46 protein-coding genes, 1 tRNA gene and 2 pseudogenes (2 of these 49 cut by a window edge) are annotated in these 57,671 nt (G+C 65.2%); 18 read left to right on the top strand and 31 right to left on the bottom strand.

The genetic code is table 11. The annotated features are described in order from the left end of the window. A protein-coding gene (locus tag BIWAKO_RS24090; protein WP_069880807.1) for a UbiH/UbiF family hydroxylase crosses the window boundary here: on the top strand, positions 1–215 show its 3' portion. It extends 973 nt beyond the left edge of the window; only the last 215 of its 1,188 coding nucleotides appear in the window; its start codon lies off the left edge, out of view; it ends in the stop codon at positions 213–215. An 11-nt stretch (positions 216–226) separates the two neighbouring features. Here the strand turns inward: BIWAKO_RS24090 and BIWAKO_RS24085 are convergent, their stop codons facing one another. Next, positions 227–1,360, bottom strand: a complete 1,134-nt coding sequence (locus tag BIWAKO_RS24085; protein ID WP_069880806.1) for a CaiB/BaiF CoA transferase family protein — start codon at positions 1,358–1,360, stop codon at positions 227–229. 36 nt (positions 1,361–1,396) lie between these two features. Further along, positions 1,397–2,368 carry an AEC family transporter gene (locus tag BIWAKO_RS24080; protein ID WP_069880805.1) on the bottom strand — a complete coding sequence of 324 codons (972 nt, stop codon included), beginning with the start codon at positions 2,366–2,368 and terminating at the stop codon, positions 1,397–1,399. 269 nt (positions 2,369–2,637) lie between these two features. Between BIWAKO_RS24080 and BIWAKO_RS24075 the strand changes: the two are divergent. Beyond that, a pseudogene (locus BIWAKO_RS24075) lies at positions 2,638–3,707 on the top strand (HpcH/HpaI aldolase/citrate lyase family protein). A 117-nt stretch (positions 3,708–3,824) separates the two neighbouring features. Beyond that, positions 3,825–4,154, top strand: coding sequence for a heat shock protein HspQ (hspQ, locus tag BIWAKO_RS24070; protein ID WP_043242591.1), 330 nt, complete (start codon positions 3,825–3,827; stop codon positions 4,152–4,154). A gap of 141 nt (positions 4,155–4,295) precedes the next feature. Here hspQ and BIWAKO_RS24065 read toward each other — a convergent pair whose 3' ends face one another. Beyond that, positions 4,296–5,090: an invasion associated locus B family protein gene (locus BIWAKO_RS24065; RefSeq protein ID WP_069880804.1), complete on the bottom strand. Its 795-nt coding sequence runs from the start codon at positions 5,088–5,090 to the stop codon at positions 4,296–4,298. A gap of 243 nt (positions 5,091–5,333) precedes the next feature. On the opposite strand from BIWAKO_RS24065, the gene BIWAKO_RS24060 reads away from it, so the two are divergent. Continuing rightward, on the top strand, positions 5,334–7,187 hold the full coding sequence (locus tag BIWAKO_RS24060) for an extracellular solute-binding protein (protein WP_069880803.1): 1,854 nt from the start codon (positions 5,334–5,336) through the stop codon (positions 7,185–7,187). A gap of 10 nt (positions 7,188–7,197) precedes the next feature. Further along, positions 7,198–8,214, top strand: a complete 1,017-nt coding sequence (locus tag BIWAKO_RS24055; RefSeq protein ID WP_069880802.1) for an AMP-binding protein — start codon at positions 7,198–7,200, stop codon at positions 8,212–8,214. Between the two features lie 21 nt (positions 8,215–8,235). On the opposite strand, the gene ppx is transcribed toward BIWAKO_RS24055, so the two are convergent. Beyond that, positions 8,236–9,738, bottom strand: coding sequence for an exopolyphosphatase (gene ppx / locus BIWAKO_RS24050; protein WP_176733395.1), 1,503 nt, complete (start codon positions 9,736–9,738; stop codon positions 8,236–8,238). 7 nt (positions 9,739–9,745) lie between these two features. Next, positions 9,746–11,941: an RNA degradosome polyphosphate kinase gene (locus BIWAKO_RS24045; protein WP_084651755.1), complete on the bottom strand. Its 2,196-nt coding sequence runs from the start codon at positions 11,939–11,941 to the stop codon at positions 9,746–9,748. Between the two features lie 265 nt (positions 11,942–12,206). Between BIWAKO_RS24045 and BIWAKO_RS24040 the strand changes: the two genes are divergently transcribed. Next, the gene (locus BIWAKO_RS24040) at positions 12,207–13,448 is read left to right on the top strand and encodes an acyl-CoA desaturase (protein ID WP_244523532.1); all 1,242 of its coding nucleotides are present in this window, start codon (positions 12,207–12,209) and stop codon (positions 13,446–13,448) included. A 9-nt stretch (positions 13,449–13,457) separates the two neighbouring features. Here BIWAKO_RS24040 and BIWAKO_RS24035 read toward each other — a convergent pair whose 3' ends face one another. From BIWAKO_RS24035 to BIWAKO_RS24020, 4 genes are all read right to left on the bottom strand, one after another. Continuing rightward, complete coding sequence (locus BIWAKO_RS24035; RefSeq protein ID WP_069880800.1) at positions 13,458–13,817, bottom strand: gamma-glutamylcyclotransferase family protein; 360 nt, start codon at positions 13,815–13,817, stop codon at positions 13,458–13,460. Between the two features lie 54 nt (positions 13,818–13,871). Continuing rightward, entirely contained in the window at positions 13,872–14,570 is a 699-nt protein-coding gene (locus tag BIWAKO_RS24030) for a P-loop NTPase family protein (protein WP_069880799.1), read from the bottom strand. Further along, positions 14,563–15,672 carry an AI-2E family transporter gene (locus BIWAKO_RS24025; RefSeq protein ID WP_069880798.1) on the bottom strand — a complete coding sequence of 370 codons (1,110 nt, stop codon included), beginning with the start codon at positions 15,670–15,672 and terminating at the stop codon, positions 14,563–14,565. The genes BIWAKO_RS24030 and BIWAKO_RS24025 overlap by 8 nt, the downstream gene beginning before the upstream one ends. A gap of 127 nt (positions 15,673–15,799) precedes the next feature. Further along, positions 15,800–16,330: a CDP-alcohol phosphatidyltransferase family protein gene (locus tag BIWAKO_RS24020; RefSeq protein ID WP_069880797.1), complete on the bottom strand. Its 531-nt coding sequence runs from the start codon at positions 16,328–16,330 to the stop codon at positions 15,800–15,802. Positions 16,331–16,471: 141 nt separating this feature from the next. On the opposite strand from BIWAKO_RS24020, the gene purM reads away from it, so the two are divergent. Beyond that, positions 16,472–17,545: a phosphoribosylformylglycinamidine cyclo-ligase gene (purM, locus tag BIWAKO_RS24015; protein ID WP_069880796.1), complete on the top strand. Its 1,074-nt coding sequence runs from the start codon at positions 16,472–16,474 to the stop codon at positions 17,543–17,545. A gap of 53 nt (positions 17,546–17,598) precedes the next feature. Beyond that, entirely contained in the window at positions 17,599–18,162 is a 564-nt protein-coding gene (gene purN, locus BIWAKO_RS24010) for a phosphoribosylglycinamide formyltransferase (protein ID WP_069882735.1), read from the top strand. Here the strand turns inward: purN and BIWAKO_RS24005 are convergent. Continuing rightward, the gene (locus tag BIWAKO_RS24005; RefSeq protein ID WP_069880795.1) at positions 18,093–18,872 is read right to left on the bottom strand and encodes a helix-turn-helix transcriptional regulator; all 780 of its coding nucleotides are present in this window, start codon (positions 18,870–18,872) and stop codon (positions 18,093–18,095) included. The two genes, purN and BIWAKO_RS24005, sit on opposite strands and share 70 nt — an antisense overlap. 119 nt (positions 18,873–18,991) lie before the next feature. Here BIWAKO_RS24005 and BIWAKO_RS24000 point away from each other — a divergent pair, with 119 nt between their 5' ends. Further along, entirely contained in the window at positions 18,992–19,714 is a 723-nt protein-coding gene (locus BIWAKO_RS24000; RefSeq protein ID WP_069880794.1) for a glutathione S-transferase family protein, read from the top strand. On the opposite strand, the gene BIWAKO_RS23995 is transcribed toward BIWAKO_RS24000, so the two are convergent. Both BIWAKO_RS23995 and BIWAKO_RS23990 read right to left on the bottom strand, forming a co-directional pair. Continuing rightward, positions 19,698–20,060: a hypothetical protein gene (locus BIWAKO_RS23995; RefSeq protein WP_069880793.1), complete on the bottom strand. Its 363-nt coding sequence runs from the start codon at positions 20,058–20,060 to the stop codon at positions 19,698–19,700. The genes BIWAKO_RS24000 and BIWAKO_RS23995 overlap by 17 nt on opposite strands. A gap of 111 nt (positions 20,061–20,171) precedes the next feature. Continuing rightward, positions 20,172–22,258: pseudogene (locus tag BIWAKO_RS23990) on the bottom strand (molybdopterin-containing oxidoreductase family protein). A gap of 139 nt (positions 22,259–22,397) precedes the next feature. Here BIWAKO_RS23990 and BIWAKO_RS23985 point away from each other — a divergent pair. Continuing rightward, positions 22,398–23,216: a MipA/OmpV family protein gene (locus tag BIWAKO_RS23985; protein WP_069880791.1), complete on the top strand. Its 819-nt coding sequence runs from the start codon at positions 22,398–22,400 to the stop codon at positions 23,214–23,216. Positions 23,217–23,282: 66 nt separating this feature from the next. On the opposite strand, the gene ndk is transcribed toward BIWAKO_RS23985, so the two are convergent. Next, entirely contained in the window at positions 23,283–23,705 is a 423-nt protein-coding gene (gene ndk / locus BIWAKO_RS23980) for a nucleoside-diphosphate kinase (protein ID WP_069880790.1), read from the bottom strand. Positions 23,706–23,929: 224 nt separating this feature from the next. On the opposite strand from ndk, the gene BIWAKO_RS23975 reads away from it, so the two are divergent. Beyond that, complete coding sequence (locus BIWAKO_RS23975) at positions 23,930–24,322, top strand: DUF2147 domain-containing protein (protein ID WP_069880789.1); 393 nt, start codon at positions 23,930–23,932, stop codon at positions 24,320–24,322. Between the two features lie 63 nt (positions 24,323–24,385). Here BIWAKO_RS23975 and BIWAKO_RS23970 read toward each other — a convergent pair whose 3' ends face one another. The 4 genes from BIWAKO_RS23970 to BIWAKO_RS23955 form a co-directional block, all read right to left on the bottom strand. Beyond that, positions 24,386–25,723, bottom strand: a complete 1,338-nt coding sequence (locus BIWAKO_RS23970; protein WP_069880788.1) for an HlyD family type I secretion periplasmic adaptor subunit — start codon at positions 25,721–25,723, stop codon at positions 24,386–24,388. A 57-nt stretch (positions 25,724–25,780) separates the two neighbouring features. Further along, positions 25,781–28,513 (bottom strand): calcium-binding protein, encoded by a 2,733-nt coding sequence (locus BIWAKO_RS37165; RefSeq protein WP_069880787.1) that lies wholly within the window; start codon positions 28,511–28,513, stop codon positions 25,781–25,783. Next, positions 28,510–30,306, bottom strand: a complete 1,797-nt coding sequence (locus tag BIWAKO_RS23960) for a type I secretion system permease/ATPase (protein WP_069880786.1) — start codon at positions 30,304–30,306, stop codon at positions 28,510–28,512. The genes BIWAKO_RS37165 and BIWAKO_RS23960 overlap by 4 nt, the downstream gene beginning before the upstream one ends. 101 nt (positions 30,307–30,407) lie before the next feature. After that, positions 30,408–37,307: a peroxidase family protein gene (locus BIWAKO_RS23955; protein WP_069880785.1), complete on the bottom strand. Its 6,900-nt coding sequence runs from the start codon at positions 37,305–37,307 to the stop codon at positions 30,408–30,410. Positions 37,308–37,709: 402 nt separating this feature from the next. Here BIWAKO_RS23955 and BIWAKO_RS23950 point away from each other — a divergent pair, with 402 nt between their 5' ends. Beyond that, positions 37,710–39,188, top strand: coding sequence for a sensor histidine kinase (locus BIWAKO_RS23950; RefSeq protein ID WP_084651753.1), 1,479 nt, complete (start codon positions 37,710–37,712; stop codon positions 39,186–39,188). Next, positions 39,181–39,828, top strand: a complete 648-nt coding sequence (locus tag BIWAKO_RS23945; protein WP_069880784.1) for a response regulator — start codon at positions 39,181–39,183, stop codon at positions 39,826–39,828. The genes BIWAKO_RS23950 and BIWAKO_RS23945 overlap by 8 nt, the downstream gene beginning before the upstream one ends. A 29-nt stretch (positions 39,829–39,857) precedes the next feature. Here BIWAKO_RS23945 and BIWAKO_RS23940 read toward each other — a convergent pair whose 3' ends face one another. Beyond that, entirely contained in the window at positions 39,858–40,526 is a 669-nt protein-coding gene (locus BIWAKO_RS23940; RefSeq protein ID WP_244523531.1) for a TetR/AcrR family transcriptional regulator, read from the bottom strand. Between the two features lie 120 nt (positions 40,527–40,646). On the opposite strand from BIWAKO_RS23940, the gene BIWAKO_RS23935 reads away from it, so the two are divergent. Beyond that, positions 40,647–41,282 carry an isochorismatase family protein gene (locus tag BIWAKO_RS23935; protein WP_069880783.1) on the top strand — a complete coding sequence of 212 codons (636 nt, stop codon included), beginning with the start codon at positions 40,647–40,649 and terminating at the stop codon, positions 41,280–41,282. Positions 41,283–41,316: 34 nt separating this feature from the next. Here the strand turns inward: BIWAKO_RS23935 and BIWAKO_RS23930 are convergent, their stop codons facing one another. From BIWAKO_RS23930 to BIWAKO_RS23900, 7 genes are read right to left on the bottom strand one after another with little or no spacing between them, the layout of a single operon-like run. Then, a complete protein-coding gene (locus BIWAKO_RS23930) occupies positions 41,317–42,120 on the bottom strand; it encodes an MBL fold metallo-hydrolase (protein WP_069880782.1) in 804 nt (267 codons plus the stop codon). Between the two features lie 14 nt (positions 42,121–42,134). Further along, entirely contained in the window at positions 42,135–42,935 is an 801-nt protein-coding gene (locus BIWAKO_RS23925; RefSeq protein ID WP_069880781.1) for a TatD family hydrolase, read from the bottom strand. After that, the gene (metG, locus tag BIWAKO_RS23920; RefSeq protein WP_069880780.1) at positions 42,935–44,494 is read right to left on the bottom strand and encodes a methionine--tRNA ligase; all 1,560 of its coding nucleotides are present in this window, start codon (positions 44,492–44,494) and stop codon (positions 42,935–42,937) included. The genes BIWAKO_RS23925 and metG overlap by 1 nt, the downstream gene beginning before the upstream one ends. Positions 44,495–44,517: 23 nt before the next feature. Beyond that, a complete protein-coding gene (locus tag BIWAKO_RS23915) occupies positions 44,518–45,588 on the bottom strand; it encodes a DNA polymerase III subunit delta' (protein WP_069880779.1) in 1,071 nt (356 codons plus the stop codon). Then, a complete protein-coding gene (gene tmk / locus BIWAKO_RS23910) occupies positions 45,588–46,238 on the bottom strand; it encodes a dTMP kinase (RefSeq protein ID WP_069880778.1) in 651 nt (216 codons plus the stop codon). The genes BIWAKO_RS23915 and tmk overlap by 1 nt, the downstream gene beginning before the upstream one ends. 12 nt (positions 46,239–46,250) lie before the next feature. Further along, positions 46,251–47,462: a D-alanyl-D-alanine carboxypeptidase family protein gene (locus BIWAKO_RS23905; RefSeq protein ID WP_069880777.1), complete on the bottom strand. Its 1,212-nt coding sequence runs from the start codon at positions 47,460–47,462 to the stop codon at positions 46,251–46,253. 49 nt (positions 47,463–47,511) lie between these two features. Further along, positions 47,512–48,564, bottom strand: coding sequence for a septal ring lytic transglycosylase RlpA family protein (locus BIWAKO_RS23900; RefSeq protein ID WP_069880776.1), 1,053 nt, complete (start codon positions 48,562–48,564; stop codon positions 47,512–47,514). Positions 48,565–49,187: 623 nt separating this feature from the next. Here BIWAKO_RS23900 and BIWAKO_RS23895 point away from each other — a divergent pair. Continuing rightward, positions 49,188–49,277: transfer RNA gene (locus tag BIWAKO_RS23895), tRNA-Ser, on the top strand. A gap of 163 nt (positions 49,278–49,440) precedes the next feature. Here BIWAKO_RS23895 and BIWAKO_RS23890 read toward each other — a convergent pair. The 4 genes from BIWAKO_RS23890 to BIWAKO_RS23875 form a co-directional block, all read right to left on the bottom strand. Further along, positions 49,441–50,517 (bottom strand): AI-2E family transporter, encoded by a 1,077-nt coding sequence (locus BIWAKO_RS23890; RefSeq protein ID WP_069880775.1) that lies wholly within the window; start codon positions 50,515–50,517, stop codon positions 49,441–49,443. Between the two features lie 88 nt (positions 50,518–50,605). Next, complete coding sequence (locus BIWAKO_RS23885) at positions 50,606–51,430, bottom strand: LssY C-terminal domain-containing protein (RefSeq protein ID WP_069880774.1); 825 nt, start codon at positions 51,428–51,430, stop codon at positions 50,606–50,608. Between the two features lie 203 nt (positions 51,431–51,633). Continuing rightward, a complete protein-coding gene (locus tag BIWAKO_RS23880; protein ID WP_069880773.1) occupies positions 51,634–51,966 on the bottom strand; it encodes an SMR family transporter in 333 nt (110 codons plus the stop codon). A 115-nt stretch (positions 51,967–52,081) separates the two neighbouring features. Further along, positions 52,082–52,717 carry a pentapeptide repeat-containing protein gene (locus BIWAKO_RS23875; protein ID WP_201788643.1) on the bottom strand — a complete coding sequence of 212 codons (636 nt, stop codon included), beginning with the start codon at positions 52,715–52,717 and terminating at the stop codon, positions 52,082–52,084. Positions 52,718–52,975: 258 nt separating this feature from the next. On the opposite strand from BIWAKO_RS23875, the gene BIWAKO_RS23870 reads away from it, so the two are divergent. Then, a complete protein-coding gene (locus BIWAKO_RS23870; protein WP_084651751.1) occupies positions 52,976–54,139 on the top strand; it encodes a GGDEF domain-containing protein in 1,164 nt (387 codons plus the stop codon). On the opposite strand, the gene BIWAKO_RS23865 is transcribed toward BIWAKO_RS23870, so the two are convergent. Then, positions 54,117–54,428, bottom strand: coding sequence for a hypothetical protein (locus BIWAKO_RS23865; RefSeq protein ID WP_069880771.1), 312 nt, complete (start codon positions 54,426–54,428; stop codon positions 54,117–54,119). The two genes, BIWAKO_RS23870 and BIWAKO_RS23865, sit on opposite strands and share 23 nt — an antisense overlap. A gap of 153 nt (positions 54,429–54,581) precedes the next feature. Then, complete coding sequence (locus BIWAKO_RS23860) at positions 54,582–56,138, bottom strand: bifunctional ADP-dependent NAD(P)H-hydrate dehydratase/NAD(P)H-hydrate epimerase (protein ID WP_069882732.1); 1,557 nt, start codon at positions 56,136–56,138, stop codon at positions 54,582–54,584. A gap of 326 nt (positions 56,139–56,464) precedes the next feature. On the opposite strand from BIWAKO_RS23860, the gene BIWAKO_RS23855 reads away from it, so the two are divergent. Beyond that, on the top strand, positions 56,465–56,803 hold the full coding sequence (locus BIWAKO_RS23855; protein ID WP_043236635.1) for a P-II family nitrogen regulator: 339 nt from the start codon (positions 56,465–56,467) through the stop codon (positions 56,801–56,803). Between the two features lie 95 nt (positions 56,804–56,898). After that, positions 56,899–57,671, top strand: partial view of a type I glutamate--ammonia ligase gene (gene glnA, locus BIWAKO_RS23850; protein ID WP_069880770.1) — the 5' portion only. 637 nt of this gene lie beyond the right edge of the window; 773 of the gene's 1,410 nt are visible here — the first part of the coding sequence; it begins with the start codon at positions 56,899–56,901; the stop codon falls past the right edge of the window.

Genomic DNA, 57,671 nt, shown 5'->3' with positions numbered 1-57,671 from the left:
CGGGCAGCGACGCGGTGATTGCCGCCTATGATTCGGCGCGGCAGACGGATGTACGGCTGCGCACCGGTGCGGTCGATGCCCTGAACCGGACCTTGCTGACCGACCTGCTTCCGGCCGACCTGATGCGTGGCGCCGGCCTGCTCGCGCTCTCGCAGATCGGGCCGTTGCGCCGGATCGTCATGCGCCAGGGCCTGGCCGGCGGCATGGCCAACTGAGCGGCCTGCGGTCAGTCGCCCCTGTCGGGTTCTGTCTGCAGCAACTCCTGATCACCACCGCTTGACGGCACGCGCAGCAGCGCAGGCGCGTGCTCCCGGAAAACCGGGGCCAGTGGCAACGGTGTCGAGACAAGGCGCCTGCCTCCAGGCTCCTCCGCCTGGTTGTCGAGCTGGCCGCGCGCAGTCAGGTGCGGGTCGGCCAGCGCCTCCTCGAGGCTGCGCACGACCGTGCAGCAGCAATCGCGCGGCTCAAGATAGCTCCGCCAGTACGAAGCCGGTTCCGATGCGATGATGGAGACGATCGCGGAGCGCGTCGCCTCCGGATTCATGCGATCATCGCGCAAGGCGGGATCGAGCGAGATCGCCTCGCAAAAGACCTCCCAGAATTTCTGCTCCAGGGCTCCAACCGCGAGAAACCAGCCATCGCCGGTGGCATAGAGCCCGTAGCGCGGGCTTCCCCCGGTCAGGAGCCCCTCGCCGCCTTCCGGCCAGTTTCCCGTTACCTGCCCCTGGGCAAGGCTGTACCAGGTGAAGGTCGGCATCGCGTCGCTCATCGCGATGTCGAGATGGCAGCCTCGACCGGTGCGCTCGCGCTGGCGCAGCGCCAGCAGAATGTTGAGCGCCGCCGGCATCGCTCCGCCTGCGATATCGGCAACGAGCGTGGGCGGCAGCGGCGGCGGCTCGCCACGCTTCAGCGATTGGCCGAGCAGCCCGCCGATCGCCTGGTAATTGATATCATGCCCGGCATCCTGGGAGCGCGGCCCGGTCTGGCCGTATCCGCTGATCGAGCAATAGACCAGCCGGGGATTGATCATGTGGAGGGCTTCGAAACCGAGACCAAGCCGCTCCATCACGCCAGGGCGGAATTGCTCGATCAGGATGTCTGCGCGCTCGACCAGAGGGCGCAGCAATTCGGCGGAATCGGACGATTTCAGATCCATCTCGATGCTCTTCTTGCCGCGGTTGAGCGCAGCGAAGGGAGCCGAGGTCTCGCCGAAGCGCGGGGGGAAGCGGCGAAGGTCCTCGCCGCCCGGCCGCTCGATCCGAATGATCTCGGCACCCGCTTCGGCCAGAAACAGGCTCGCGAGTGGGCCCGGCAGCAATGTCGAGAAATCCAGAACCAGAAGGTCGTCGAGCGGCAGCATCGCGATCCCGGGGATTGGACGGGCGCAGGGCAGCCGTCAGGGAAACAGGTCTGCCGCCATCCTGCCCGTCTTCACCAGCCACAGGAAGCCCGTGAGCGTCACCATCGAAACGATGGTGCCGACGAGGATGCAGGCCGAGGCGCGCTCGACGCCGACCTTGTACTGCGTCGAGATCACGAAGATGTTCAGGGCCGGCGGCAGCGCCGCCATGATCACCGCCGCATAGACCCAAGGGTCGGTGAAATTTCCGAGCGCCGAGAGCAGGACCCAGACCAGCAGCGGGTGGAGGATGAGCTTGACCGCGACCAGGGCCGGCACTTCCGCGGGCATCGACTTCATCGGCCGCAGCGCAACCGTGACGCCCAGCAGGAACAGCGCGCAGGGCGCCGCCGCCTGCGACAGCCAGAGCGTCATCTTGTCGAGCGCAGTCGGCAGTTCGAGCTTGGTGTAGCTCGCGATCACACCGGCCAGGGTCGCGAGATTGAAGGGGTGCGTCACGACCTTCCAGAGCACCTCGCCGGACGTCGCGAGAAAGCCCTTCTTCTCGACACCGGCCAGGGCCATCAGGAAGGGCACCAGCGAGAACAGCAGAATATTGTCGAAGACAAAGATCAGCGCCACCGGCGCGCTTGCGACCGGCCCGAGCGCGGCCAGGATCAGCGGTGGGCCCATATAGCCGATATTCGAGTAGGAACCGGCGACCGCCTGCATCACGGCCTGGGGCATATGCCCGTGCGTGGATTTCAAACCGATGAGAAAGGAGAGCGAGAAGACACAGAAGGTGGCGAGCGTCGTGGCGCCGACAAAGCCCCAGTTCGAGAGCTCGCTCAGCGGCTTGTCGGCAATCAGGCGGTAGAACAGCGCCGGCAGCGCAATGTAGATCAGGAAGTACTGCATCCAGGCCAGCCCCTCTTCCGGGAGCCGCTTGTAGCGCCCGACAGCGAAGCCAAGGACGATCAGGCCGAAGAACGGCGCGACCAGATTGAACAGGCTGGCAAGTTCGGCCATACGCGCTGGAACCTCGGGCGGGCGCACCTCCCGGGCAACAGGCAGGCGCATCGCGGCGGTGTAGCGGGTCGAAGGCCAACGGCAAAGCCGCGCAGCGCATCGCTCGCAGCCCGGCAATGCATCGCAACAGGCATGAATGCCTAGGAATATTGTCTGGCGCCCGCGCTGGAATTTCATCCTAGGCTATCATTCTCAGTTCGACGCCCGGCGCGCTGCGAAAGCCCAATGGACGGGCGCCGCATGGTCCGGCACATTCGCTGCAACGCACCATGGAGCCCACCATGCCAACCAAGACGCCGCGCCAGTTCTTCCGCCCGCTCGCCATCGGCGCGCCGGAGCCCTTGCGGGAGCTGCCGCTGAAACTGGAGCGCATGATCCATTTCGTGCCGCCACATCTTGAAAAGGTCCGCGCCAAGGTCGGGGAACTCGCCAGTCAGGTCGATATCGTGCTCGGCAATCTCGAGGATGCGATCCCGGTCGACGCCAAGACGGCTGCGCGCGACGGCTTCATCATGATGGCCAAGTCCGTCGACTTCGGCGCGACCGGCCTGTGGACGCGGGTCAATGCCCTGAACTCGCCCTGGTTTCTCGACGATATCAGCACGATCCTGTCCGAGATCGGCGGCAAGCTCGATGTCGTGATGGTGCCGAAGGTCGAGGGCCCCTGGGACATCCATTATGTCGATCAACTGCTCGCCCAGTTCGAGGCGCGGCATCAGCTCCGCAAGCCGATCCTGATCCATGCCATTCTTGAAACAGCCGAAGGCGTGAAGAATGTCGAGGCCATCGCCACGGCCTCGCCGCGCATGCATGGCATGAGCCTTGGCCCGGCCGATCTGGCCGCTTCGCGCGCCATGAAGACGACGCGCGTCGGCGGCGGGCACCCCGAGTACAAGGTGATCGCCGACCCCTCCCCGAAGGAGGCGCTCGCGCCGTCGCTCAGCAGGACCTCTGGCATTATACGCTCGCGAAGATGGTCGACGCCTGCGCTTCGGCCGGGTTGAAGCCCTTTTACGGGCCCTTCGGCGACTTCTCGGATGCGGCCGCCTGCGAAGCCCAGTTCCGCAACGCCTTCCTGCTCGGTTGCGCCGGCGCCTGGACCTTGCATCCCTCGCAGATCGAGATCGCCAAGCGCGTCTTCAGTCCGGATCCCGGAGAGGTCGCGTTTGCCCGACGCATCCTGGAGGCCATGCCCGACGGCTCGGGTGCGGTCATGATCGACGGCAAGATGCAGGACGACGCCACCTGGAAACAAGCCAAGGTCATCGTCGATCTGGCCCACCAGGTTGCCGCTCGCGATCCGGCTCTCGCCGAGCGCTATGGACTGCCACCGAACTAGCGACTTTCAGCCGTTGATCTTGACCTATTTGCGACGCAATCCTACCGCATGCGCGAGATGGCGACGGTAGCCGGCAGTGTGAGAGCCTGCCGGCTTGAGGACGGATCAAGGCGAGACATGGAAGCGCGTTCAGCGAAATTCCGGATCGGGCAGGTGGTGAAACACCGTGTCTATCCGTTCCGAGGGGTGATTTTCGACGTCGACCCCACCTTCTCCAATACGGAGGAATGGTGGCTGGCGATCCCGGAGAACCTGCGCCCGTCAAAGGACCAACCGTTCTACCATCTATTCGCGGAGAACGAGGAGACGGAATATGTCGCCTATGTTTCCGAGCAAAATCTCGTGATCGACGAATCCGGCCGGCCGATCCGCCATCCGCAGGCCAAGGAGTTCTTCAGGCGCGACCGGAAGGGCCGCTATCTCATCGACAAGGCCGACCTGAACTGATCCCGCCGCCCGGCGCCATTGGAGTGTCGGCCCGAAAAGTGAGTTCCGGCTCTCGGGAAAGCTGATGCAAGCGCAGAAGGCTCATGAAAAAGGCCGGCCCCGAAGGGCCGGCCTTTTCTATTTGTGCGAGCTGCAACCCGATCAGGGCTTGGGAGCAGCCGGAGCGGGAGCCGCACCCGGAAGCGCCGGAGCGCCCGGAGCAGCATTGGCACCGCCGCCGCCGAGGCGCTGGCGCAGCTCTTCCTGACGCTTGGACAGCTCGTCCTGCAGCTGCTTCTGCTGTTCCTCGAGCACCTTCGGGTCGATCGGGGCGCCATCGAAGCCCTTGCCGAAATCGGCGAGCGGAATCGAGAAGGTCACCTCGCGGCCCGTCTGGTTCTGCACGCTGATGTTGAGCGTGTTGCCCTTCCGCATCGAGTTGATGACATCGTCCTTCACCTGCGCCTCGGCGAAGCAGCCGTTCGGGAAGCAGATGGCGTAACGGCCGGGCACGGGCTGCGCCGTGTCGACGCCGAAGCGGACACCCGGCTGCAGCAGCAGGCCGAGCGGCATCAGGAAGCGCACGATCCGGGTCGGGTCGCCCTTGACGTCATAGACCGCAACCGCGAGCACAGGCTGACCCTGGTCCGAGACGAAATCGCGCGTCGTGTAGCAGATTTCCTTGTTGTTGGCCTGATCCTTGCCGCAAACCTTGGTCCAGCTGGTCTGGGATGGCTCCGGCTTGACCTGAACGACAGTCGGACCGCCCTGCTGCTGAGCCTGGCCGGCCGGCTGCTGCGCGGGCTGCTGCTGAGCCGGCGGCTGGGCCGGGCGCTGGGCAGGACGCTGCTGCTGCTGGGCGAAGGCGGCGACCGGGCTGAGGCCTATCACGGCGCTCATGGCCAGGCCGAACGCTCGGGCGGACAGGCGCTGAGACGGGCTGAACGAAGCGGTCATATGGTTTTCCTTACCAGGCGAATCTCGAAACACGACTTCGCAAGCCGCGCGCATCATTGTCGACGGGCTCAATCGCACACGCGCGCCAGCCCCTGGAAGGTCGTGCACATCGGTTGCGATTGCGGCGTTTGAATGACACCTCGCGCAGCGTTTAGCGAGTTCTGCTGCAGGTTTCCAGTCCGAACAGCTTACGCGACGGCCGGCAAGCCGTGTTATTCTTGCTGCTGGGAATCAGGTCAGGCAATGGGTTCATATCTTCCGCCGGCTGCAGCGATTGGCGTTGCGGTACGGCATATCTTCGCAGTTCTTGCCGTCGTTCTGGCGGCGGGCGCGGTTGCGCGCGCCGAATCGCCATCGGTCGATCATGCCATCGCCATGCATGGCGAGCCCGCCCTGGCGAAGGGCTTTGCGCATTTGCCCTATGCCGATCCGGCCGCTCCCAAGGGCGGGCGAATCATTTTTGGCCTGCAGGGCACCTTCGACAGCCTGAATCCGCTCGTCGTGCTCGGCGTCGCCCCGGACGCCGTGCCCCGCTATGTGCAGCAGAGCTTGCTCTTCCGCTCGGCTGACGAGCCATTCACGGCCTATGGCCTGCTGGCGAGCAAGATCGAGCTCAATGACGACCGCACGCGGCTCGCCTTCGAGATCGACCCGCGAGCGACCTTTTCGGATGGCCAGCCAGTCACCGCCGAAGATGTGCGCTACACCTTCGAGATGCTGAAGACCAAGGGCAAGCCGTTCCACCGCTCCAGTCTCGGGCGCGTGACCAAGGTCGCAGTGCCCACGCTGCGCCGGATCGAGTTCGAGCTCGGCGACGGCTCCAACCGCGAATTGCCGCTGGTGCTTGGCGCCATGCCGATCTTCGCCAAGCACGCGACCAATGCGGAAACTTTCGCCGAGACCAGCTTCAAGCCCGCTCTCGGCTCCGGCCCCTATCTCGTCAGTGACGTGAAGCCGGGCGAGGCTCTGACCTTGAAGCGCCGCAGCGGCTTCTGGGCCGAGGATCATCCGCTGACCCGCGGTCTCTTCAATGCCGACGAGATCCGCTACGATTTCTATCGAGACGCCAATACGCTCTTCGAAGCGTTCAAGGCCGGGCTCTACGATATCCGTCTCGAAGGCGACCCGACACGCTGGATGACAGGCTACGATGTTCCGGCCGTGCGCGATGGCCGCATCGTCCGGGAAGCGCTGCGCTTCGAGGCGCCGAAGGGCATGACGGGCTTCGTCTTCAATACGCGCCGCACGGTCTTCGCCGATGTCAGAGTGCGCGAGGCGCTCGGCATTCTGTTCGACTTCGAATGGGCCAACCGCAACCTGTTCCATGGTGTCTATCGGCGGGCCGGCAGCTTCTTCGCGGATTCGGAACTCTCCGCGCTCGGAGTGGCGGCGGATGCGCGCGAGAAGGCACTGCTAGCAGGCTTCCCCGGGGCCGTCCGGGAGGACGTTCTCGCCGGAACCTGGACGCCCTCGGCGACCGACGGTTCCGGCCGTGACCGCGATCAGGCGCGCAAGGCGCTCGATCTGTTGCAGAGCGCCGGTTACGCACTTCAGGACGGCGTGCTGCGCCAGAGCAAGAGCGGCGAGGCGCTGAGCTTCGAGATCACCGTCACCAGCCGGCCGCAGGAGCGGCTTGCGCTGAACTATGCGAAGTCGCTGACCAGGCTCGGCATCGCCGTCACGGTCAGGTTGATCGACGACGTGCAATACTGGCGCCGCCTGTCGGCTTTCGATTTCGACATGATCCAGTGGACATGGCCGGCCTCGGCCTCGCCCGGAAACGAGCAGGTCGGGCGCTGGGATTCGAGCAATGCCGAGCGCAGGGGCTCGTTGAACTATGCCGGCGTGAAATCGCCGGCTGTCGACGCGGTGTTGAAGACGCTGCTCTCTGCCCGCGAGCGCGCCGATTTCGTGGCCTCGGTGCGTACGCTCGACCGGCTGCTGATCTCCGGCTTCTATGTCGTGCCGCTCTATTATTTGCCCGAAACCTGGCTCGCCCGCTCACGCGATGTCGTGCTGCCGGCCCGCCGGCCCGCTTATTTCCTGTCCAACGAAGTTCTGGCCCGCGTCCCGGCGCCGCCGGCTCCGGCGAATTGAAGGATCGTCGATGCGGGCTGACTACGACGATGCTGCTGCCCTGCTAGACGGCCTCGATCTCGATACCTTGCTGAAAGCCCTGGTGCGCAGCCGCGGCTACGAGGCGGCGCTGCGCGATCCCCCGGGACGCCGCAGCTGGAGCGACGAGCAGCCGCGCTCACTCAGTTTCGTGGAGCTGGACGACCGGGTTTCACGCCTTGCCGGGCTTCTGAGCACCAATCATGCCCAGCCCGGCGCGAGCGTCGCGATCCTTGCGCCGCTCGGGCCCGAGGCACTGGTTTCCATTCTGGCCGCCTTGCGCTCCGGCCTCTCGCCGCTGATGTTGCCGCTGCACGCCAATGAACTGGACCTGCTGCGATTGATCGAGGCATCGGGAGCCGTGATGGCGCTGGGCGCCGGCCGCATCGGGCACGTTCGCCCATTGCTGATGCTGCGGACACTTGCCATGCGCGCCTTCGGAACGCGCTTCGTCGGCGGTTTCGGCCGTGACATTCCCGATGGCGTCGCTCCACTCGATGCTCTGATCGCGAATGGCGTGCGCCACCCCCTGCCGGAATCGACGGAACGCCCGGCCCTCCAGGTCGTCGACAGCAAGAGCTTTGCGGGACCGCGGGCCATCTCGGAACGCGCATTGCTGAGCAAGGCGCTCGAGATTTCGCGCCTGCTGAAACCGCTGGCCTCGTCGCGGATCATCACCGCGCTGGTCGGCGGGGACCTTGCCGCGCTGGCCTCGGGGCCAGGCATGGCGATCCTGACAGGAGTCGAGTTGCTGCCGCTCGGCCTGTTCAGCCTCGGCGACCTGCATGCCTGCCTCGAAGGTGGCCGAAAGGCGCATCTGGTGCTTCCCGGCGCCATGGAGCCAGCCTTGGCGCGTTCGAAACTGGCGAGCCACCCTGCTCTCGCCAGCCTGGTCTTCGTGCAACGGCCAGGCGAGACGCGCGCCTATCCGGCCATCGATCGACCCGACCTCGCGATTGTCGATATCGATGTACGCTCGGCGACCGAGATCGATGTCAGCAGGCGCTAGGTCCCCAGACCGGATATCGCCTTAGCCCGCTGCGACCTCGTGCTCGCGGCCGAGCAGGCGGGCGAGCTGCTTCAGCCGCCCCGTGACCCGTTCGCTCGACAGGGCCTTGAGGTCTGCCGGGAAGCGCAGCACGAGCCGGCGGTCGACGCAGGTCAGCGAAATGCGGGTCAGGATATCGGGCATGCCCGCGGAAAGCAGATAGGCCACGCGGAACGTCGCCGCGAGCAGCAGCGCGCGTTCGAGCTGCCGGGGTGTCAGGAGACGTCGCAGGTCGGATGCCACCGGCGTATCGCTCTTGGCTCCGGCGTAGCGATGGAACACGGCGAGCGCCAGGAAGGCGCGGCCGGGGTGATCCACGCCATTGAAGGCGGCATGGGCAATGACGTTGAGACTCTGCTCGCCCCGGTAGTCCGGATGGGCGCGCCAGCCGATATCCGAAAGCAGGCAGGCGACGTCCTGCAAACGCCGGCTCGCCGCGTCCTCGTGCAGGCCAGCGCTGACGAAGAGCTTTGCGACCCAGGCAATCAGGTCGGCCGCGTGACGCGGATCGCGAGCCCGGAGCTGGTTGTAGTCCTGCGCGCCCTGCAGCAGCGGGTCGATCATGCGCTCCTCCTCGGGAAGCTGCTCGTGCAGCAATCCCTCACGGACGCCATTGGCCGAAATCACCACCGAACGCGGGCGGCCACGTTTGATCAACTGGTCGAGTACCAATGCGCCATAGGCCAGGAGCGGCCGGCGCGCCGAGGACACTGCTTCGATCGATTCCAGCACCGCGCTATCGGCCCGCTCGACCAGCTTGGCGAATTCGGTCACGTCCCGCGCCGGCACGGTGTAGGCGTGCATCACGCTGAGCGGATAGACCGACTGGCGCTGATGCAACGTCGCGAGGGCACGCCAGGTGCCACCGACCGCGTAGAAATCGCGTCCGCGCATCGCGGCGAGTTGCGGCAGGTTGTCGAGCGCTTCGCGGACGATCTTCTCGGCGAGCTTGACCGACCCTTTCGAGCGGTCGAGCAGCGCCAGCACGCCGATCGGCAGGCTGGCCCCCTCGCCCACTCGGTCGTTGTCGACGGCGGCAAGCTCGAGCGAGCCGCCGCCAAGGTCGCCGACGACGCCACGCGGTGCGTCGAAGCCTGAGATCACGCCGAGAGCCGACAAATAGGCTTCGCGCCCCCCGGAGATCAGCTCGATCGGCTGGCCGATCGCCCGTTCAGCGAGCGCGATGAACGCAGGTCCATTGGCCGCGTCGCGTGCCGCAGCGGTCGCGATGACACGGATATCGCGGACATGCATCGCGTCACAGAGAATGCGGAAGCGCACGAGCGCGCCCAGCGCCTTCTCGATGGCGTCATCGGCGAGCCGGCCGGTGGTCGCGACCTGACGGCCGAGACCGGCCATCTCCTTCTCATTGAAGACCTGCGCCGGCGAACGCGACAGCATCTCGTAGACGACGAGACGCACCGAGTTCGAGCCGATATCGACGATGGCGAGCGTCTCGCCGAGGCTCAGCCGCCCCGGGATCAACGCCGGGTCAAGCCTTTCTGCCGGTCCGGCGCGCAAGGCTGCGGGGGCTTGAATTGGAGAGCGATTTTCCACGTCCGGACAAACTCGGATTGGTCATGAAATATTTGTGGGCGTTGAACGACTCGTCGCTCGGCGGCGGGACAATGCGTCTTGAGCCACCATCGGGCAAGATGGTCCAGCTTTGCTCGTTGTCGAGGAAATTCGCCAGCATGATCTGCTCCAGCAATTGCTGGTGCACCGTCGGATTCTGGATCGGGGTTAACGCCTCGACGCGCCGATCGAGATTCCGCGGCATCAGGTCGGCCGAGGAAATATAGAGCTTTGCCTTGGCTGAGGGCAGGCCGAAGCCGGCGCCGAAGGCATAGATCCGGGTGTGCTCGAGGAAGCGTCCGACAATCGACTTGACCCGGATGTTCTCCGACAGCCCGGGAATTCCGGGTCTCAGGCAGCAGATGCCGCGCACGACGAAGTCGATCTCCACACCGGCCTGGCTCGCATCATAGAGCGCGTCGATGATCTCGGGGTCGACCAGCGAGTTGCACTTGCCCCAGATCGCGCCCTTGCGGCCTGCCTTCACATGCGCAATCTCCTCGGCAATGTCGGACAGCAGGCGCTGTTTCAGCCCCACCGGCGAGACGGACATCTTTTCGAGCTCGGCCGGCTCGGCATAGCCGGTGATGAAGTTGAAGACGCGCGCGACGTCCTGCCCCATCACCGGATCGGCGGTGAAGAAGGAGACGTCGGTGTAGATGCGCGCCGTGATCGGGTGATAATTGCCGGTCGCGATATGGCAGTAGCTGACGAGTTGGCCGGCCTCGCGCCGCACCACCATCGAGAGCTTGGCGTGGGTCTTCAGCTCGATGAAGCCATAGACGACCTGCACGCCCGCGCGCTCCAGATCCTTGGCCCAGCGAATATTCGCCTCCTCGTCGAAGCGCGCCTTGAGCTCGACCAGGGCCGTCACCGACTTGCCCGCTTCGGCCGCCTCGGCCAGCGCCCTGACGATCGGCGAGTTCGATGAGGTGCGATAGAGCGTCTGCTTGATGGCGACCACGTTGGGGTCATGCGCCGCCTGCTGCAGGAACTGCACGACGACGTCGAAGCTCTCATAGGGGTGGTGGACGATCAGGTCCTTCTGGCGGATCGCGGCGAAGCAATCGCCGCCATGCTCGCGAATGCGCTCGGGGAAGCGGGCGTTGTACGGCTTGAACTTGAGGTCCGGCCGGTCGACGCCAACCAGCTGGGACAGCTCGTTCAGCCCGATCATACCATCGACCTGGACGATCTCGTCGGGATCGACCTTCAGCTCGCGCACGATCAGCCGGTGCAGATGCGGCGGCATGCCGTCGCTGACCTCGAGACGGATGACGACGCCACGACGGCGCTGCTTCAGCATCGTCTCGAAGACGCGCACCAGATCCTCGGCCTCCTCCTCGATGTCGAGGTCGGAGTCGCGAATGACGCGAAACGAGCCGGTTCCCTTGACGTCGTAGCCGGGGAAGAGCTTGCCGATGAAGAGCGAGACCGTGTCTTCCAGCGTGATGAAGCGGTGCACGCCGTCGCGTGCGAGATCGGGCAGCTCGATGAAGCGGTCGATCTTCCCGGGAACCCGGATCAGCGCGTCGAGCTGCCGGCCGTCGCTGATCCGCTCCAGCGCCAATGCCAGCGTGAATCCGAGATTGGGGATGAAGGGGAAGGGATGCGCCGGGTCGATCGCCAATGGCGTCAGCACGGGGAAGACGAGATGGAGGAAATGGTCCTCGAGCCAGGTGCGGTGCTGCGCACCGATGTCCTTCGGACCCAGCAGCACGATGCGGTTATCGTCCAGCTCGCGCTTGAGCTCGACCCAGCGCGCCTGCTGGTCGGCGGTAAGATCGGCCGTCGCCTTGGCGATCTCGATCAGCTGCTCGGCCGGGGTCAGCCCATCCTGGCTGGGCGTGACGACACCCGCCTTGAGCTGCTCGCGCAGGCCGGAGACGCGGACCATGAAGAACTCGTCGAGATTATTGGCCGAGATCGAGAGGAAGCGGAGCTGCTCCAGCAGAGGATGGTTGCGGTTCGACGCCTCCTCCATGACCCGACGGTTGAACTTCAGCCAGGACAGCTCGCGATTGACGAAGCGGGCCGGCGAATGGCGCAGACCGACGGGACTGACCGCAGGCGCGATGTCCGCAGCCTTCACGTTTGTCGGTTCGATATTCATAAGTTTCGCCCTCATCTCGAACGCAAGCCGGGCCGAGATCGCCCGCCTGTCAAACCTGAAGCCATCCTAGCGTGACGCTTCGATGACGGGCGAGTGCTATTCCTGCGTTGCCTCAAACCAATTGCCTTCCCATGCTGCTTCCTTTGCCATGCTGCGGCGAGTGGCCTACTTGCGCGGCGCCCGCTCGTCCTGTTTGGTGCCGCCGGACATGCGGCCCATGCTGCACCGAAGCGGCGGATCCGCGCGAACTCCACAGAGAGCATTCTTGAGCGACAGCACTGCCCCTCACGATGATGGCGACATCGTCTACCCATCCGCCGTTCCCTTCGTGCTGGCGCATCTCGCCTGTTTCGGAGCGCTCTGGAGCGGTGTGACCTGGACCTCGGTCTGGCTCGCGATCGGGCTGTACTGGTTGCGGATGTTCGCGGTCACCGGTGGCTATCACCGGTATTTCTCACACCGCTCCTACAAGACCAGCCGCTTCGGGCAGTTCCTGCTCGCGCTGCTGGCCCAATCGACGGCGCAGAAGAGCGTGCTCTGGTGGGCCTCCAAGCACCGTCACCATCATCGCTATGCCGATACCGAGCATGACGTGCATTCGCCGGTCATGACATCCTTCGCCTATTCGCATGTCGGCTGGATCTTCAGCCGGGATCACAGCACCTTCGACGATTCAACGATTCAGGACCTGACGAAGTTCCCCGAATTGCGCCTGCTGCACCGTTTCGAGCTGGCGCCCGCGATCCTGCTCGCCGGCCTCTGCTTCGCGATCGACGGCTGGGCCGGCCTGATCGTTGGCTTCTTCTGGTCGACGGTTGCGGTCTATCACGCGACATTCTGCATCAACTCGCTCGCGCATGTGCATGGCGACAAGGACTATTTGACCGGCGACGAAAGCCGCAACAACTGGTGGCTGGCGATCATCACCATGGGCGAAGGCTGGCACAACAACCACCACGCCTATCAGTACAGCGTGCGTCAGGGCTTTCGCTGGTGGCAGTGGGACCCGACCTATTACGTGATCCTCGGTCTCTCGAAGATCGGCGCGGTCTGGGACCTGAAGGCGCCGCCGCAGGCCGTCGTCGATCGTTCGCAGGCCCTGCCGCCACGCGTCATCGAACGCTCGGCCGAGCGGCTTGCGGCTTCGGTGCCGCTGGACCGCGTCGTCAGCGCCTTCCGGGAAGCCTATGCGGCGAGCCCTGCCCTGTCGGAGCTGCACCTGCCGACGATGACGCTCGCCGATTTGCGCGATGCGCTCGCCGAACTGCAGCAGCGTGCGGGTGACCGGCTGGCCGAAATGCAGCAGCAGGCCCAGGACGCCGTGGCGCAATGGCATCTGCCGGTCCTGCCGAGCCGCGAGGAGCTCAGCGAGAAGGCGGCCGCGATGTTCGTGCGGACCCCCTCGCTCGACGCGATCGCAGCCCGTGCACATGAACTTCTGATCGAGGCCATGCATGCACGCCTCGTTGGGCCGCCGGTCAAGTCGGCTTCGGAAGGCGCGGCCTGATCGTTCGGTTCAGGACGCGTCCGCAGCCCGGACATAGACGAACGCCTCGGTCCCGGATCTAAGCCGCACCGCAATCCGGCGATAATCCGAGACCTCGTAGGAATCGGCCGCGGCGAGCTCCGCGGCCGTGATGCTGAAGACGGTTCCGGCCACTTCGTCGGCAGGATTGCCGGACCGGGTCACGATCGGATGATGCGTCTCGCCGCTGGTGGCGATCACCTCCGGATCGGTGATCTCGACCATAGTGCGGGCGAAGCCGACAAGGGCGTCGTCACTGCCTTCGAGCTTTCGGCCGAATGTGGCGAGCTGGACGTTCCTCTGGCGCAATGTGCCGTACGAAAACAGCCGGATCTCGCGCCTCTCGGCCATGCCGCTCTCCCCCCAACCTGCCTGGCTGGCAATCTAGCTTGCTGCGTCGCCTGTTCAGTTCGCATCATCCGGAAAGAGGTCCGCCAGGACCTCGCCGGCCAGCGCGCGCGTGACGCGCCGCCCGCGTTCCAGCGAAAGCCTGTCGAGCGCGTCGACCAGGGCACGCGCCGCGGCAAACGAGCGCTCCATCCGCAGCGTCAGCGCTTCGATGATGCCGGCATCGACGATGAGCTGCCGGTCGATGAAGAGCTTGACCAGCAGTGCCCGCAGCAGCGCATCGTCCGGCGGCGCGATCGTCGCATGCGGCGCCAGCCGCAGGCGCGACAACAGGTCGGGAATACGTACGCCCCATTGATCGGGGGCCGAGCGTGCGGTCAGCAGCAGCGAGCCGCGCTTGGCCTTGATCGCGTTCAGGAGATGGAACAGGGCGGCTTCGTCGCGAGGCCCTCTGTCGCAATCCTCGACGACGAGTGCCCCTCCGGAGATCAGGTGCGGTACGTTCTCCTCGGTCACTTCGGAGACGGGCACGATCCAGGCATGGGCCGCCTTGGCCCAGATCGCTGCGAGATGCGTCTTTCCCGCCCCTTCCGGACCAACCAGGCGCAGCCAGGCCTCGGGCCAGTGCGGCCAGGCCTCGATCATCCCATAGGCGGCTTCGTTGGACGGGCCGATCAGGAAATCCTCGACGCCGTGGCGGCTATCGACAGGCAGGTCGAAGGCGAGCTGACGCGGGCGGCTTGTATGGTCAGACATCGGCCCCGAGACGCTTGCGGGCTTCGGCGGACTTCGAAACATCGCCGCCATGATAGATGTTGCTCGCCAGATACTGGCGCAGTGCGAAGCGGCTCAAGACCCCGATGACCGCCGCCAGGGGAACCGCAAGCAGGAGGCCGACGAAGCCGAAGAGCGAGCCGAAGGCAAGCAGCGCGAACATCAGCCAGACCGGATGTACCCCAATCGAGTCGCCCACGAGCTTGGGCTGAAGGATGTTGCCTTCGATGAACTGACCGGCGGCAAAGACGCCAAGCGTCACCAGCGGCCAGGTCCATTCTGGCCAGAACTGCACGATCGCGACGCCGACCGACAGCACGAGGCCTGTCAGCGAGCCGACATAGGGAATGAAGGAGAGGAAGCCGCTGATAATGCCGATGAGTGCGCCGAAATTGACGCCGACGAGGCTCAACCCCACGGCATAAAAGGTCCCGAGCAGAATGCAGAGCAACGCCTGACCGCGCAGGAAGCCGGCGATCGCCTTGTCCATCTCGCTCAGCAGCCCGCGGATGGTGTCGCGGTGGTCGAGCGGAAGCCAGCTGTCGACGGTCGAGCACATGCGATCCCAGTCGACCAGCAGATAAAAGGCGATGACGGGGGTCAGCACCAGCAGCGAGAACACACCGATGATCGCGGTGCCACCGGACCAAAGCGATTGCAGCACGCTGCCGACCCATTTGGTGGCTTCGCCGACAAGGTTCCCGAGTGAATTCTGGGCATCCTGAGCAAGCTTGCCACCGCCCAGCTTCTCGAGGAGCGGCGCCCCCCGCTCCAGGATCAGCGTCTGCAGCTTGGCTGCGACCTCGGGCATCCGCGCGACGAAGCCTGCGAGCTGTTGGCCGAGCAAGGGCATGAGCAGCACGAGCGACAACACGAAGATCAGGAGGAAGACGATCAGGATGACAATCGTCGCGGCCAGACGGCTCATTCCAAGCCGCTCGAGCCGATCCGCAAGGGGGTCGAGCAGATAGGCCAGCGCCAGCGCCGCGATGAATGGCAGCAGCACATCGCGCAACAACACCAGGCACAGCACGAAGACTGCGAGCGAGATCAGCCAGAAACCGATTTGGCGTTGCAAAGACATGAACAGGCAGTCCCCGGCGGATTCCGCGATGCGAGATCATCGACCGCGTCCACGAAGATGGGTGAACACGGAGCAAGTTCCAAGCCGCAGCACTGAAACGGACGCAATCGCGCCCCCTCGCCGCAGGTCAGGCCGCCATATGGCGCAGCCAGAACGCGAGATAGGCTGCCATCGATCCCAGCGTCAATACGGCGACCAGGAGCTGGCCGACATCGATCGCCGGCCCGGGATCGACCCCGAAGGCTTTGCTCCCGAGCATCAGCGCGGCGAAACTGAGCTGTGCGGCCGTGTTGAGCTTGCTGACCACGAAAGGAGCGATCTCGACGGGTTTTTCCATCACCCAGGACAGGATCACGGCGGAGACGATCATCAGGTCGCGCGAGACCACCAGGACGACCAGCCAGACCGGGATAGCCCCGACCAGCGCAAGCGTGATGTAGATCGAGACGATCAGCGCCTTGTCCGCGACGGGGTCGAGATAGGCGCCGAGCTCGCTGGTCATGCCGAAGCGCTTGGCAATGAAACCATCGACCGCGTCCGAGATGCCGGCCGCCACGAAGAGAATGAAGGCCGTCTCCCAGCGTCCATTGGTGATCATCACCACGACGAGCGGCACCAGAAACAGCCGGCCGATGGTAATGAGGTTGGGAAGGGTCATGCTCTTCCGGATTCGCAGCGCTGTCCTGTGCGACGCTAGAGCCCGAAACGGTGCACCGGCAAGGCCGAATCCGTCATAGCGGCTTGCAACGCGCGGCTGGCTTGCCTATCGCTCGCGCGAACGGAATGGAAGCCGAGGACCATGAGCAAGCCAGGAGCGAACGGACTGACCTATGCGCAGGCGGGCGTCGACATCGATGCCGGCAACGCGATGGTCGATGCCATCAAGCCGCTGGTGCGGGCCACGCGCCGCCCCGGCGCCGATGCGGAGATCGGAGGCTTTGGCGGCCTGTTCGATCTGAAGGCTGCGGGCTTCAACGACCCGATCCTGGTCGCCGCCAATGACGGCGTCGGCACCAAGGTCAAGATCGCGATCGAAAGCGGGCGGCATTCGACGATCGGCATCGACCTCGTCGCGATGTGCGTCAACGACCTGATCGTGCAGGGTGCCGAGCCGCTGCTGTTCCTCGACTATTATGCGACCGGCAAGCTCGATCCGCAGGTCGGCGTCGAGATCGTGCGCGGCATCGCCGATGGCTGCCGACAGGCCGGCTGCGCGCTGATCGGCGGCGAAACGGCCGAGATGCCCGGCATGTATGCCGAGAAGGATTATGACCTCGCGGGCTTCGCAGTCGGCGCCGCCGAGCGCGGGGCGCTGCTGCCGCGTGCGGATCTTGTGCCCGGCGACGTGGTCTTCGGCCTGCTCTCCTCCGGCGTCCATTCCAACGGCTACTCGCTGGTCCGGCGCATTGTCGCGCTGTCGGGACTGAGCTGGGAGGCTCCCGCCCCCTTCGCACCTGAGACCAGCCTCGCCGAGGCGCTGCTCGTGCCGACGCGGATTTATGTGAAGCCGCTGCTGGCCGCGCTGAAGGCGACGGCGGGTATCAAGGCCCTTGCCCACATCACGGGGGGCGGCTTCCCCGACAATATTCCGCGCGTGCTGCCCGAAGGGCTCGGCGTTGCGCTCGATCTCGCGGCCATTCCGGTTCCGCCGGTCTTCGGCTGGCTTGCCAAGGTCGGCGGTGTTGCCGAGCGCGAGATGCTTCGCACCTTCAATTGCGGCATCGGCATGATCGTCACCGCTGAAGCCGGCAAGGCCGGCGAGGTCGAGGCCGCCCTGAGGGACGCCGGCGAAGCACCGGTGCGGCTTGGCGAAATCGTTCCGGTCGCCGCCGGCGAAGAGCCGGTGAGTTATCGCGGGACGCTCAGCCTGTGATCCAGCCGGCGCGTCGTCGCACCGCGATCCTGATCTCGGGACGCGGTTCCAACATGGCCGCGCTGATCGAGGCGGCGCAGGCCGGCGACTATCCGGCCGAGATCGCTCTTGTGCTCTCGAACGTGCCCGAGGCCGGTGGCCTGGCCCGGGCTGCGGCAGCCGGGGTGCCCGTCGCAACCGTCGATCACCGCTCTTTCGGTCGGGATCGTGAGGCTTTCGAACGCGCCATGGACGATATCCTGCGCGTCAACCAGATCGAGCTCATCGCGCTCGCCGGTTTCATGCGCATCCTGACGCCCTGGTTCGTCAGGCGCTGGGAAGGACGGCTGCTCAATATCCACCCCTCGCTGCTGCCCCTGTTCAAGGGCACGCATACCCATCGCCAGGCTCTCGAAGCCGGGGTCAAGGAGCATGGCTGCAGCGTGCATTTCGTCGTGCCGGAGCTCGATGCCGGGCCGGTGATCGCACAGACCCGGGTTCCCGTGCTTGCCGGCGACGACGAGGATGCCCTGGCGCAGCGCGTACTCGGCGTCGAACACGCGCTCTATCAGCGGGCGCTGGCGGAGGTTGCCTCCGGCAGGGCAACGCTGGCCGGGGGCGAGGTCGTGCGCGGCTGATCGATCGGGCAGGATCGGGCCCGTGCCGCCTCTTCCTCTTCCTTCTCCCAACGACGGAACAGATCTGCCCGTCTTGCCGGATAGCGCTCTTCGCGCGGGACGAGATCGGTGATGCGGTCCGTACGAAAATGCCGGAAGGCCTGCCGCAGCTCGCACCAGGCGATGACGATCCGCACCCGCTCGTAGAATGTCATCCCGATCGGCCAGATCATCCGGTCGGTCTCCTGCCCGGCCTCGTCGCGGTACCGGATCGCGAGCTTGCGGCCCTGGCGGATCGCAGCCCGGATGCTGGCCGCATCGACCTGATCGACCGGTTGGTCGCAGCGATAGGCCGGCGCGAACAGGGCGCCATCGAGCAGGATCGGCCGCAGATGCGGCGGCAGGACGGCTGCGACCTTGCTGACGACGTCTTCCGCCGCGCGTGCCAGCACCGGGTCGGCACGTTCACCAAGCCAACGCATGCCGACGAGTACTGCCTCGATCTCATCCGGCGAGAGCATCAGCGGCGGCAGATCGAAGCCAGCGTCGAGCACATAGCCGATGCCGGCCTCGCCGCGCACCGGCACGCCCTGGCGCATCAATGCGCCGATATCGCGGTAGATCGTCCGCACCGAGACATCGAGCTCGGCGGCGAGGGTATCGGCCGTCACCGGCCTGCGACGTCGGCGCAGCCCCTGGATCAGATCGAGCAGACGTTCGGCACGTTGCATGACGAGGAATTCCCAAGCATCAAGTTGGGCAGGAGAATGCTCTAGCTCTGCTGACAAGAGTTGTCAGCAGTCTGTCAGCAGAAAACCGACGCCTTGCCTGTGCCAATGGGGGATTTCGCATGATCACGCTACAGGTCTTCGGCCCCGGGTTCGGCCTGCCCGACCCGAGCCCGTTCTGCATGAAGGCGGACATCCTCCTGCAGATGTCGGGCCTCCCGCATGAGCGCAAGGCCGGCAATCTGAGGCGTGCGCCCAAGGGCAAGCTGCCGCTGATCCTCGATGACGGCGAGATCATCGCCGACAGCACCTTCATCAGACTGCATCTGGAGCGGAAATACGGCATCGACTTCGACAAGGGCCTGACGCCGGAACAGCGCGGCATCGCCTGGGCCCTCGAGAAGATGCTCGAGGATCATCTCTACTGGTTCGTGGTCAGCGAGCGCTGGGCCAATGACGGCAATTTCAACCGCGGCCCGCTCCAGTTCTTCAGAGTCGTGCCGGCGCCGTTGCGGCCGCTCGTTGCCGCGATGGTCAAACGTCAGGTTCAGCGCACGCTGAAGGGCCAGGGCACCGGGCGCCACAGCCCGGTTGAACAGGCGGAACTTGCCCGGCATGCGCTGGGAGCCGCCGCCGCGATTCTGGGCGAGCGGCCTTATCTGATGGGCAGCGAGCCTTGCGGCGCGGACGCCACGCTCGGCGCCTTCCTGGCCTCGGGGCTGTGCACGCTCTTCGAGTCGCCGATCCGCGGCCTGATCGAGAGCCACCCCAATCTCGTCGCCTATGCGGCGCGGATCAGGGCGCGCTATTTCGCCGACCGGGAGCTGATCAGCTCGGCCGCCTGAGCTTGCAGCGATCGATGAAATCGTAGCCCTTGGCGCGGGCGCTGTCGTTGAAATAGCCGGTTTCGCGGAAGGCCTGGATCTCGTCCTTGGTCATCGCGTTGACCGTGCCCTTGGCATAGCAGCTGCAAGGTGTGTGGACGGCTTCGCGTGTCGTGCCCATCAGCTGCGACTGGGTGACCAGGCAGGCATCGAAGGCCCGAAGCTGGATCATGTAGGGCGTCAGGTTCTTGGCGGTCGGATCGGGCGGCGGCAAGGCGCTCGTGCCGCTCGCGGCCTGGGCCGAAACCGCAGCCATCATCAGGAGCCCACCGGCCAGAACGACCGCACCTATCCGCCGCATCTTCATGATTCCGCAGTTCCTTTGAGACATGCCCATGCCGGGGCAAGCATCATCCATGCCTCGCCCGCGCGCGGCGGAATGGTCACAGCCCTCCGTAAAGGTCAAGTGGCCGATCAGTCACGCCTTCTTGATCCACACTTTGTTGCGTGGAAGGCGGCGCCGCCGAAGGGAGCGACCGCATCGGCGCCGGTGATGGTGTTGATGCCGCGCCCATGCTTGTGCGCTGCGTTCGGCCAGATCGATTCGGCAATGACGACGCCGCGCACCACGCCGGAGAAGAATTTAGCCGTCAGATGCACGCTGCCGCGCCGGTTGCCGATGACGACTTCGCCGCCATCGAAAATGCCGAGCCCCTCCGCATCCTGCGGATGCATCATCAAGGTCGGTCCCCCCTCTTTCTTCTGCGAGCTCGGCGTCTCGGTGAAGGTCGAGTTGAGGAAGCTGCGGGCGGGGCTGGTCGCGAGGCGGAAGGGATGCGCCTCGTCCGTGTTTTCGATCACGCCCCAATGATCGGGAAAGCCCGGCATCTGGCCATAGGGGCCGACCGGGCCGGCATTGGCATTGGGCACCTTGGGCCAGTCCGGCTTGAAGCGGAACTTGCCGTCGCGATAGCCGAAGCCGTCGACATAGTGGGCGCGATCGAACCCCGGCTGGATGTCATGGAAATCCGCCGCGATCAGCTCGTCCAGCGTGCCGCGGCCGGTCTCGCGCAGCGTCCAGTCGACGATCTCGCGCGGCGTCATCGCGAACCCGCGATGTTCGGCACCCAGGCGCTCTGCAAGCGCACAGATCACCTCGTGGTTCGAGCGGCACTCGCCGGGCGGCTCGACGAGCTTGCCGCCCCACATGATGTGCTGATGCCCGCCGCCCTGGTAGAGATCATCATGTTCCATGAACTGCGTCGCCGGCAGCACGATGTCGGCCATGGCTGCGGTTTCGGTCATGAACTGCTCGTGCACGACCGTGAACAGGTCGTCGCGGGCAAAGCCTTTCTTGACCAGTTCCTGCTCGGGCGCAACCGAGACGGGATTGGTGTTCTGGATGAAGAGCGCCTTCACGGGCCCGCCCTGGTGCAAGGCCTCGGCATCGCCGGTCAGAATCCTGCCGATCTGCGACTGGTCGAGCTGGCGGATGCGGGGATCCCGGACATCCAGGCCCTCGATCAGGCTCTTGCGCCACTGATAGATGCCGCTGTTCGAGTGAAAGGCGCCGCCGCCTTCATATTGCCAGGCGCCAGTCACCGTCGGGACGCAGAGCGCCGCATGCATGTTCACCGCACCGTTGCGCTGGCGTGCGAAGCCATAGCCGAGGCGGAAGAAGCTGCGTTTGCGGGTGCCGACCAGCGTCGCGAATTCCTCGATCGCACCGACCTCGAGCCCGGTGATCGCAGCCGCCCATTCCGGCGTGCGGCTGGCGAGATGCTCCTCGAGTTCGGCGGGCGCATCGGTGTAACGCGCGAGATAGTCGCGGTCGGCATGGCCGTCGCGGAAGAGGACATGCATGACGGCGCAGGCGAGCGCGCCATCGGTACCCGGGCGCAGAACCAATGCGAGATCGGCCTGGGCCAGCGTCGGGTTGTGATAGATGTCGATGGCGACGATCTTGGCGCCGCGCTCCTTCCGCGCCTTGATCGCGTGATGCATGACATTGACCTGGGTGTGCACGGCGTTCGTGCCCCAGATCACCACGCAGTCCGATTTCGCCATCTCGCGCGGATCGGGACCGGCGAGCCGGCCCGTGCCGGCGATGAACCCGGTCCAGGCCATCGTGGTGCAGATCGTCGAATACTGGCCGGAGTAGCGCTTGACGTTGCGCAGCCGGTTGATGCCGTCACGCATCACCAGCCCCATCGTGCCGGCATAGTAATAGGGCCAGACGGCGTCGGCGCCGTGCTCGGCCTCGATCGCGAGGAGGCGGCGTGCGGTTTCGTCCAGCGCCTCGTCCCAGGAGATGCGCTCGAAATGCCCGGAGCCCTTCGGTCCGGTGCGACGCAAGGGGTGCAGCAGCCGGTCCGGATGATGGATGCGCTCGGAATACCGCGCCACCTTCGCGCAGATCACGCCGTCGGTGTAGCTCTGGCGCTTGCTGCCACGCACCCGCCCGATGCTGCGCCCGTCGATCACTTCGACCTCGAGCGAACAGGCCGAAGGGCAGTCATGCGGGCAGACTGACGGAAGATGCGTGATGTGGGGCAGTTCGGTCATGGATGATCCTTCGGCCCGCTACTGGTGACGCGCCGCGCTTTTGCGGTCAATGCCGGCGGCGTCAACCCGGGATTAACGATAACGCTTCAGATTGTCGGAACTTCCGCTTGCCAAGGCGCCGTCGCGCCGGAGTTCGATAATGCGTTGCGTTGCGTTTCTGACCGGCCTGGCGGCCAGTCTCTGCCTGTCGCCTGCCGGCTCAGCTCAAGCCCAGTCCAGTGACTACACCACCCTCACCTCCCCCGAATCCGTCCAGAACTGGCACCTGACCCTGGGAGGCGGCCTGCGCTACACGCCGGACTATTCCGGCTCGAACGACTACGTCTTCCGGCCGCGGGCGATCGTGAACCTGGCGCGTGGCACCAAGAGCACCTGGTGGTCATCCGAAGACGATGCGATCAGCATCGGCTTCTTCTCGGGCAAGGCCTGGCGCGCCGGCTTCTCCGGCAACCTGCTCTGGGAGCGCAAGGCCAGCACCAACCGTGCGCTGATCGGCATGCCGGACGTCAAGTTCGGCGCCGAGCTCGGCGGCTTCATCGAGTTCTATCCGACCTCCTGGCTGCGCGGCCGCGTCGACCTGCGCCGTGGCGTGATCACGCATGACGCGCTCGTCGCCGACTTCAAGATCGATGCCTTCCAGAAGATCGGGGCCTGGACGATCGGCGCCGGCCCGCGCATGAGCGTTGTCGGGGCCGACTATGTCCGGACCTATTTCGGCGGCAACTACGCAGGCACAGGCGGCCTGCTGCAGCGTTACAATGCCGGGGTGCACTCGGTCGGCGCGATTGCGCAGGTGACCTATAACTGGTCCGAGAAACTGCAGACGACCGCCTATCTCGAGTACAAGCACCTTGTCGGCGATGCGACCAGGTCGCCGATCGTCAAGCCGTACGGCTCGCGCGATTCGCTTACGGTCGGCATCTCCGCCAGCTACGCCTTCGATCTCGGCTTCAAATAGTTCCACGAACGAAAACGGCGGAGCCGCTGGCTCCGCCGTTCGAAGACGATCAGCAGTCGCGCTGCGTCAGCCGACGATCTCGTTACCGGCGAAGAACTGCGCGATCTCGATCGCGGCGGTCTCCGGCGCATCCGAACCGTGAGCCGTGTTCTCGCCAACCGACTGGGCGAAGAGCTTGCGGATCGTGCCCTCGGCGGCATTCGCCGGGTTGGTGGCGCCCATCACGTCGCGATAGGTGGCGATGGCGTTCTCGCCTTCCAGGACCTGAACGACGACCGGGCCGGAGGTCATGAACTCGACCAGCTCGCCGAAGAAGGGCCGCTCCTTGTGGACGGCATAGAAGGTCTCGGCCTGGCCCTTGGTCATCTGAATGCGCTTCTGCGCGACGATGCGCAGGCCAGCCTTCTCGATCACCGCATTGACCGCGCCGGTCAGGTTGCGCCGTGTCGCGTCGGGCTTGAGAATGGAAAAGGTACGCTGGACAGCCATCGTTGGTTCCTTAGGGACAATCTGGAGAATGCGGCGGCTTATAGCTGCCGCCTCCCCGCCCTACAAGGCTGCCCGGCCGGCTTCGTTTGCCTGTCCCGCTCTGTGTCGGTCCGGCGGGAGCCGTCCATCAGGCCCAATGTGTCCCCTGCTTGAAGTGAAAGCCGGCTTGGATATAGTTCATATCTGAACCATACGGCCATAGCTGGCCGAAACGGGAGGATCACATGCGCTTTCACAAGATCTCGGCCAAGGCCGTTCTGCTCGGCTTCGCGACCCTGGCGCTCGCCGGCACCGGCTCCGCGCTGGCACAGGATGTCAGCGGCACATGGCTGCGCGATACCGGCGCCTCGCGGGTACGCTTTGTCAAATGCGGCGAGGCGATGTGCGGCACACTGGCCTGGCTGAAGGACACGAACGGCCTCGCCAAGGTCGGGCAGCGCATCTTCTACGACATGAAGCCGAGCGGCGCCGGGAAATGGAGCGGCAGCGCCTTCAATCCGGAGGATGGCAAGACCTATTCCGGCACGATGTCCTTGTCCGGCGATGCGCTGACCACCTCGGGCTGTGTGCTCGGCGGTATCATCTGCCGCTCGGTGAAATGGACTCGGGCGAACTGACGCGACGAGCTTAGGGGCGCCGCCCGGTCAACGGCGCCCTCAGCCCCTCGTATCGGCCCTGTTTCAGCGTTCCTTGAAGATCCTGTTGGCGTGGTCTGCGAAGGGTTTTGTCAGGAACGAGAGCGCGGTGCGTTCCTCGGTGGTGATGAAGACCTCGACCGGCATTCCGGGCTGGAGCTTGCGATCGCCGAGGGCGGCGACGAGATCGCCGTCGATCTGGATCTCGCCGGTGTAGAAGTTGGCGCCGGTGGTGGGGTCGCGGGTGGTTGCCGGGGAGAGATGGCTGACGCTGCCCGGCAGTTCCGGGGTCGCGTTCTTGGCGAAGGCGGAGAAGCGCAGGCGGGCGGGCTGGCCGATCCTGACCTGGTCGATATCGGTCGGCGCGATCCTGACCTCGACGGTGAGCCTGGCCTCGCCGGGCACGATGGTGGCGAGGCGCGCGGCCGGGGTGATGACGCCGCCGACGGTGAAGACGGTCAACTCGTTGACGAGGCCGGCGATCGGGGCGCGGATCTCGGAGCGCGAGAGCCGGTCCTCGCTGGCCAGGCGCCGGTCGCTGAGCTCGGAGACCTTGGCCTCGACCTGGCGCAGCTCGCGCTGGGCCTCGGTGCGGGCGGTCTCGTCGACGGCGATGATCTGGATGCGGGCCTCGCTGATGCGCAGCCGGGCGCGGGCCATCGAGGCCTCGATCTCGCCGCGCTCGCCGAGCAGGCGGGCCCATTCGCGGTTGATGTTGTAGACCTTGGTGCCGTCGATGAAGCCCTTCTCGAACAGGCCGAGATATTTGTTGCGCTCGAGCTCGACCAGGCGCAGCTCCTCGACCTTGGCGACCTTGCGGGCCTCGAGGCCTTTCACCTCCTCGCCGGACTGGACGATGCTGATCTCGAGCTGTTCCTTGCGGCTTTCGCGGTTGGTGCGGTTGCCGTCGAACAGCCGGGTCTCGCCCTGGATGATCTGATCAGCCTCGTCGGAGACCTTGGCGAGTTCGGCCGAGAAGGTGATCGCGGCGAGACTGTCGCGCTCGGCGATCAGGCGGGCCTTGCGGCCGAGATTCTCGCCGAGCTGCGAGCGGATGATCGAGAGTTCGGCCTTGGTCTGGACATCGTCGAGCCAGAACAGGGTCTGGCCTGCCTCGACCCGGTCGCCCTGGCGCACCGCGATCGCCTGGACGATGCCGCCGTCGCGGTGCTGCACCTCCTTGAGGTTCTGGTCGACCTTGACCGAGCCCTGCGCGATCACGGCGCCGTTGAGGTTGGCGCTCACGGCCCAGCCGCCGCAGCCGACGACCAGCAGCAGGGCGAGCGCCGTGCCGGCGAGCATATGCCGGCCAAGGCCGAAGTTCGGCTCGCGCTCCTGCCCGGCATCCCCGCCGGCCTGCGATGCGATAGTGCGCCTGGTCATGGTCGTCTCTCCCGTCGGCCGGCCCGGAATGCGAGGCCCTGCGGCCTCGCACCGAGGTCAATAGTAATAAAGCCTGTGACTGCCCTGGATCTCGATCGAGTAGTCCTTCTCGTCGTTCTGCTCGAGATAGACATCGACATAGGTGCGGTCGTTGTCACCGATCTTCTCGATGCGGAAGCGGAAGGGCCGGCCGGAATCGTCGCCATCGTCGCCATAGGTGCGATCGAAGGCATCGTCGTCGGAACCGCTTCCGCCGTCGTCATCATCATCATCATCATCGTCGTGCTTGCGGATCTGGTACTGCTTGATGCGGATGCGGTCGCCGGCTTCGAGATCGAGGATCTGGTGGATCAGGTCGCGATCGTCCTCGTCATAAGGCACGTCGAACGAGAAGGTGTCGTCGCCCGCCCCGCCCGACAGCGTCACCGCGTCGGCCCCGATGGTGAAGTGGTCATTGCCACTGCCGCCGATCACCGCCTCGATACTGGAGAACCCGTCCTCGCCGATCTCGACGCTGACCGCCTTGCCCTCGACCAGGTTGATGTCGATGCTCTGCGTCGCCCGGGAATAATCCAGAGTGTCGCAGCCTTCGCCGCCATCATAGCAATCGGCCGCAGCATCGAGCGTGCCGATGATCACGTCATTGCCTGACCCGGCTTCGACCCGGTCCGCGCCCGCGCCGCCATCGAGCGTATCGGCGCCGCTGCCGCCTTCGATCCGGTCATTGCCGGCCCCGCCCTGGATCACGTCATTGCCGGCCCCGCCGAGCAGACAGTCATTGCCGGTGCCGCCATCAATGACGTCGTTGCCGTCATGGCCTTCGATCCGATCGTCGCCTGCCTCGCCGAAGAGCCGGTCATTGCCGGCATTGCCCTTGACCCGATCGTCGCCGGCGCCGGCAAAGACGATGTCGTCGCCTTCGCCGCCCTCGACCTCGTCATCCCCCTCGCCTGCGTCGATGATGTCGTTGCCGGTGCCGCCAAAGATGCGGTCGTTGCCACTGCCGCCGGCGAGATGATCGTCGCCGGAACCGCCGTCGAGCACATCGTCGCCGTCATCGCCGGAGAGCGTATCGTTGCCGGCTTCGCCGAAGAGCCGGTCGTTGCCGCCGCCGCCGGCCGCAACGTCATCGCCGCCGCCGAGGCGGGCGGTGTCCTGGCCGGCGCCGAACTGGACGATATCGACATGGGCGCCTCCGATGACGACATTGCTGCCGTTGCCGGTGCGGACGCTGTTGTTGCCGTCGCCGGTGAAGACGGTGTTGTCGCCGTCGCCGGCATCGATCCAGTCGTTGCCGGCCCCGCCATCGAGGATGTCGTCGCCGCCACCGCCATAGATCGTGTCGTTCCCGGCGCCGCCGGAGAGCTGGTCATCGCCGTCGCCGCCATCGAGCCAGTCGTCGCCCGTGCCGCCTTCAAGCGCGTCGTTCCCCTCGCCGCCTTCGAGCGTATCATCGCCCTCTCCGCCATCCAGCGTATCGTCGCCCTCGCCGCCCTGGATCACGTCGTTGCCGTCGCCGCCGGAGAGCTGGTCATTGCCCTTGCCGCCAACGATGGTGTCATTGCCGGCCTCGCCATAGATGATGTCGTCGCCATCCTCGCCGTAGAGCCGGTCGTCGCCGTCGCCGCCATAGATCGTGTCGTTGCCGGTGCCGCCATAGACGATGTCGTTGCCGCGGCCGGCATAGATCAGGTCATGACCGGCGCCGCCGCGGATGAAGTCGTTGCCGGCGCCGCCATGCAGGATGTCGGAGCCGCCGCGGCCATCGATCACGTCGTTGCCGTCGCGCCCGTCGATCAGGTCGGCGCATTCGGTCCCGGTCAGGCCGTCATCGCCGGAGGTGCCGTTGATCTCGATGAACTCGACGACGCTGAAGAGCGCGGTCTGGGCGACCGCGACGGTCGCGTCGCTGACCTCGTAGCTCAGCGTCACCGGGCCAAAATAGCCGGGCGCCGGGGTGAACTCCCAGCCGCCCTCGACCGCGGTCAGCGTGCCGCTGGAGGTGGTGAGATTGCGGATTGCGAGCGCATCGCCATCGGGGTCACGTGCTCCCGCGAGCAGGCCGATTGTGGTGATCAGCAATGTCTCGCAGCGCCCGATGCTGCGCAGGCTGACGACGCCGGCCAGCTGCGGGGCCCGGTTGAGGCCTGGCCCCTCGGGACCGCCGGGGTTCTCGCCGCCGGGGCCGGGATGGCTGCCCGGGCCGGGATGGTGGCCGCCCGCGCCGCCGCCGCCAGAGCCGATCCCCTCGAAATCGTGGCCACTGGCGCCGGCACTGCCGGAGAGGCCGCCGCCATGGCTGAGCGTCAGGTTGTCGTTGCTGGCCGGATCGCTGCCGAAGACATCCTCGAGCCTGGCCGGCGAGAACCGGCGCAGCGGCAGCTGCTCATAGTCGATCGGCGGGGAATCGATGCCGAGGAAGGCGGCAAGCCCGGCCGTGCCCACAGCCTGGCCGCCGGAGCCGAGCGCCTGGTCGTCCTCGGCCTCCTTCCTGATCGCCCCGGTCTCGTCCTCGGCCTCCTTGTCCGCCTCCTCGGCCTCGGCCTGCGCCTGCCTCGAGGGGCCTCCCCCAGCCGCATCCTCGCCCGGGGTCTCAGTGGGCGGACCGAGATCGGACTTGGCGTGGCTGGGGAAGAGGCTCTTGACGTAGATCGCGACCGCCGTCAGCGCGAGCACGACCAGCGCCGGCCAGCGCGACGGCGCCGCATCCTCGTCGGTGATCTTGCGGTAGCTCTGCTCCGCGGTGGGCGCGCCCGGCGCGCGGGCCTTGAGGGTCTTGATCGCGATCATGCCGACACCCGTTCATGCGCAGGCTTGAAGGGAGCTGCGATGGGACTGGCCGGCGGCATCCGCAGCGGTGCTGCCGGCGTGCTGGCGGGGGCAACCTGCGTCGAAGCCGGGGTCAGGATCTCGTTCCTCGGCCCGAAGGCGGCGAGCTTGCCGTTCTGGATGACGCCGACGAAGTCGACGGCGGCGAGCGCGCTCGGCCGGTGCGCCACGATGATCGCGATGCCGCCGCGCTCCTTGACCGTCTCGATCGCCACCTTGAGCGCGCTCTCGCCCTCGCCGTCGAGATTCGAGTTCGGCTCGTCCATGACGACCAGGAAGGGGTTGCCGTAGAGCGCCCGCGCCAGGCCGATGCGCTGGCGCTGGCCGGCCGAGAGCGCCGCCCCCTGCGGCCCGAGCTGGGTCTGGTAGCCATCGGCCAGCCGCACGATCATCTCGTGGATGCCCGCCGCCTTCGCCGCCGCCACCACCCCGGCCGCATCGCTCTCGGCCGAGAGCCGCGAGATGTTCTCCTCGACGCTGGCATCGAGCAGGCTGACCTCCTGCGGGAGATAGCCGATGAAGCGGCCGAGCGCGGCTTCCGGCCATTGCGCCAGCTCGGCCCCGTCGAGCCGGACCGAGCCGCGCAGGCACGGCCAGATCCCGGTCAGGGCCCGCACCAGCGTCGTCTTGCCGCCGCCGCTCGGCCCGATCAGGCCGAGCGCCGTGCCCGCCTTCAGGTCGAAGCCGACCTCGCTGAGCAGGACCTGGCCCGAGACCGGGGCGGCGACCGTGATCTTGTCGACCTTGAGCGCGCCCACCGGCGCCGGCAGCTGCATCGGCACCACCGCCTGGCTCAGCGCCACCACCGTCTCGCGCAGGCGCTGGAAGGCGGCGCGGGCCGCGACGAAGGACTTCCAGTTGGCGATCGCGAGATCGACCGGCGCCAGCGCCCGCGACGAGGCGACCGAGGAGGCGATGATCGCACCGGCCGAGAGCTCGCCCTTGATCGTCAGATAGGCGCCCATCCCGAGGATCGCCGATTGCAGGATCATGCGCAGCACGCGCGAGACTGCGCCCAGGCTGCCGCCGAGGTCATTGGCCCGGGTCTGCAGCGCCAGATGCTCGCGGTTGGCGAGGTTGAAGCGATCGACCGCCCGGTCGGCAAAGCCCATCGCCTTCAGCACCTCGGCATTGCGGGCATTGGAATCGGCGATCGCGCCGCGGGTGATCGCCGCCTGGCGCGTCGTGCCGTTGAGCCGGCGGGTCAGGATCTCGCTGGCCACCGTCAGCAGGGTCAGCACCACCGCGCCTGCCAGCGTCAGCGCGCCGAGCCAGGGGTGCAGGAAATAGGCGAAGGCGAGATAGAGCGGGATCCAGGGCAGGTCGAACAGCGCGCCCGGCCCCTGGCTGCCGAGGAAGCCGCGCACCGTGTCGACATCGCGCCCGCGCTCCAGCGCCTCGGTGCTGGAGAAGCCGAAGCGCGGCATGTCGATCGCCACCCGGTGCGCCAGCGGCGCGATATCCTTATCGAGCCTGGCCCCGACCCGGACCAGCACCTGCGAGCGGATCACGTCGAAGGCGCCCTGGAACAGGTAGAGCCCGATCGCCAGGGCCGAGAGCGCCGCCAGCGTCTGGACGCTGCCCGAGGTCAGCGCCCGGTCATAGACCTGCAGCATGTAGAATGAGCCGGTCAGCGCCAGCACATTGATCAGCCCCGAGATCACGAACAGGAAGAGGAAGGCCGAGCGGAAGCCCTGCGTCAGCCTCGCGGCATCGCGGCGGCGGGCGGAGGTCTGTGCCTTGGAAGGTGCCATGATCGCAAACCGTCAAATGGAGAAGCAGTCGGCAGGAAGGCGGTGCGGGAAGGTGGTGACGGCCGGCGGACACAGGGTCCGCCGGCCGGAAGATGCGGCTTCTAGAAGTTGAAGTTGCTGCCGGTCAGGGTGTGGCTGCCCTTCAGGTTGATCTGGAAGTCGGCATCGCCGTCAGCGTCGACATTGCCCTTGACCACGGTGTAGTCGCCGTCGGCTCGGGTCTCGTAGGAGACCACCAGCTGGGCGGTGGCGGTGAAGGCTGGGCCGCTGGTCAAGGTGAAGCTCTGGTTGCCGGCAAGCGCGCCATTGGCGTCGATGCCGGAGAGGTCGAGCTTATCGCCGGGCTCGAAGTCGAGGATGGTGTCGCCATCCGCCGCCTCCTTGCTCAGGAAGCGGAAGGTGTCGTTGCCCGCCCCGCCCTCCATCACGTTCACCGCCGCACTGGCCGTGATCGTGTCGTTGCCCGAGCCGGTCGCGACGTTCTCGATGCTCCAGAGCGTATCGCTGCCGCTTTGCGTGCTGACCGCGCTGCCGCGTCCGAGCAGGCCGTTGCCGAGATCGACCGTCAGGTTCGCCGTGATCGCCGAGAGATCGAGCGTGTCGATGCCCGAGCCGCCGTCGCTGTCATCGCCGAAATAGACGTCGTTGCCGTCGCCGATCGAGCCCACGATCACGTCGTTGCCCGCACCCGCCACCACGGTATCGTCGCCGGCCCCGGCCGTGATCCGGTCGTCGCCCGTGCCACCGAAGATCCGGTCGTTGCCGGCTTCGCCCTCGATCAGGTCGTTGCCGGCCCCACCGAGCAGCACGTCGTCGCCGGCGCCGCCGAAGACCACGTCGCGGCCCTCCCCGGCATCGACGAAGTCGTTGCCGTCTCCCGCCGAGATCGTGTCGTCGCCGCCCGCACCGATCAGGGTATCGTCGCCACCCTGGCCGATCAGGTTGTCGGCTCCCGCCGCCCCGATCAGGACATCGCTCAGCCCCGTCCCGACATGCGTCCCAGGGCTGGTGCCCGGACCCGGAGCCGGCGTCCCCGTGCCGGCCCCGTCATCATCATCGTCGTCATCATCACAGCCACAATCATCGTCGTCGTCATCGTCGCCATGGCCGGCGCCGTCATCGTCGTCATCATCATCGTCGTCGTCGCCATCGTCGATGACCGGCATCTCCCCGGTGAAGGTGATCGAGTGGCTGCCATTCGACAGGGTCGTCGTGCCGTCGCCATTGTCGGTCGCCTCGTAGTCTGCCAGCGTCGCGCCACCCGGCAGCTCGATGACGTCCTGAGTCCGGAGCGAGCCAATGATAGTGTCATTGCCGCCGTTCGACCTGAAGACGATGCGATGCGCCGAGCTCAGCGCCGAGATGTCGACCGTGTCGTTGCCGCTCGTGCCGTCGATTGTGATGGTGTTCAGGTTGAGGCTGGTCTGGGTGAAATCGCCGAAGACCTGGATCGTATCGCCGGCGATCGTGGTGTTGACCGGACCGCCCGGAGGCGATGCGGGCGCACCGTTGATCACGATCTCCTCGATTTCGGTCAGTTCAGCGATGATGGTTCCTGTGCCCGCCCCGGTGCTTCGGGTGATCACGATCTCCGCGGTCCCGGTATAACCGATCCCGCCCAAGCCGGCCGCCGCGGCGCGGGTATAAATGCGGAATGTCTCGGCGCCGATTGCTCCGGTGATCGAGAACGTGTCGCCGGCGGGACCTTCCGTCCCGCCATTGACGATATCGCGGCCATCGCCCACAGCCCAGGCGATGATATCGTCGCCCGCCCCGGCATGGATGGCGTCGTTTCCGGCGCCACCGATGATCGTGTCATTGCCGGCAAAGCCGAGCAGGAGCTGAGCGCCCGCCCCGCCGAGAAGGGCCCCGTCGGCGCCGTTCGTGCCAGTAACGACCTGGGTATAGGTCGTCTCGCCAAACAAGAAGCGCTCGACACCGGTAATCGTGTCGGTGCCCTCGGCCGCGCCCGTCACCACGATCCGGCCGGGCGCATCCAGCGCAATGTCGTAATCGGTGATCGGACCGGCATAGACCGCGACATCGGCCGTGCCGTCGCCCCCGTCGAGCGTGTCGTTGCCGGCGCCTCCCGTCAGGGTGTCGTTTCCGGCGGCACCGATGATCGTGTCATTCCCGGCTCCGCCGGAAAGCACGTCATTGCCCGCGCCACCGTCGATCGTGTCGTTGCCGTCCCCGCCGTCGACGATATCGGCCCCACCGCCGGCATTGATGATGTCGTTGCCGGCGAGCCCGTTGATCGTGTCATTGCCGCCCCGGCCATTGAGCAGGTTGGCTTCGGCAGTTCCGTTGATGAGCTCGACCGCCGTGCCATTGGTGTTGCTGCCGACCTTCGCAGTCACATCGGATACCGCGAACTCGGAGAAGCCGCGTCCATCGACATAGCTCACAATGCTTCGGATCAGCTGGCCCGTCAGAGCGGCCGTGACGGTCAGGCTGGCGGAGACTGCGCCTGAGATCGTGTTCCAGGTGGCGCCGCCATCCGTCGAGGACTGCCAACCGAAGCTGAAGGTGCCAAGGCCATCGGCGTCGCTGAGGCCCGAGGTGTCCGCGGTCAGCAGGTTCTCGGTGCCCGTGATGGTCAGGGCCCCTGTCACCAGCCGGTTGAGGCTTACGGTCTGGTCCGCGAACTTCAGCGCCTCGATATTAAAGAGCCGATCGGTTCCGTCGGACAGGCGCGCCCGTCCCGTGGTCAGGTCGATCACCGCCGCGGATTGCGTGACATGCGTGACAGTGACACTGCCATCCTCATTGCGGCTGATCAGGTAATTGGCCGCAACGTCCCAGTAGACCGCCGTATCGACGTCGTTGGCCTGGTTCCCGTCGAGGATTTCACGAACGATATTGAGCTGGTTTGGAATGATCTCCCGCGCCAGCATCAGTTCCGGCAGTGTCCGCCCGTTCCAATGCGCAACCGATGGGTGCGCATTGATAATCGTGTCGGACAGCGTGTCGACCGTCGCGAGTTCGTTGCCCTGGTCATCGCGAATGCTGATCCGCACGTTCAGCCAGGAGTCGCCGTCGATGATGTCGTTGCCGGCCTTGCCTTCGATCACGTCGCTGCCGCCGCCACCCAGCAGGATGTCGGACGCGTCGGAGGTGTCCATGACGATGGTTTCGGTCTTGCCGGCAACCGTCACGGTCGTCCGGTCGAGATGCGCGACCAGCCGCTCCAGTCCCGCGATCAGCGAAAGGTTCTTCTCGAGCAGGGCGCTCGAGTAGGAGTCGAGAGGCGCACCGGGATCGACCTGCGTCGCATTGCCGTTTTCGTCGAAGGCTCCCATGACGACTTCGCGGCCGGTGAGTTTGTCGTTGTATTTCCAGCCCGACAGGCCCTCCACCAGATCGAACCGGTCGCGCAGGATATTGTCCTGCTGGTTCTGAAAGATGGTCATGCCCATGTCGGAGACGGCAGCCTGATTATGGCCCTTATGGATGGCCCAGTCGAACCCGGCCATGCCGTTGTTGCGCTCGACACCCTCGCCCTGGATCATGATGTCGTCGCCTGACTCGGCGTCGTAATCATTGTCGTTGCCGCGGCCGTTGAGCACGTCATGGCCGATAATGGTCGAGTTGAAGAACAGCTCGGAGTTCTCGCCCGCCAGGGTGTCGAAGCTGTCGCCACCCTCGATCCAGTCATCGCCCTCGTTGCCGGCCAGGAAGCTGCCTCCCGTTCCGCCGCGGATGAAGTCATTGCCCTGGCCGCCCGAGACGGTCTTGCCCTCGGTACCGCCATAGATGAAGTCGCTGCCATCCCCGCCGAAGATCAGGTCGAGGCCGTTACCGGGTGTGATGACGTCATCGCCAGCGTCGCCATGGATGACGTCGGCCGCGCCGATATCCGTGCCGCTGTCGGTGATGATGTCGTTGCCGGCTCCGCCGTGCAGATGGTCGACGCCGTAACCACCCTCGAGACGGTCATCACCCGCCCCGCCCCAGAGCGTGTCGTCACCCTCACCACCGATCAGGATGTCGTTTCCGCTCGTGCCACCGAGGACGACGTGGTCGACGCCCGTGTAGCGAAGATAGTTGTTGTCGGCCCCGGGCGTCGCGGGATTGTCGCGGATGACCATCGGACTGATGGCCTGCAGCACCGGGTTGGTATGCGTCGGATCCGCCTTGCCGTTGAGGCCCAGGCCCGTGATCTGCTTCGACGGATCCATCTCGAGGATGTAGGTGGCCGTCTGGAAGGCCGCGCCATTGATATGCGGTGCGCCATTGGCACCGGCATCCGTATTGCGCATCAGGAGTTGCGCAAAGGAATCCGCTTCCAGCTCGTTCAGAAGGTTCAGTCCCTGGGTGCGGCTGAGGTAGTAGAACCGGTCGCCGGCCTGCAGTTGCTCCATCTGGTATTCGAAGACATAGGTGAAGCTCGACCCCAGCATCGCGCCGAAGGCCATCTTCTTCTCGGCGAGCCCGCCGATCCAGAAATCGACGGCATCGAGGCCCGTGATGGTGGCGCCGCTGGCGGCATTCGCCCAGGCGCCAGTCCCGTTCAGGAACGCGATGCGGTCGGCCGGCGCATTGGCGCCGCCCATGACCAGCAGGGTTGCGGCATCCCGCTTCTGTTCGAGCGTCAGATTGCCGAGCAATGAGGAATGCGTCCCATAGGCCGCGATGAAATTGATCAGCGAGGCAGGGTTCTTCATCGACAGCGCGAAATCGTACCAGCTCTCGTAAGGCTTCACGCGGCTGTCATGCGTGTCTTCGTAGAACTGGCGGCGCGCCTCATTAAGCGAGGGAATGCCGGTATCGCGAGCCCGGGCTATGTTGAGTGCGCCGAGGTCGAGCGGCAAGCCGACAAGATTGTTGCGCAGCGCATCGGTGATGTGCTCGTCGATCTCGTTGCCGACCTGGCGGGTCATGCCGGTCAGGATCGCCGCAGCCGCAGCCTCGGCCGTCGTACCGGCCGCATTGAAGGCAATCGGGTTCAGGAAGGCGTCGAACAGCGCAATGTCCGACGCGACGGGATTGCCGTTCGCATCGAGCTTGAATATGTCGATCGTGTCGGTGAGCATCGAATGCCCGAAGCGATAGACGACATGGGCGAATTCGGCGACGATCCCGGCATCGATCATCGTGGTGTTGGAGAACACGAAGGGATCGACATCGGGGGCGATGGCACGCGCGAACTCCTCGAAGACGAGATGCTGATAGACCATCTCCGTCGAGAACCGGCCGGCCTGGAACAGACGCTCGCCATCCCAGACCAGCGCATCGATCTCGGCCTGCGTTGTCGGCATCGCCGTGACATCGGTCAGCAGCCACTCATTCAGGAAGGCGACGCCAGCCCCCTCGCCTGTCAGCAACTGCGTCTTGATCTGCTCGATGCGCTGATTGTGCTCATGGTGGAAGGTATGGTGGACCGAGGTCAGGCCAATATTCTCGTTCCCGCGACCATCGCCGACGATGTAGTGAGCATCGAGCAGTTCGTCGTCATAGGTCGTCGCAATCCCGAACTGGTTGAGAGCGATCTGATTTCCGGCAACGGTATCATTATCGGCAAGGACGAGAATGGGCGCGGTTGCCGGGTTGCGGTCATGATCGACCAGCCCGCCCGGCACCGCGCTGTGGGCGATATCATTGAGGAAGGCACGGCCGGCCGGCAGGGCGCCCGACGCCGCGGCCAGCGCGCTCGGATTTCCCTCGACGGAGCCCGTGCCGGTACCGGTGACCAACTGCGGGAAGCCGGTGCCCCCCCGAATGAACTCGCCATAGAGGTCGGTCAGAACCGCCGGAACGCGCAGGACGTCGGCATCGGTCAGCAGGATGCCGAGCTTGACGGCCGCCTGCTCCTTGACGTCGGCCCAGGTCGGAGGGCCGCCATTCGCCCCCTCCAGCATGCGCCCGGTCGCGACCGGCTTGCCATCCAGCATCGCGTATTCCCGCAGGAAGATCTGGTGGGACGGATTCGATGTGTAGACCTGGTTCAGGTCGATCCACGGCGTCGTCTCGTTGTTGTGCTCACGCACGTCGTCGTCAGTGCCCAGCTCACCATCGGGGCCCGGCTGGTTCTGAGCACGCGTCAGCACCATGAAATTGGTCGGGCTGCCGGCAACGTAGAGCGGATCGTCGGGCTGGAGCGGGATATAGACCGTGCCGCTGCCGCCCTTGCTGACCAGATCGAGCCCGTGATCGAAGAACTGGCCGAACAGCGTGAAGAACCCGTTGAAGGGAGCGGTGTCGCCCAGATCGGGCGCGACGTTCGGGATAAGGACGGTGTCGCCCTCCATCGTAACGTCCAGCGCATCCGTCATCGCGTCGTAGGCGACCTGTTTCTGCTGCACTTCGGCCTGCAGGGTCCCCGTAGCAAGGCCGACGGCAGCAGCGGCTGCGGTGACATTGCCCACAGCCACGGCGAGACTTGCATGGGCGTCGGCGAGTGCCGCCACGGCCGGTCCGGTATCGGCTCCCTGCGCGACCGCCAGGTCCAGGGCGGCCTGCGCCGCAGCGACCTGACCTTGCGCCGGTCCGACTGCGCGTTGCGCAACTGCAAGATTGGCATTCGCTTGCGCGAGGCCGCGGTCTGCCGCCTCCCATTCCTCATAGGCCAGCACGGCAGCCTCATAGACTCCCGCATGTGCCTGCAGGAACAGATAGGGGTCCTCGTGCCCAAGATTGGTCAGTGCGGAAATGATCGTGGCGGGATTGCCGATCGTCTGATCCGAAATCAGGTTCGAGATCACGCGAGGCTGGGAATCGTAGACGTTCCCTGACGTCTGCTGGTAGCTCGTCGATGCCCCGCCTGGCCCATTCTCTGCCGGGCGAAAGACCGGATCGAGCAGGCGCGGCATGGTCTGGTCGGACGATCCGACCCATTCCCTGCCGGGGATGATGTTGTTGTAGGTGCCGTCGACCGTGCGCAGCCCGTAGGGCACCAGCGGATTATCGACCAACTCGGTCAAGGGCGTCCCGGCCGTATGGGCCTCGGCGATCTTGATCTGCTTCAGGATGAACTCAAGGTCGTGCGTATTGAGCTTCATGATACCCTCGCTCCGCCCACGGTGCTGCGTTAAGACCCAAGAATTGCGTCTGCTGCACCGAGCGTCTGTCGTTGAGTCGCATGAAGGACTGTGAGCGCCCTTGCATGCGGCATGTCCGACGAACCGCCCGATTACGCTTCGTTAAGCAAAAGGATTGCTGGGTGTCGGGTCGATTTGAAGAAGATAAGGTCGGCCAATATTCGGCGACTTACGGGCGTGGCACCGCGACGACCTTTGAACCGACGCTGACGCATCTGGGGGCGAGCTGGCTTACTAGACCTTCGACCAGTTTTCGCTCACTGCGGTGATGATCCGGGCCGCTTGGCCGGTTTCGCTTGCAATACTGATGGATCGCGCTGCCAGATGGTGATCTCACAGTCATCAGTTTGAGCTAATCTCTGCGTGGAGACGTCGACGGGCGAAATGCTGAAGCAGGTTCAGGACTTCGAGAGCAGTGACGTGATCACCGGCGTGCCGTTGCAGCACTCGCCTGCCGGGAAGGCTATGCCACGACGCGCTACGCTGTCGGTGCAGTTCCTGATCGCGGGCGGACTCGTCATGCAGATCGCCATGTTCGTGGCCGGCTATCTGATCACCGAGCTGGTTTCGCGTGAGGCGGTCAGAAGCAAGGCAGCCTCGACCGCTTTGATCATGCAGAGTCTGGTCGCCCCGGCCGTTCAGGAGCTTGCCACCTCCCAGAGCTTGTCGGCAGGGACGATCGCACGGCTCGACCAGTTGTTCGCCGACGAGGCCGTGAAGCGCCGCTTTCCCTATTTCGAAGTCTGGACGCCGGACGGGGTCGTGGCCTACTCCAACACCCCCCAGATCATCGGCCATCAGTTCGAGCGCCCCAACGGCCTGTTGCGGGCGCTGACAGGCGAGGTCACGGCCGACCATGCCGACCCTCGTGCAGGCGAGCATGTGATCCGGGGCATCAGGACCCGCTATCTCGAAATCTACAGCCCGATCCGGCAGGAAGGCTCTTCCCGCATCATTGCCGTTGCCGAAATCCACGAGCAGGCCGAGCCTTTCCGGGAGGAGCTTGCAGCGCTCAGACGGAGCAGCTGGCTCGTCGTTGCCGCGGTTACGGCGGCGATCATGCTCGCCCTGTTCGGCATCGTCCATCGCGGGAGCCGGACCATCGAGACACAAAGGAAGGCCCTGGAGCGGCGCGTCGAAGAGACCGAACAGCTGCTGCTCGAGAACCGGCAGTTGTCCGACCGGCTGCAACGCGCCTCGGCCCGGGTCGCGGAGCTGAACGAGCAGTTCATCCGCGGGATCGGCGCGGATCTCCATGATGGCCCCGCCCAATTGATCAGCTTCTCGATCCTGAAGATCGAGGACGTGCGCAACGCCAGAAGCAAGGCCCCGCGCGACCGCTCCCTGCTGACCATGCAGTCGGCGCTCGACGAGGCGATGCGCGAGATCAGGAGCATCTCCAAGGGGCTTGTCCTTCCCGAGATCGCCGACCTGCCGCTCCACATGGTCATCGAGCGGGCAGTGCGGGCACACGAAGCGCGCACGCGAACATCTGTAGCGCTCGCCACCTCCGAGCTGCCTCAGCCCGTGTCGCACGCCGTCAGGATCTGCGTCTTCCGTTTCGTCCAGGAAGGGCTCAACAATGCCTATCGCCATGGCGGGGCAACAGGTCAGGACGTGCGGAGCTGGATGGACGGAACGCTCCTGAATGTCTCGGTGGCCGACAGCGGGGGCGACTCTTCGCCTGCGGAGAAAGACCTTCCCGACGCGGGCATTGGCCTCTACGGCCTGCAGGAACGGGTCGAGAGCCTCGGCGGGAGATTGACGAACCGCCGCCTCGGTGACAGCGGTAATTTGCTCAAGATGACCCTGGACCTCAGTGGAGGGCTGCTCATTGCGTGAACGAAAATCCATCGTTGTCGTGGACGATCACGCGATCTTCCGCGCGGGCCTGGTGCAGATCTTCTCGGCAAGCGATGACCTGGAGGTGGTCGGCGAAGGTGCGTCGGCCGACGAAGCCTTCGAGCTTGTGGGAAGGCTCTCCCCGCAGGTCACCTTGCTCGATGTGTCGATGCCTGGCGGCGGAATTGCCGCGGCGCGCCGGATTCACCAGACATGGCCGCAGGTGAAAGTGGTCATGCTGACGGTCTCGGAGGAAGAGGACGTCGTGCTGCAGGCGCTCGACGCCGGCGCGTCGGGCTATGCCTTGAAGGGCGTACCGGCCGTGGATCTGATCGCGATCGTCAGGGCGATCACAGGAGGCGAATCCTATGTCCCTCCCAACATGGCCGTGCGCCTGCTGAGCGCGATGCGTGGGCACCAGGAGGTCGACCCCGTCATCGCCAAGATCGGAGCGCTTTCAGCGAAGGAAAACCGCACGCTGCGCCTGCTCGGGCGCGGCTTCAGCAATCGCGAGATCGCCGAGGCGACGGGGGTGCAAATCCAGACCACCAAGTTTCACGTCTCGAATATTCTCGCAAAGCTCGGCCTCAAGAGCCGGGTCGAGGCCGCGTTGATCGCGCAAAAGCACCTCCAGGATTAGCGTCATTGCGGCGCTGATCCTTTCGCTGGTCACCTCGAACCGCTCCCTCCCGCGAAGATGAGGTCCCCGGTCGGGCCGTCGATGAGCTGCGGCAGCAATGCCTTCCAAGCCTCGATGAGTTCACGGTAATAGCCCGAATCGGGACGCAGAACCGTCTGGACGCCCATGCCGCGAACCAGGCAAAGCGTCAGATTGAGGATGATGCGCGCCTGCTGCGGTGGGCGCTTCTGGGGGGCGCAGAACTCCGACCAAATCCCGTCGAGCGCCTGATGGAAGCGCTTCACCACCGGAATCATCCGTTCGCACAGCTCCGGATCGTTGCGTGCCTCGGTGATCATCTCCAGCGAGAGATAGAAGAACCGGCCCGAGAAGAGCTGCCACAGGAACTCGACGAAACCGTCGAGCGAGATCTTGCCGCTCTGGACCTCGTCGGCCACGGCCCTGATCTGCCGGGTGCCGTCCTCGAGCAGTTCCTCCATGGCGGCGAGCACGATGTCGGCCCGCGCTGGGAAATGATGCAGCAAAGCGCCGCGCGAGACATTGGCACGGGCGGCGATCTCCTGCGTGGTGGCGGCGTGATAGCCGACCTCGAAGATCTCATCGAGCGTCGACTGGATCAGCCGCTCGCGCGTCATGATGCTGCGCATCTGCTGCTGCCGCTCTGCCTTGCTCACCTTCTCCTCCATCCGGCTCGACATGGCCGCCGTCCTCGCCTCGCCGGCGTTCGGCGATACAGCATTATAAAAACAATCTTGCTTGTTTTTTTAATGCAATCAAGGATGGCCTCGACGACATGCCAGCAAGCAGGGAGAGCCGTGATGAGCGACGATTACCAGAACCGCAGCTATGGCGAGATCCCGGTCGGGTTCGGCAGGAAGCCTGGCATTGTCGTGGTCGATTTCCAGAAGGGATTTACCGATCCGCAGTATCCGCTGGGCGGTGCGCCGCTGGTCATGCGTGCCCTCGAGAACACCGCGACACTGCTCGAGGTCGCGCGCCGGTACAATGTGCCGGTCGCCAACTGCAACACCGCCTATATGAACGAGCGGGAAATGCCCTATTGGAAGATCACGGCCGTACGCGAGACCTTCCTGCACGACCATCCGAGCGTCGCCCATGATCCGCGCATCTATAATGCGTCCTATGATCTGACCGTGTGCAAGAAGGGTCCGTCGATCTTCTTCAATACCGGTGTCAGCGATTATTTCACCAAGGAACGCGTTGATACCGTGATTGTCACCGGCTGCAACACCAGCGGCTGCATTCGCGCGACCTCGGTCGATTCCTTCAGCTACCGCTACCGCACCATCGTGCCAGAGGACTGCGTCGGGGATATCGAGGAGCAGCCACACAGGGACAATCTGCGCGATCTCGGCCGCCGCTATGTCGATGTGTCGGACCTGAAGACCGTGCTGGCCTATCTGGACGAATGGCACCACCAGAACGCTTCTTGAGGCCAGACCGGAGACGGGGCGCCCTCTTCTCGCCTCAGCCGTCGACCGTCAGGCTCATGCCGTCGAAGGCGACATCGATGCCCGCAGGCAAGCGCTTGGACAGGTTCTCATAGTCAAGGTCGATATGGAGATTGGTCAGCACCGCGCGTCTGGGGGCGAGTTCGGCGATTGCCTCCAGCGCCTGCGACAGGCTGAAATGGCTCGGGTGCGGCGTCTCTCGCAAGCAGTCGAGGATCAGCACATCGAGGCCGGCCAGGGCGAGCCTAGCCTCGGGCGGCATCAGGCTGACATCAGGTACATAGCCGAGATCGGCAAAGCGGAAACCGAGAGCCTCGTAACCCGGCCCGTGCTCCAGCGCGATGGGGCGCGCGCAGATACCGCCCCCTGCCCCCTCGATCGTCAGCGGTTCGCCCGCCAGCATCGACTGCATCTCGAGGATCGGCGGATAGAGGCTGCCGGGCGGCGTCTCGAAGATGTAGCCGAAGCGCGTCCGCAAGGTCGCAGCCGTTACGGGGTCCGCATAGACGGGAATCCGCTTGCGCATATGCAGCACCAGCGCCCGCATATCGTCGATACCATGGGTGTGGTCGGCATGGTCGTGAGTGAAGAGCACCGCATCGAGATGCTTGACCTCGGCATCGATCAACTGCTCGCGCAGATCCGGTGTGGTATCGACGATCAGGCTGGTCGTCCCGTTGCCGCCATTGCGTTCGACCAGGATCGAGCAGCGCCGACGCCGGTTCTTCGGGTTCTTCGGATCGCAGGCCCCCCAGCCCGAGCCCGGCCGGGGTACGCCTCCAGAAGAACCGCAGCCGAGGATCGTGATCGTCAGGGCCATCGGGGGCGTGCTGCTCAGGCGACCCGCGCCACAGGCGCCGCGTGGTCCATCTTCCAGTAGCAGCGCCGCGCATTTTCCGTCGTGACGCGCGAGATTTCGTCGAAGGAGACTCCCTTCACGTCGGCGAGACTCTTCGCCGTTTCAACGACGTAAGACGGTTCGTTGCGCTTTCCCCTGAACGGGACCGGGGCGAGATAGGGCGCATCGGTCTCGACCAGAAGCCGATCGATGGGGATAGCGCGCGCAATCTGGCGCAGGTCCTCCGAGGTCTTGAAGGTCAGGATCCCCGAGAAGGACACGTAGAGCCCGAGCTCGACGCCGACCCGCGCCAGTTCCGGGCCTGCCGTGAAGCAGTGCAGGATGGCGGGGAAAGCGCCCTTCTCCGTCTCTTCGCGCAGGATCGCGATCATGTCCTCGTCGGCCTGACGAGCATGGATGACCAGCGGCAGCCTGGTCATGCGCGCTGCGGCGATATGGGTGCGCAGCCCCTGAGCCTGCGCATCGCGCGGGCTCTTGTCGTAGTGATAGTCGAGCCCGGCCTCGCCAATTGCAACGCAGCGCGGGTGCTCCGCCAGCCTGGCAAGCTGGTCGGCCGTGACATCGAGCTCTTCATGCGCGCCGTGCGGATGCGTTCCAACGGTGCACCACACCGATGCGAAGCGCTCGGCGATCCCGGCATAGCTCCCGAAGCGCGAAACCCGTGTCGAGATCGTCACCATCCGCGAGACCCCTGCCGCCTCGGCCCGCGCGACATAGGCCGCGAGATCCTCGGCAAAATCCGGAAAGTCGAGATGGCAATGGGTATCGATCAACATCAAGCCACCTGCCCGGCATCGGGCTCGACATAGCGCGGGAAGATCGCGCTCGGTGCAGGCAGAGCGGTGCCGCTGGCGAGACGCCCGGCTTCGCCCAGGCTTGCGAAGCTGCGGGCATCTGCGCCGACCGCAAGCAGGTCGAGCAGCTTGCCGGCTGCGCTCGGGATCACCGGTTGCGTCAGAATCGCGACCTGACGCAGCACTTCCGCCGTGACGTAGAGCACGGTGTCGCGCCTGGCGGGATCCGATTTGCTCAGCCGCCACGGTTCATTGGCCGCGAAATAGCGGTTTGCCTCTGCCACCAGCGCCCAGATTTCCGCGAGCACGACGTGCAGGGCAAAATCCTGCATCGCTGCCCGTGCCTTGGCGAGCGCGCCATCGGCAAGAGCGAGCATGGCCTCGTCGCCCTCGTTCAAGGCGCCTTGCACCGGCACCTTGCCGTCGCAGTTCTTGGCGATCATCGAGAGCGAACGCTGCGCCAGATTGCCGAGATCATTGGCAAGGTCGGCATTGATGCGCCCGATGATGGCCTCGTGGCTGTAGTTGCCGTCCTGGCCGAAAGAGACCTCGCGCAGGAAGAAATAGCGCAGCTGGTCGACGCCATACATCTCGGCGAGGCCGAATGGATCGACGACATTGCCGAGCGACTTCGACATCTTCTCGCCCTTGGAGAGCAGGAAGCCATGGCCGAAGACGCGCTTCGGCAGCGGCAGCCCGGCCGACATCAGGAAAGCCGGCCAGTAAACCGTATGAAAGCGCACGATGTCCTTGCCGATGATATGCACATCGGCGGGCCAATAGTGCCAGCGCGGATTGGTCTCGTCGGGGAAACCGCAGCCGGTGACGTAATTATTGAGCGCGTCGACCCAGACATACATCACATGCTTCGGGTCACCTGGGACAGGCAGGCCCCAGTCGAAGGTGGTACGGCTGATCGAAAGATCCTCGAGACCGCCCTTCACGAAGCTGACGATCTCGTTCCTGCGCGTCGCCGGCGAGATGAAATCCGGCACGTCCTCGTAGAGCTTCAGCAGCCGCTCCTGGAAGGATTTCAGGCGGAAGAAATAGCTCTCCTCCTCGACCCATTCGACAGGAGTGCCCTGCCCGCCCAGCCGCGTGCCGTCCGGCAGGAGGGTGGTTTCCTCCTCGCCGTAGAAGGCCTCGTCACGCACGGAGTACCAGCCGGAATATTTGGCAAGGTAGATGTCGCCGGCCTGCTCCATGCGCCGCCAGAGCTCATGGGTGGACGGCAGGTGGTCCGGATCAGTGGTGCGGATGAACCGGTCGAAGGAACAGCCGAGCGTCTGTTCCATCTCCTGGAAGCGCTGCGCCACCTGATCGACATAGGATTTCGCGTCGAGCCCGTTCTGCCCGGCGGTGCGCTGCACTTTCTGACCGTGCTCGTCGGTGCCGGTCATGGCGAAGACGTCATAGCCGTCCAGCCGCTTGAAGCGCGCAATAGCGTCCGAGGCCACCATCTCATAGGCGTGCCCGATATGGGGTGGGCCATTCGTGTAGTGAATGGCGGTGGTCAGATAGAATTTCGGGGCCTGGGCCATCGTTCAGTCCGGACGGTTCGCTTTCAAGCTGCGCGCGACCGGCGAACAGCTTCCGACAGATCATGAAACATAGAGATCACGAGCGGCCGGCGGTCGAGATTGTAGGTTTCCACCTCGCGGGCCGCGCGACCCAGCTTCTCCCATACCTCCGCCAGCGGTGCAAGGCGGGCAGCACCCGCATGGGCATGCGCATGGAGATGCGCGGCGAGCCAGCTCTGAATGGTGTCGATCATGATCGCGAAATCACTCTCGCCGGCGCGGCCTGCGACATCCTCCGCCAACGCCAGCAGCGCGGTGAGATCGACACCTGGCAAGGCATCGAGACGCGCCCTGACGGCCTCGACCAGCGCCAGCGTCTCCGGGGAGACATAGGTCAGGGCACGCCGTACGGAACCGTCCGCGAGTGCTGCGGCGCGCATCAATGCGGAGGCGTCGAACGGCGACCCCATCCGTTCGAGCGCCAGCCGGCCGGCTTCAGCGACCGCGCCTTCATCCAGCGCATCGAATGTCAGCAGCCGACAGCGCGAGCGGATGGTCGGCAGCGCCCGCCCGGGCGCATGAGCAACGATCAGGAAAAGGGCGCGCGGCGGCGGCTCCTCGAGCAGTTTCAGCAGCGCATTGGCACTGGAGCGATCCATGTCCTCGGCACTGTCGACGATGCAGACACGCCAACCGCCTTCGGCTGCGCTCGCTCCGAACCGGTCGATGACGCGGCGGACGGAATCGACCGGGATATTGCTGGTCACGCCCTTGCCGTCCGGCTTCACCGTTCGCCGCAGCATGTGAAGGTCGGGATGCGACTGGGCCATTACGCGCCGCGTCGCCGGGTCCTCTTCCGGCATCGCTAGGCTTTCCACCGAGCCGGCGCGCGCCAGCGGATCGCCCGAAGCCAGCAGGAAGCGCGCCGCACGATAGGCAAAGCTCGCCTTGCCGATACCTTCGGGACCGCCGAGAAGCCAGGCGTGATGCAGGCGCTCCGAGCGCAGCGCGTCCAGGAAACTCCGCTCCTGGCGCGCATGTCCGACGAGCGCCAGCGTCTCACGCGGATGCGGCGCATTTGGAAGGCGGTCCGGTTCGTTGCTGCTCTCGCGCATCAGGCGTCCTGGTTCAGCGGCAGGCGCTCGCGCACAACTGCCCACGCAGCCTGGGCCAGGTCCTCGGGCGCGAGTGTCGCATCAAGCACCGAGCAGCGCGCCGGTTCGGCTTCGGCGATTGCGAGATAGGCCGCGCGCAAGCTGCGATGGAAGGCGAGCGCTTCGCCCTCGAAACGGTCCTTGCCTTCGCCGGGCGCCCGTCGGCGGGCGGCGCGAGCGAGGCCGATCCTGGGGTCGAGATCGAGGATCAGCGTCAGATCCGGCGTAAGCCCATCGATGGTGACCCGCTCCAGCTCCGCCAGCAGCTTGGGATCGATGCGCCCAAGCGTGCCCTGGTAGACCCGCGTCGAATCGATGAAACGGTCGCAAATCACCCAGTCGCCCCGTGCAAGCGCCGGCCGGATGCGCTGGTCGATATGGTCGATTCTGGCGGCCGAGAACATCAGCGCTTCAATAAACGGCCCATGATGCTTCACCCGGCCGGACAGGATGGCTTCGCGAATGGCTTCCGCCTTGGGCGAACCACCGGGTTCGCGCGTCAACTCCGAACGGATGCCCGCGGCCTCGAGCTGCGTGGCGAGCGCGCGCGCCAGCGTCGACTTGCCGGCCCCCTCTCCACCCTCAAGCGTGATGAAACGTCCCTTTGTCATGACACGCGCCGCTCAGGTCCTGCCGAGCGCCTTGCGCACCCAGCCAGTGGCAGCCTCCATCAGCGCATCGAGAGCGCGGCTCTGCAGGCTGCCGGCCTCGACCGTCTCGGCCGCGTAGAGTGGAATGTCCAGCGTCTTTATTTCGCCGCGCGTGACAAGGAGCCGCCCGACCTCGGCGCCCGCCTGGACGGGAACGGTCAGCGGCCCACGATAGGTGATGCGCGCGCTCAATCGGTCGCTGCTGCCGCGCGGCAGCAGCAGGCTCACCGGCCCCTTGGCCTTGAGCCCGACCCGCCCCTTGGCTCCGCCGTAGACGCTGGCCTCGCCGACGATCTCGCCATCGGCGAAGAGCTGGCGGGGTTCGAACGAGCGGAAGCCCCATTCGAGCAGCTTGCGCGCTTCCTGCGCACGGTCGCGGCCCGACTTCAGCCCGTTCACGACGACGATCAGCCGTTGCCCCTTCTGCACCGCCGAACCGACCAGGCCGAACCCGGCTTCATCGATATTGCCGGTCTTCAGGCCGTCAGCGCCGATGTCCATGGTCAGCAGCGGATTGCGGTTCTGCTGCCTGATCTTGTTCCAGGTAAACTCGCGTTGCCCGAAGATCTTGTAGAGTTCGGGGTAGGTCTTGATGATGTGATCCGCCAGCAGCGCCAACTCGCGGGCGGTGACCTTCTGCTCGGGGTCGCCCATGCCGGTCGCATTGCGGAAGAACGACTTGGTCAGGCCGAGCGCGCGCACCCGCTCGGTCATCAACCGCGCGAAATTCGCCTCATCCCCGGCGATTGCCTCGGCGAGCGCAATCGAAGCATCATTGCCGGATTGGACGATGATGCCCTGGAGGATGTCGGAGAGCTTGATGCGGCTGTTCACCAACGCGAACATGGTCGAGCCGCCGGAAATGCCGCCGCCCTTGCGCCAGGCGTTCTCGGAAATGCCGATCTCGCTGTCGAGGGTGAGCCGGCCCTGCGCGATTTCCTGGAATGCCACCAGGACAGTCGCAAGCTTGGCGAGGCTCGCCGGGACCATGAGTTCGTCCGCAGCTTTCTCGTAAAGCACCGCGCCGGTGGCCGAATCGAGCAGGATCGCGTGTGGAGCGAGCGACTGAAAGCTCTGGGCCAGCGCGGGGGCTGAAACGGCCAGGACAAAGAGAGCCGCCAGCACCGCGCGCGCGGTGGCCGCAAATCTCGTAGCGATCGAAATGCGATGGCGGGGCGGGTTCATGCCCCGATCTGAAGCAGAGCCGAGCTTAGCCGGTCAAGTCCGCCGTGCGTCAATTGCGGGATAATGGCCGCAATGTCTGCGGGACCAGATCCCGTGCCAACGGGTTATTGCGCGAGAAACGCTCGGCCGGAGCGCGCTCGGGAGCGGCGAACAGGCTGGCGGTGCGCAGTGCCGGCGGCCTTGGCGGCAGGACGGTCGGGCGGAGCAGAACCGGGGTCGCCGCATTGGCGATGGTGTCGAGGTCGAAGGGACGGTTCGGCGGCAGCGGCGCGCCGCGGACCGGCACGCCGGCACTCGACGAGGTCGAAACCAGCGTTGCAGCGACAGGAGTGCCTGGCGCGATGGTGCGGACGGGTTGCGGGGCATAGGCCTGCACGACCGGCTGCGGAGCCGCCGGGGCCTCGGCGACTGGCTGGCGAGCCTGCTCGTCGCGCGGGTCCTCAAGATCGGGGCTCGCCGTACGGCTGTAGGCGACCGGGGCGTTGCTCGCGACCATCGTCGGGGCGCTGGTGCCGGGAATCGAAGCGGGCATACCGTCCGTTCGCAGGGTTGCGAGCAGGAGCCGGTCGTCGGAGCCGCCAAGCGAGGCCTGGCCGAGATATTCGAGCTTGATGCGAGCGGTGCCGAGGTGGCGGAAGGCCAGCGCCTCGGCCGTCTTCTGCGACACGTCCATGACGCGGCCGCCATGGTAGGGACCGCGATCATTGACGCGCACGATCATCGAACGGTTGTTCAGGAGATTGGTGACGCGGGCATAGGCCGGCAGCGGCATGGTCGGGTGCGCGGCGCTGATGCCTTCGCGGTCATAGACCTCGCCATTGGCGGTGCGGCGGCCATGGAAGGCCTCACCATACCAGGACGCGGTGCCCACGGCGGTGTAGCCGACCGGCTTCTCGTAAGGCGTATAGCGCTTGCCCGCGACGGAATAGGATTTGCCGACGAGTTCGCGACCGCCGCCCTTCGGAACGGGCTGGCCCTCTGCGACAACCCGGGGGCTGGCGGGGCCGTATTTCGACGACGGGAATGCGCCAATCTCCTTCGACTTGCGGCGCGCGACCTGATCATTCGCACAATTGGCAAGGAGGAGACCTGCGAGCGCCACGCAGCCAAGCCGCGCAGCACGAAGAGCAAGGGGAGAGGAAGCGGAAGCTCTGTCCGAGTCGGTTACCACATGAGCCAATGCCGGAGCCGAAGAGCTTGCGCCTCGCATCATTATGGTCGTCCGTCGTTGTGCCGAAAGCCATCGCCCGGCCAAGCCGCATCCTGCGGCGAAGCCGAAGTTTTCGGTCAATCCTGTAAAGGGATCGTTAAACGGGCGACTCGCCGAGCGCGAATGCCCCGATCCGGCATCTAGGATGCCCTTGAGCGGGCACAAAGGTGTCTGAAATGCGGCAAGTGTCAACCCGCGACCATTTCTCCGCCATTTTTCGGACAGGCGTTGCCACAATGCAACGCCGTCAGTTGGGTGCTCGCGACCGCGATTTTCGGCTGAAAACGGCCGCTTCGGCAGGCAAAACCTCGCCAAAGCACCCTGAAAGCAGAGCTCCGACAGACCTGGCACACAATCAACCGGCTCTGGGCAGACCGGTGCCCGGACCGCCGGGCCTCAAGCCCGACTCACAGGCAAGTGGCGTGCTGATCCGGACACTGCAAAGGGGAACTCGCCTCGGCCTGACGTCATCGCACTTGCAAAAACGCCTCGCACCCGGCAATGACAGGCCAACCGGAAGGGTGGCCGAGTGGTTTAAGGCAGCGGTCTTGAAAACCGCCGTGGGTGCAAGCCCACCGTGGGTTCGAATCCCACCCCTTCCGCCATCGACTTCGCTGCAAGCGCACTCAAGCTCCACTTGTTCGTCCGGGGACGCTTGAGAAGGTGTCGAAGATCGCCTCGCGCGATCGGATCACATGGACAGGCCCGGTTCGCCGCCCTCGTCGGCGACAGGCCTCGCAATCTATCGTTCCTGTCCCGGCCTTCTCATCATTCTGAGCCAAGCGAATCTGGGGCGCGCTGCCCCGCGCTTGCCAGGGACCGCCGCCACGCGAAGCGCAGGATCACGCCCAGCGATGCCGCGAGCGGTATCGCAAGCAGCACTCCGATGAAGCCGAACAGCCAGCCAAAGGCGAACAGCGCAAACATCATCCAGACCGGGTTGAGATTGACCCGACGGCCGATGAGGCGCGGCGACAGCACATAATCGGCGAGCATTTCGCCGACGATGAAGATGGCGCCGACAGCAGCGACAGGGCCCCAGTTCGGCCAGAACTGGGCCATTGCAACGCAGGCCGCGACGAAGAACCCGGTGGCTGCGCCGAAATAGGGGATAAAACTGATGAGACCGGCGGTAACCCCGATCACAATGGCATGGTTGAGCCCCGTCATTTTCAGGGCTGTCGCATAGAGCACGGCCAGAACGAGACAGATGACGGCCTGGCCGCGCACGAAGCCAGCGATCGTATCGTGGATTTCGCGCCCAAGCGCCCGAGCGTCGTCGCGATACGCCGGGGTAAACCAGCCATCGATCGTCGCCACCATGCGTTGCCAGTCAATGGCGAGATAGATGGCGATGATCGGCGTCACCACGAGCAGCGAAAGCAGCGAAACCAGGGCGAGCCCACTCGACCAGAGCGAGCGAAGGAAGCCGTCCAGCCAGTTGCTACCCATCGTCTTGGCGAGATCGGCGGAGGATTGCGCGATATGGAGCTCGCCACCCATGAGATTGTGCAGCCACGGGAGGCTCGCATCGCTCACGAGCGACTGGAGCCGCGCGAGGTAGCGGGGAAACTCCTCAACGAAAAATCTGAGTTCGCCGATGATCGCCGGGAGCATCACCAGGAGAAAGGCAATGAGACCGGCAACGAGCGGCAGAAAGACGGCCAGAGCCGCGAGGGAGCGATTCATCCCGAGTCGCTCCAATCTGTCGACCACCGGAACGATGAGATAGGCGAGCAAAGCGCCGACCACGAACGGCAACAGGATCTGGCGCAACAGCACCAGCGCAACCAAGGCGACCACAGCGACCGCAATCCAGAACCTGGCTGGTTGCGCGATCCTCATCGACGTTCTGTGCACATGCGGTTTCGAACTCGATTGCCGGCTTCATTGTCCGCCCTCAGGGGAAAGCGGCGAGAGTGCAGCGCTCCGTTCAGTTCACGATCAGGCTGGCGAAGGCGATCTCGCCATCGGTAATGTAGTGGTTGACCTTTCCGGTCTGCAAACGAGAACCGGATTGGTGCAAAACGACGTCACCGATGATCTGCTTTGCCTTCAACTGGGCGACTATGTAGTTGCGCTCCGCATTCGTGTCGGAATCGGTCGCATGGGTCACCTGGAACGTCAGTCGGGTCAGCGATAGCCCAGTGTCGCGGGTACCAGCACCGACCCATAATACAGGCCGGTCGGTCGCAGGCTTATCGGTGTTCAACCAGAAGCTCGCCGCTGTCAGATCGTCCTCGGAATGGGCGAGGCTCAGCGCCCAGAAGCGGATGTGATGGCGCTTGCGCGGGCTGTTGTCGATGGGCTCCTGGAAGCCGATGTCCTGCCTGCGTCCAAACAGATAGAGGGTGCTGAAGGGGGCGGTGGGATAGGTCGAGTTCAGCAGAAACGCTCTTGTCATTCGCCAGGAGCTGGCTATCCCCAAGCGATCGGCCGTCGACCAGCCCACCGCTGCAAACGCATCGCGCAGTTGTTGAAGAGTGCCGATGAGGACGAGGTTTACAGGGTCTCCCGGCAGACCATCTCCGGTGATCGTGTATCTGGGGATCAATCTGCGGTGAAGAACCTTCAGGCCCATTCGAACCACGTTCGGCAGAATGACATAGGCAGCCAAACCATAGGTCAGGCTCGCCGCCAGGATCCATGGCAGCCTGTGGTCTGCCGTATCGAAAATCACGAAGACGATCAGCCAAACGCTGACGACGCCCAGGCAGAGAACGAGGAATCTCTGAAAGAGGCGCGCGAGCAGTCTCAACGTTCTCTGTCCCGTCTGGTGCTGGGTGGAATCGCCATCGCTGTTCGTCTTGGGGATTTTGACATCCGAACACAACCACGTAAGTGACGGCGCTGTTGGCGGGTGGCAAACCGGTGGTCCCGTTGCTTCCTATACTAGTGGATGCTTGGTATTGGCGCTACGGCCGCGCGCCGGGCGCCAAATGAGCCAGGCTGCAGAAGCGCTCAATGCCCGCCCGAGGAGGAGAGGACGTTCACGACCAGGACGCCCGCCACGATCAGGCCCATTCCGGTCACAGCCCAGAAATCGAGCTTCTGGCCAAACGCAAACCACCCCACCGCCGAGATCAGGACGATACCTGCGCCCGACCAGACGGCATAGGCGATCCCGACAGGCATGCTCCTCAAGGTGAGCGACAGAAAGTAGAACGCGACGCCATATCCGACCGCAACGACGGCCGTGGGTCCCAGTTTTGAAAACCCCTCCGACGCTTTGAGAGCCGAGGTGGCGATGACCTCGGCAACGATGGCAACGGCAAGGGTAAGATAGGCGTTCATACCCCGCCTAAACATCCTTGTGTGACGCTCTCAAGGCTCCCGATCGAAGGGAGGCCCCGCAGCAGCCCACGTGTACCCCGGGGACGTCAGGGCGACACTTCCCCGAGATGCCCCCTTACCGCACCTTCAAGCCCAGTTCCGCGAGCAGTTGGCCAGCCTGCTGGCGAGAGATCGTGGCGCCGCGAAAGAGCGTGGCGTCAACCAGCCTCAGTCCGCCCAGATCGGCGCCACGAAGATCGGCCCCCTCGAAGCGCGAGCCGTTCAGTGCCGCATCCATCAGACTGCAATCCTCGAAGACAGCATCCCGGAAATCGCATTTCCTCAGGTCCGACTGGCTGAAATCGATTTTCCTGAGCGTGGTCTTGCGGAAGCTGAACGATGGCAGCTTCGCGCTGACGAGCAGGACCTCCTCGAACCGGCAGTCCAAGGCCCTTGCTTCGGACAAATCTGCACCAGTCAATTTGCAGCCAGCGAAGGACGCCGAAACCAGTGTCGTCCGGCGCAGAACGGCGTTGTTGAAATCGCCGGACTGAACCCGGCCGTCCGATAGATCAGCCCCCATGAAATCTGCGAAGGCCGCCCGACAACCAAGCCATTGCACCCGCTCGAGTTTCGCACCCCTCAGCTTCGCGCGCCTGAGGCTGCACCGTTCGAAGCGCCAACCCGACAGATCGAGCCCCGACAGGTCCGCCTCATCAAGATCGCACGCGATCACATGGTGCGGCGTGCGCAGCTCAGAGAGAGCTGCCATATCGGCTCGCTGCAGGGTCCGCTCCGCGACGGTCTGAAAGGCATCATCAGGCATGCGCTCCCGTAGCAACTGGCTGGGGGATGATCAATTTCAGAACCGCCGGTGCGCGGTCGAACGCCCTCGCCTCTCAGGGGCGCCGCCCTCCCCAAGGGTGGCCCCAACGAACCCGGGGCAGCCCCCGGCAACGGACATTTGTTTACCCAGAGGCATTAGACAGCCGCAGCACTCGAACCGGACAGCCTCTGCAGTCGGATCATCGTGAACCTCGTCCCAACGGCCATTCTGTTTCTGTTCGCGGCAACCTTCTGGGCCGTCTGGCTGGCCGAGCGCCGAAGCCGGTATCTGCTTCATTTTGCGCCGGCGTTCCTGGCCTTTGGCCTCGGGATGCTCGTCCAGACAGCGCGGATCCCAGCCGATTTCGGGCTGAACACGATGCTGTACGGGATGCTCTATGTCTCCGGCACGCTGAGCTTCGTGACTGGCGTGATGGTGCGCTCCAGCCGGCGCCCATCGCGCTGGTTCCTGGCGATCTGGTTCGCCGCGATCATCGGCGCACTCGGCTATTTCTATTACATCGACCGCAACCTCATCGTGCGCATCCATATCGTGAGCTTCGGCCTTGGCGGCATCATCGTCTCAGCCGCCTGGATCATGCGGTCGCTCGCACGGGGAAGTGCCACGGACCGGATGATGTTCTGGCTGGTACTGGTGTTTGGCCTGCACTTCTTCCTGCGTACCCTGCTGACAAGCGAATTGGCCGCGGCAACATCCGCTTCGACGTTCCTGCGGTCCGGGTTCTGGACCTGGGTGCAATTCAGTGCCTCGGTCTTCGGCGTCGGGATGGGCCTTGGGCTGCTCCTTGTCGTGGGCCTGGATGTGACGGCCCGACTGCGCAAGGAGCGCGATACCGATCCGCTTACGGGGGCGTTGAACCGGCGCGGCCTGCAAGGCCGGTTTCAATCCCTGGGCGCGGCGCGCCCTCCCATGGTGATCAGCGTCGTCGCTTGCGACATCGATCATTTCAAGAGCATCAACGACGCCTATGGCCACGCGGCCGGGGACGCCGTGCTGATCGCGATTGCAGCCACCATCCGGAACGCAGTTCGCGTCAACGATGCCGTCAGTCGCGTCGGTGGCGAGGAATTCGTCATCCTGCTCAAGGATACCACTGCAGAGCAGGCCTTCCATTTTGCAGAACGCCTGCGCGGCGAAATCGCGAGGATCTCGTTTCCCAGACTGCCGCCCGATCGGAATGTGACCTGCAGTTTCGGCATCGCCGAGCGTCGCCGTGGCGAGACACCTGCCCATGCGATCGGCCGCGCGGATCAGGCTCTGTACGCCGCCAGAACGCCGGGCGGAACCGTACGCGCACGGCCGCGACGTTGGTGCCAGCGCGATCCTAGGCGTCATTGCTGGCGTTGAGCTCGTCCAGTTCAAGCCCGTCCTTGTCGTTCGGATCAGGCAACAGCCCCTGCCCCGTAGCCCAGCGCGCCACAATCTCGGCGACGGCCTCCTCACGCGATCGACGTGACTGGATTCCCCGCAGATATCGATCGAGCGCGGTGAGTTCGGCGGCACTCAGATGGATGGTCAGGGGCGTCCTCGGCTCGGCTGCAGGCATGGCATGCTCCAGTCCGCTCACGTCACGGAATGCTCGCCCGGCGGCGGCAATCCGACCATCGAAGCATGACAGGATCGCGGGGCGCAGCAAGGCTTTGCTGCCCCGCGCGGTCCGATGATGTACCCGGACCGTGGCGTCATCAGCATGACGAAGGAGCAACTGACGGCGGCGCCGGCTGTGTCCTATGTCAGCTGCCGAGTGACATCCCGGCCCGCCCAACCCGCCGGCTGTCCATCTCCGCTTCTATTCGCCAGCTAATTGAAGCGGCCCGCCCTGTCGCGCAGCCAGGTCGGAGAGCTCGGGCAGGATTGCTTCCGGCAGATCATCCGCGATCAAGCCGCGTCCGAGGCGTTCTCCCGCTTTGCCATGGAGCCAGACGGCCGCGCAGGCGGCCTGGAAGGCCGGCATCCCCTGGGCTAACAGCCCCGCGATGAGGCCGGCCAGGACATCGCCGGACCCAGCCGTCGCCAAGGCCGGGCTGCCGGTGATGTTGATCGCGGCCTTCCCACCGGGCTCGGCAATGACGCTGTCCGGCCCCTTCAGGACGACGACCGCACCGGTGGCTGCTGAAGCGCGGCGCGCCCGTTCGAGCTTGGACGGAGCGGCCATCACGTCCGCAGACGACGCAAAGAGGCGCTCGAATTCCCCTTCGTGCGGCGTCAAGACGCAAGCTGCGCCGCTCGGCCTGATCCTGGAGCCAGTCGGGACCGACCTGTTTTCCGCGGCCAGCAGGGTGAGCGCGTCCGCATCGAATACCGCTGGAATATGCGAGCGCTGCGCGGCAAGGACGGCTTCCCTGGCCGCGTGGTCAAGCCCAAGTGCTGGGCCGGCGAGGACTGCGCCAAGCCGTTTCTCGGCCAGCAGCGTTTCGATATCGGCTGTCGAGGCGGCTGCCCGCTGAATCAGCGCGTCCGGGCCGCGGGCGGCATGCGCGGCAAGGGCTTCGGGCCGACACGCAATCGTCACCAGGCCGGCGCCAATGCGTAGCGCGGCACGCGCCCCGAGTCGCGGCGCGCCAACCCCCGCAAGCCCGCCCGCCAGGACGAGCACCGCGCCGCGCTTATATTTATGGGTATCGGCCGCGTGGTCCGGCCACTCGGCGCGCCATAACGTCGGAGCGTTGCGAAAGGCTCGCGCCTTCAGGGCGCCGTCGCCAAATGCCGCCTCGGCTGTGATGCCGATATCGGCAAGCGTCACCACTCCGCATAATCCACGCCCGGGATAGAGCAGATGCCCCGGTTTGAGGCGAAAGAAGGTGACCGTCTCATCGGCCCTTGTGACCGCTCCATCAGCGCGTCCCGTCTCCCCCGACAGGCCGCTGGGGACATCGACGGCAACCACCGCGGCGTCCGAGGCGTTGACGCGATGCACCAGGGCAGCGACCTCGCCGGTCAACGGCCGATCGAGTCCTGCGCCGAAAAGGGCGTCGACGATGAGGTCTGCCTGCTCCGGAGCGACAGACGAAATCGGCATGACCTCACCGGTCCAGGCCTGTGCCATCGCAAGGGCATCGCCCTGCAAGGCTTCCCGTTCGACCGACAAGGCAAGCGTCACCCCGAAACCACGCTCGCGGAGGAGGCGCGCAGCGACGAACCCGTCGCCACCATTGTTGCCGGGGCCACAGAGAACCAGAATGGCCTGTCCGGGCCGGGCCCGCCGACTGACGGCATCGGCGACCGCCCTGCCCGCTCGCTCCATCAGGACGTGCCCCGTCGTTCCCGCTGCAATCGCAGCCCTGTCGGCGCGCGCCATCTCGGTTGGGGTCAACAGGGCAAGGGCGATCTCGTCTGCTGTGCTCATCGCGCGATCATCCGGAAGCGGGACGCTCATAGCAAGATCGGGCGCGCGGATCTCGTTTGGCTATCGATTGATCATTTGCATAAATTATGGGCGGAATATCGCCTCATCATGAGGCGATACCTGCCACGCTCCCTCATGGCGAGGCACACGCGCCGATGCTATGAGCACATACGGCGAGTGTTCGTCTGCCACGGCGGAACGCTGAGCCGGCCACCGAGACATCGGGAAAGGCCGATTTCAGCGCATCGACGATTGGACCGGCAGGCGGTATCGAGGAACGGACGAATATCCGTTTCCAACCACGCGCAAGGGAGGCCGGTCGGCGCATGAAGAAGATCGAAGCGATCATCAAGCCCTTCAAGCTGGATGAGGTGAAGGAGGCGCTGCAGGAAGTCGGGCTGCAGGGCATCACCGTGCTCGAAGCCAAGGGATTCGGCCGCCAGAAGGGCCATACCGAGCTCTATCGCGGCGCCGAATACGTCGTCGACTTCCTGCCGAAGGTGAAGATCGAGATCGTGCTGGCCGACGAGATGGTCGAAAGCGCGATCGAAGCCATCAAGAAGGCCGCTCAGACCGGCCGGATCGGCGATGGCAAGATTTTTGTATCGACGGTGGAGGGGGCGATCCGCATCCGCACCGGAGAGACCGGCGCGGACGCGATCTGAGGGCTTCTTTCCCGAACCCGTGAAATCGGCGTCCGCCGGGCGAATACCCGCGGATCGATGAATGTTGAGAAACTGCTTTCAAGAGGAATGCTGAGATGAAGAGCGCCAAGGACGTCCTCAAGGCGATCAAAGACAACGACGTCAAGTATGTCGACTTCCGCTTCACCGACCCGCGCGGCAAGTGGCAGCACGTCACCTTCGACGTCACCATGATCGACGAGGACATCTTCGCCGAGGGCACGATGTTCGACGGTTCGTCGATTGCCGGCTGGAAGGCGATCAACGAGTCCGACATGCTGCTGATGCCTGATCCGACGACCGCCGTGATGGACCCGTTCTTCTCGGCTGCGACGATGGTGATCACCTGCGACGTGCTCGAGCCCGCGACCGGCGAGCCCTATAACCGCGATCCGCGCGGCATCGCCAAGAAGGCCGAAGCCTATCTCAAGTCGACCGGCATCGGCGACACGGTCTATGTCGGTCCGGAAGCTGAATTCTTCGTCTTCGACGACGTCAAGATCTCGGCCGATCCCTACAATACCGGCTTCAAGCTCGACAACGTCGAGCTGCCGATCAACGGCATGACTGACTACGAAGGCGGCAATCTCGGCCACCGCATCGCCACCAAGGGCGGCTACTTCCCCGTCCCGCCGCAGGATTCGGCGCAGGACATGCGCGGCGAGATGCTCGCAGCCATGGCGGCGATGGGCGCCAAGGTCGAGAAGCACCACCACGAGGTCGCCTCCGCCCAGCACGAGCTCGGCCTGAAGTTCGACACGCTGACCCTCATGGCCGACACCATGCAGGTCTACAAGTACGCGATCCACAACGTGGCGCAGAGCTACGGCAAGACCGCGACCTTCATGCC

Source organism: Bosea sp. BIWAKO-01 (assembly GCF_001748145.1).
Classification (GTDB): domain Bacteria; phylum Pseudomonadota; class Alphaproteobacteria; order Rhizobiales; family Beijerinckiaceae; genus Allobosea.
The sequence above is the reverse complement of the archived record's forward strand: the minus strand, read 5'-3'. Positions and strand labels throughout refer to the sequence as shown.

What these genes read in the sequence shown, in the direction of transcription:
- BIWAKO_RS24085 (WP_069880806.1), bottom strand. Translation starts at nt 1,360, where the DNA reads ATGCTGCCGCTCGACGACCTTCTGGTTCTGGATTTCTCGACATTGCTG.
- BIWAKO_RS24080 (WP_069880805.1), bottom strand. Translation starts at nt 2,368, where the DNA reads ATGGCCGAACTTGCCAGCCTGTTCAATCTGGTCGCGCCGTTCTTCGGC.
- hspQ (WP_043242591.1), top strand. Translation starts at nt 3,825, where the DNA reads ATGGAAGCGCGTTCAGCGAAATTCCGGATCGGGCAGGTGGTGAAACAC.
- BIWAKO_RS24065 (WP_069880804.1), bottom strand. Translation starts at nt 5,090, where the DNA reads ATGACCGCTTCGTTCAGCCCGTCTCAGCGCCTGTCCGCCCGAGCGTTC.
- BIWAKO_RS24060 (WP_069880803.1), top strand. Translation starts at nt 5,334, where the DNA reads ATGGGTTCATATCTTCCGCCGGCTGCAGCGATTGGCGTTGCGGTACGG.
- BIWAKO_RS24055 (WP_069880802.1), top strand. Translation starts at nt 7,198, where the DNA reads ATGCGGGCTGACTACGACGATGCTGCTGCCCTGCTAGACGGCCTCGAT.
- BIWAKO_RS24045 (WP_084651755.1), bottom strand. Translation starts at nt 11,941, where the DNA reads ATGAATATCGAACCGACAAACGTGAAGGCTGCGGACATCGCGCCTGCG.
- BIWAKO_RS24035 (WP_069880800.1), bottom strand. Translation starts at nt 13,817, where the DNA reads ATGGCCGAGAGGCGCGAGATCCGGCTGTTTTCGTACGGCACATTGCGC.
- BIWAKO_RS24030 (WP_069880799.1), bottom strand. Translation starts at nt 14,570, where the DNA reads ATGTCTGACCATACAAGCCGCCCGCGTCAGCTCGCCTTCGACCTGCCT.
- BIWAKO_RS24025 (WP_069880798.1), bottom strand. Translation starts at nt 15,672, where the DNA reads ATGTCTTTGCAACGCCAAATCGGTTTCTGGCTGATCTCGCTCGCAGTC.
- BIWAKO_RS24020 (WP_069880797.1), bottom strand. Translation starts at nt 16,330, where the DNA reads ATGACCCTTCCCAACCTCATTACCATCGGCCGGCTGTTTCTGGTGCCG.
- purM (WP_069880796.1), top strand. Translation starts at nt 16,472, where the DNA reads ATGAGCAAGCCAGGAGCGAACGGACTGACCTATGCGCAGGCGGGCGTC.
- purN (WP_069882735.1), top strand. Translation starts at nt 17,599, where the DNA reads ATGGCCGCGCTGATCGAGGCGGCGCAGGCCGGCGACTATCCGGCCGAG.
- BIWAKO_RS24005 (WP_069880795.1), bottom strand. Translation starts at nt 18,872, where the DNA reads ATGCAACGTGCCGAACGTCTGCTCGATCTGATCCAGGGGCTGCGCCGA.
- BIWAKO_RS24000 (WP_069880794.1), top strand. Translation starts at nt 18,992, where the DNA reads ATGATCACGCTACAGGTCTTCGGCCCCGGGTTCGGCCTGCCCGACCCG.
- BIWAKO_RS23995 (WP_069880793.1), bottom strand. Translation starts at nt 20,060, where the DNA reads ATGAAGATGCGGCGGATAGGTGCGGTCGTTCTGGCCGGTGGGCTCCTG.
- BIWAKO_RS23985 (WP_069880791.1), top strand. Translation starts at nt 22,398, where the DNA reads ATGCGTTGCGTTGCGTTTCTGACCGGCCTGGCGGCCAGTCTCTGCCTG.
- ndk (WP_069880790.1), bottom strand. Translation starts at nt 23,705, where the DNA reads ATGGCTGTCCAGCGTACCTTTTCCATTCTCAAGCCCGACGCGACACGG.
- BIWAKO_RS23975 (WP_069880789.1), top strand. Translation starts at nt 23,930, where the DNA reads ATGCGCTTTCACAAGATCTCGGCCAAGGCCGTTCTGCTCGGCTTCGCG.
- BIWAKO_RS23970 (WP_069880788.1), bottom strand. Translation starts at nt 25,723, where the DNA reads ATGACCAGGCGCACTATCGCATCGCAGGCCGGCGGGGATGCCGGGCAG.
- BIWAKO_RS37165 (WP_069880787.1), bottom strand. Translation starts at nt 28,513, where the DNA reads ATGATCGCGATCAAGACCCTCAAGGCCCGCGCGCCGGGCGCGCCCACC.
- BIWAKO_RS23960 (WP_069880786.1), bottom strand. Translation starts at nt 30,306, where the DNA reads ATGGCACCTTCCAAGGCACAGACCTCCGCCCGCCGCCGCGATGCCGCG.
- BIWAKO_RS23955 (WP_069880785.1), bottom strand. Translation starts at nt 37,307, where the DNA reads ATGAAGCTCAATACGCACGACCTTGAGTTCATCCTGAAGCAGATCAAG.
- BIWAKO_RS23940 (WP_244523531.1), bottom strand. Translation starts at nt 40,526, where the DNA reads ATGTCGAGCCGGATGGAGGAGAAGGTGAGCAAGGCAGAGCGGCAGCAG.
- BIWAKO_RS23935 (WP_069880783.1), top strand. Translation starts at nt 40,647, where the DNA reads ATGAGCGACGATTACCAGAACCGCAGCTATGGCGAGATCCCGGTCGGG.
- BIWAKO_RS23930 (WP_069880782.1), bottom strand. Translation starts at nt 42,120, where the DNA reads ATGGCCCTGACGATCACGATCCTCGGCTGCGGTTCTTCTGGAGGCGTA.
- BIWAKO_RS23925 (WP_069880781.1), bottom strand. Translation starts at nt 42,935, where the DNA reads ATGTTGATCGATACCCATTGCCATCTCGACTTTCCGGATTTTGCCGAG.
- metG (WP_069880780.1), bottom strand. Translation starts at nt 44,494, where the DNA reads ATGGCCCAGGCCCCGAAATTCTATCTGACCACCGCCATTCACTACACG.
- BIWAKO_RS23915 (WP_069880779.1), bottom strand. Translation starts at nt 45,588, where the DNA reads ATGCGCGAGAGCAGCAACGAACCGGACCGCCTTCCAAATGCGCCGCAT.
- tmk (WP_069880778.1), bottom strand. Translation starts at nt 46,238, where the DNA reads ATGACAAAGGGACGTTTCATCACGCTTGAGGGTGGAGAGGGGGCCGGC.
- BIWAKO_RS23905 (WP_069880777.1), bottom strand. Translation starts at nt 47,462, where the DNA reads ATGAACCCGCCCCGCCATCGCATTTCGATCGCTACGAGATTTGCGGCC.
- BIWAKO_RS23890 (WP_069880775.1), bottom strand. Translation starts at nt 50,517, where the DNA reads ATGAGGATCGCGCAACCAGCCAGGTTCTGGATTGCGGTCGCTGTGGTC.
- BIWAKO_RS23880 (WP_069880773.1), bottom strand. Translation starts at nt 51,966, where the DNA reads ATGAACGCCTATCTTACCCTTGCCGTTGCCATCGTTGCCGAGGTCATC.
- BIWAKO_RS23875 (WP_201788643.1), bottom strand. Translation starts at nt 52,717, where the DNA reads ATGGCAGCTCTCTCTGAGCTGCGCACGCCGCACCATGTGATCGCGTGC.
- BIWAKO_RS23860 (WP_069882732.1), bottom strand. Translation starts at nt 56,138, where the DNA reads ATGAGCACAGCAGACGAGATCGCCCTTGCCCTGTTGACCCCAACCGAG.
- BIWAKO_RS23855 (WP_043236635.1), top strand. Translation starts at nt 56,465, where the DNA reads ATGAAGAAGATCGAAGCGATCATCAAGCCCTTCAAGCTGGATGAGGTG.